The organism is Curtobacterium sp. YR515, from assembly GCF_900113095.1.
In the GTDB taxonomy this organism is placed as follows: Bacteria; Actinomycetota; Actinomycetes; order Actinomycetales; family Microbacteriaceae; genus Curtobacterium.
Window position 1 is genome coordinate 401,148 of sequence record NZ_FOOD01000004.1, and the last position, 57,671, is coordinate 458,818.

At 72.7% G+C, this 57,671-nt stretch carries 51 protein-coding genes and 1 tRNA gene (2 of these 52 cut by a window edge); 31 read left to right on the top strand and 21 right to left on the bottom strand.

Annotated features, from left to right (window positions below; translation table 11 throughout):
* The 3 genes in view from BM028_RS13200 to BM028_RS13210 are tightly spaced (each overlapping or abutting the next) and all read right to left on the bottom strand, a layout consistent with a single transcriptional unit that may run on beyond the window.
* Positions 1–857, bottom strand: partial view of an SURF1 family cytochrome oxidase biogenesis protein gene (locus BM028_RS13200; protein ID WP_092387060.1) — the 5' portion only. 130 nt of this gene lie to the left of the window's left edge; 857 of the gene's 987 nt are visible here — the first part of the coding sequence; the start codon lies at positions 855–857; the stop codon falls past the left edge of the window.
* Positions 854–1,162: a hypothetical protein gene (locus BM028_RS13205; RefSeq protein ID WP_070419043.1), complete on the bottom strand. Its 309-nt coding sequence runs from the start codon at positions 1,160–1,162 to the stop codon at positions 854–856. Before BM028_RS13205 ends, BM028_RS13200 begins: the two co-directional genes overlap by 4 nt.
* Positions 1,162–1,581: a DUF3099 domain-containing protein gene (locus BM028_RS13210; RefSeq protein WP_070419042.1), complete on the bottom strand. Its 420-nt coding sequence runs from the start codon at positions 1,579–1,581 to the stop codon at positions 1,162–1,164. The genes BM028_RS13205 and BM028_RS13210 overlap by 1 nt, the downstream gene beginning before the upstream one ends.
* A gap of 166 nt (positions 1,582–1,747) precedes the next feature.
* Here BM028_RS13210 and fabG point away from each other — a divergent pair, with 166 nt between their 5' ends.
* Entirely contained in the window at positions 1,748–2,461 is a 714-nt protein-coding gene (fabG, locus tag BM028_RS13215; RefSeq protein ID WP_070419041.1) for a 3-oxoacyl-ACP reductase FabG, read from the top strand.
* Between the two features lie 114 nt (positions 2,462–2,575).
* Here fabG and serB read toward each other — a convergent pair whose 3' ends face one another.
* Together serB and BM028_RS13225 are read right to left on the bottom strand one after the other, a co-directional pair.
* Complete coding sequence (serB, locus tag BM028_RS13220; RefSeq protein WP_092387062.1) at positions 2,576–3,214, bottom strand: phosphoserine phosphatase SerB; 639 nt, start codon at positions 3,212–3,214, stop codon at positions 2,576–2,578.
* A gap of 87 nt (positions 3,215–3,301) precedes the next feature.
* Positions 3,302–4,543 (bottom strand): glucose-1-phosphate adenylyltransferase, encoded by a 1,242-nt coding sequence (locus BM028_RS13225; RefSeq protein WP_070419039.1) that lies wholly within the window; start codon positions 4,541–4,543, stop codon positions 3,302–3,304.
* A 47-nt stretch (positions 4,544–4,590) separates the two neighbouring features.
* Between BM028_RS13225 and glgA the strand changes: the two genes are divergently transcribed.
* The 3 genes from glgA to BM028_RS13240 all read left to right on the top strand — a co-directional run bounded on the left by glgA (position 4,591) and on the right by BM028_RS13240 (position 6,952).
* The gene (glgA, locus tag BM028_RS13230) at positions 4,591–5,790 is read left to right on the top strand and encodes a glycogen synthase (RefSeq protein WP_071296309.1); all 1,200 of its coding nucleotides are present in this window, start codon (positions 4,591–4,593) and stop codon (positions 5,788–5,790) included.
* Between the two features lie 9 nt (positions 5,791–5,799).
* Positions 5,800–6,582: an ABC transporter ATP-binding protein gene (locus tag BM028_RS13235; protein ID WP_070419037.1), complete on the top strand. Its 783-nt coding sequence runs from the start codon at positions 5,800–5,802 to the stop codon at positions 6,580–6,582.
* 121 nt (positions 6,583–6,703) lie between these two features.
* A complete protein-coding gene (locus BM028_RS13240; protein WP_070419036.1) occupies positions 6,704–6,952 on the top strand; it encodes a type B 50S ribosomal protein L31 in 249 nt (82 codons plus the stop codon).
* A 644-nt stretch (positions 6,953–7,596) separates the two neighbouring features.
* Here the strand turns inward: BM028_RS13240 and BM028_RS13245 are convergent.
* Together BM028_RS13245 and treS are read right to left on the bottom strand one after the other, a co-directional pair.
* A complete protein-coding gene (locus BM028_RS13245) occupies positions 7,597–8,343 on the bottom strand; it encodes a 3'-5' exonuclease (protein ID WP_175473596.1) in 747 nt (248 codons plus the stop codon).
* Between the two features lie 141 nt (positions 8,344–8,484).
* Positions 8,485–10,200, bottom strand: coding sequence for a maltose alpha-D-glucosyltransferase (gene treS, locus BM028_RS13250; RefSeq protein WP_092387320.1), 1,716 nt, complete (start codon positions 10,198–10,200; stop codon positions 8,485–8,487).
* A 155-nt stretch (positions 10,201–10,355) separates the two neighbouring features.
* Between treS and BM028_RS13255 the strand changes: the two genes are divergently transcribed.
* Positions 10,356–11,387 carry an alpha/beta fold hydrolase gene (locus BM028_RS13255; RefSeq protein ID WP_092387063.1) on the top strand — a complete coding sequence of 344 codons (1,032 nt, stop codon included), beginning with the start codon at positions 10,356–10,358 and terminating at the stop codon, positions 11,385–11,387.
* Positions 11,388–11,392: 5 nt separating this feature from the next.
* Complete coding sequence (locus BM028_RS13260; protein WP_092387322.1) at positions 11,393–12,475, top strand: glycosyltransferase family 4 protein; 1,083 nt, start codon at positions 11,393–11,395, stop codon at positions 12,473–12,475.
* 51 nt (positions 12,476–12,526) lie between these two features.
* Here the strand turns inward: BM028_RS13260 and BM028_RS13265 are convergent, their stop codons facing one another.
* The 3 genes from BM028_RS13265 to BM028_RS13275 form a co-directional block, all read right to left on the bottom strand.
* Positions 12,527–13,276: a hypothetical protein gene (locus BM028_RS13265; protein WP_092387064.1), complete on the bottom strand. Its 750-nt coding sequence runs from the start codon at positions 13,274–13,276 to the stop codon at positions 12,527–12,529.
* A 73-nt stretch (positions 13,277–13,349) separates the two neighbouring features.
* Positions 13,350–13,988, bottom strand: coding sequence for a histidine phosphatase family protein (locus BM028_RS13270; protein ID WP_092387324.1), 639 nt, complete (start codon positions 13,986–13,988; stop codon positions 13,350–13,352).
* A gap of 55 nt (positions 13,989–14,043) precedes the next feature.
* Positions 14,044–14,898 (bottom strand): NAD-dependent protein deacetylase, encoded by an 855-nt coding sequence (locus tag BM028_RS13275; RefSeq protein WP_092387065.1) that lies wholly within the window; start codon positions 14,896–14,898, stop codon positions 14,044–14,046.
* A 108-nt stretch (positions 14,899–15,006) separates the two neighbouring features.
* Here BM028_RS13275 and BM028_RS13280 point away from each other — a divergent pair, with 108 nt between their 5' ends.
* Positions 15,007–15,834, top strand: a complete 828-nt coding sequence (locus BM028_RS13280) for a TrmH family RNA methyltransferase (protein ID WP_070419033.1) — start codon at positions 15,007–15,009, stop codon at positions 15,832–15,834.
* 41 nt (positions 15,835–15,875) lie between these two features.
* Here BM028_RS13280 and BM028_RS13285 read toward each other — a convergent pair whose 3' ends face one another.
* Genes BM028_RS13285 through BM028_RS13295 form a run of 3 tightly spaced genes read right to left on the bottom strand, consistent with a single transcriptional unit; the run spans position 15,876 to position 19,212 of the window.
* Positions 15,876–17,432: an AtzH-like domain-containing protein gene (locus BM028_RS13285; RefSeq protein ID WP_092387066.1), complete on the bottom strand. Its 1,557-nt coding sequence runs from the start codon at positions 17,430–17,432 to the stop codon at positions 15,876–15,878.
* Positions 17,429–18,523 (bottom strand): acetamidase/formamidase family protein, encoded by a 1,095-nt coding sequence (locus tag BM028_RS13290; protein WP_092387067.1) that lies wholly within the window; start codon positions 18,521–18,523, stop codon positions 17,429–17,431. Before BM028_RS13290 ends, BM028_RS13285 begins: the two co-directional genes overlap by 4 nt.
* Complete coding sequence (locus BM028_RS13295; protein WP_092387068.1) at positions 18,520–19,212, bottom strand: FadR/GntR family transcriptional regulator; 693 nt, start codon at positions 19,210–19,212, stop codon at positions 18,520–18,522. The genes BM028_RS13290 and BM028_RS13295 overlap by 4 nt, the downstream gene beginning before the upstream one ends.
* Positions 19,213–19,360: 148 nt before the next feature.
* On the opposite strand from BM028_RS13295, the gene BM028_RS13300 reads away from it, so the two are divergent.
* The 4 genes from BM028_RS13300 (at position 19,361) to BM028_RS18780 (ending at position 23,144) form a co-directional block, all read left to right on the top strand.
* Entirely contained in the window at positions 19,361–20,650 is a 1,290-nt protein-coding gene (locus tag BM028_RS13300; protein WP_092387069.1) for an amidohydrolase family protein, read from the top strand.
* Positions 20,643–21,248 carry a DUF1097 domain-containing protein gene (locus BM028_RS13305; protein ID WP_092387070.1) on the top strand — a complete coding sequence of 202 codons (606 nt, stop codon included), beginning with the start codon at positions 20,643–20,645 and terminating at the stop codon, positions 21,246–21,248. The genes BM028_RS13300 and BM028_RS13305 overlap by 8 nt, the downstream gene beginning before the upstream one ends.
* Positions 21,249–21,296: 48 nt before the next feature.
* Positions 21,297–22,529, top strand: coding sequence for a D-alanyl-D-alanine carboxypeptidase family protein (locus BM028_RS13310; RefSeq protein WP_092387071.1), 1,233 nt, complete (start codon positions 21,297–21,299; stop codon positions 22,527–22,529).
* A 249-nt stretch (positions 22,530–22,778) separates the two neighbouring features.
* Positions 22,779–23,144, top strand: a complete 366-nt coding sequence (locus BM028_RS18780; protein ID WP_254789577.1) for a GNAT family N-acetyltransferase — start codon at positions 22,779–22,781, stop codon at positions 23,142–23,144.
* A gap of 4 nt (positions 23,145–23,148) precedes the next feature.
* Here the strand turns inward: BM028_RS18780 and BM028_RS13320 are convergent, their stop codons facing one another.
* Entirely contained in the window at positions 23,149–24,471 is a 1,323-nt protein-coding gene (locus tag BM028_RS13320; protein ID WP_092387073.1) for a hypothetical protein, read from the bottom strand.
* 170 nt (positions 24,472–24,641) lie between these two features.
* Between BM028_RS13320 and BM028_RS13325 the strand changes: the two genes are divergently transcribed.
* Positions 24,642–26,009: a serine hydrolase domain-containing protein gene (locus tag BM028_RS13325; RefSeq protein WP_092387075.1), complete on the top strand. Its 1,368-nt coding sequence runs from the start codon at positions 24,642–24,644 to the stop codon at positions 26,007–26,009.
* A 7-nt stretch (positions 26,010–26,016) separates the two neighbouring features.
* Here BM028_RS13325 and BM028_RS13330 read toward each other — a convergent pair whose 3' ends face one another.
* Positions 26,017–26,811: an SGNH/GDSL hydrolase family protein gene (locus BM028_RS13330; protein WP_079238902.1), complete on the bottom strand. Its 795-nt coding sequence runs from the start codon at positions 26,809–26,811 to the stop codon at positions 26,017–26,019.
* Between the two features lie 23 nt (positions 26,812–26,834).
* Here BM028_RS13330 and BM028_RS13335 point away from each other — a divergent pair, with 23 nt between their 5' ends.
* The 7 genes from BM028_RS13335 to BM028_RS13365 all read left to right on the top strand — a co-directional run bounded on the left by BM028_RS13335 (position 26,835) and on the right by BM028_RS13365 (position 36,736).
* Positions 26,835–27,992: an acyl-CoA dehydrogenase family protein gene (locus tag BM028_RS13335; protein ID WP_092387077.1), complete on the top strand. Its 1,158-nt coding sequence runs from the start codon at positions 26,835–26,837 to the stop codon at positions 27,990–27,992.
* A 77-nt stretch (positions 27,993–28,069) separates the two neighbouring features.
* Positions 28,070–30,367: an FUSC family protein gene (locus BM028_RS13340; protein ID WP_092387079.1), complete on the top strand. Its 2,298-nt coding sequence runs from the start codon at positions 28,070–28,072 to the stop codon at positions 30,365–30,367.
* Positions 30,364–31,614 (top strand): DNA polymerase IV, encoded by a 1,251-nt coding sequence (dinB, locus tag BM028_RS13345; RefSeq protein ID WP_071296323.1) that lies wholly within the window; start codon positions 30,364–30,366, stop codon positions 31,612–31,614. Before BM028_RS13340 ends, dinB begins: the two co-directional genes overlap by 4 nt.
* 17 nt (positions 31,615–31,631) lie before the next feature.
* A complete protein-coding gene (locus tag BM028_RS13350; protein ID WP_374115176.1) occupies positions 31,632–33,548 on the top strand; it encodes a DEAD/DEAH box helicase in 1,917 nt (638 codons plus the stop codon).
* Between the two features lie 7 nt (positions 33,549–33,555).
* Positions 33,556–33,765 carry a hypothetical protein gene (locus tag BM028_RS13355; RefSeq protein WP_070419019.1) on the top strand — a complete coding sequence of 70 codons (210 nt, stop codon included), beginning with the start codon at positions 33,556–33,558 and terminating at the stop codon, positions 33,763–33,765.
* 32 nt (positions 33,766–33,797) lie between these two features.
* Positions 33,798–35,126 (top strand): NAD(P)/FAD-dependent oxidoreductase, encoded by a 1,329-nt coding sequence (locus BM028_RS13360; protein ID WP_071296325.1) that lies wholly within the window; start codon positions 33,798–33,800, stop codon positions 35,124–35,126.
* Between the two features lie 140 nt (positions 35,127–35,266).
* Positions 35,267–36,736: an HD domain-containing protein gene (locus BM028_RS13365; RefSeq protein ID WP_175496076.1), complete on the top strand. Its 1,470-nt coding sequence runs from the start codon at positions 35,267–35,269 to the stop codon at positions 36,734–36,736.
* Here BM028_RS13365 and BM028_RS13370 read toward each other — a convergent pair.
* From BM028_RS13370 to BM028_RS13385, 4 genes are all read right to left on the bottom strand, one after another.
* Entirely contained in the window at positions 36,720–38,777 is a 2,058-nt protein-coding gene (locus tag BM028_RS13370) for a sigma-70 family RNA polymerase sigma factor (protein ID WP_175496077.1), read from the bottom strand. The genes BM028_RS13365 and BM028_RS13370 overlap by 17 nt on opposite strands.
* Before the next feature lie 206 nt (positions 38,778–38,983).
* Complete coding sequence (locus BM028_RS13375; RefSeq protein WP_254789579.1) at positions 38,984–39,628, bottom strand: class F sortase; 645 nt, start codon at positions 39,626–39,628, stop codon at positions 38,984–38,986.
* A 196-nt stretch (positions 39,629–39,824) separates the two neighbouring features.
* On the bottom strand, positions 39,825–41,117 hold the full coding sequence (locus tag BM028_RS18290; protein WP_302847588.1) for a collagen binding domain-containing protein: 1,293 nt from the start codon (positions 41,115–41,117) through the stop codon (positions 39,825–39,827).
* Between the two features lie 363 nt (positions 41,118–41,480).
* Positions 41,481–41,566 (bottom strand) — tRNA-Leu (locus tag BM028_RS13385).
* 172 nt (positions 41,567–41,738) lie between these two features.
* Between BM028_RS13385 and BM028_RS13390 the strand changes: the two genes are divergently transcribed.
* From BM028_RS13390 to mshC, 3 genes are all read left to right on the top strand, one after another.
* The gene (locus tag BM028_RS13390) at positions 41,739–43,055 is read left to right on the top strand and encodes a M20/M25/M40 family metallo-hydrolase (RefSeq protein ID WP_092387087.1); all 1,317 of its coding nucleotides are present in this window, start codon (positions 41,739–41,741) and stop codon (positions 43,053–43,055) included.
* Between the two features lie 62 nt (positions 43,056–43,117).
* A complete protein-coding gene (locus BM028_RS13395) occupies positions 43,118–43,948 on the top strand; it encodes an undecaprenyl-diphosphate phosphatase (RefSeq protein WP_092387089.1) in 831 nt (276 codons plus the stop codon).
* Positions 43,945–45,189, top strand: a complete 1,245-nt coding sequence (mshC, locus tag BM028_RS13400) for a cysteine--1-D-myo-inosityl 2-amino-2-deoxy-alpha-D-glucopyranoside ligase (protein WP_070419013.1) — start codon at positions 43,945–43,947, stop codon at positions 45,187–45,189. Before BM028_RS13395 ends, mshC begins: the two co-directional genes overlap by 4 nt.
* Positions 45,190–45,448: 259 nt before the next feature.
* On the opposite strand, the gene BM028_RS13405 is transcribed toward mshC, so the two are convergent.
* Positions 45,449–46,378, bottom strand: coding sequence for a proteasome assembly chaperone family protein (locus BM028_RS13405; RefSeq protein WP_070419012.1), 930 nt, complete (start codon positions 46,376–46,378; stop codon positions 45,449–45,451).
* 159 nt (positions 46,379–46,537) lie between these two features.
* Between BM028_RS13405 and BM028_RS13410 the strand changes: the two genes are divergently transcribed.
* The 9 genes from BM028_RS13410 (at position 46,538) to BM028_RS13450 (ending at position 57,159) form a co-directional block, all read left to right on the top strand.
* Positions 46,538–47,248: an HAD family hydrolase gene (locus tag BM028_RS13410; RefSeq protein ID WP_229085973.1), complete on the top strand. Its 711-nt coding sequence runs from the start codon at positions 46,538–46,540 to the stop codon at positions 47,246–47,248.
* Positions 47,245–48,327: a tRNA (adenine-N1)-methyltransferase gene (locus tag BM028_RS13415; protein WP_229085971.1), complete on the top strand. Its 1,083-nt coding sequence runs from the start codon at positions 47,245–47,247 to the stop codon at positions 48,325–48,327. Before BM028_RS13410 ends, BM028_RS13415 begins: the two co-directional genes overlap by 4 nt.
* Positions 48,328–48,370: 43 nt before the next feature.
* Positions 48,371–49,300 (top strand): FKBP-type peptidyl-prolyl cis-trans isomerase, encoded by a 930-nt coding sequence (locus tag BM028_RS13420; RefSeq protein WP_092387091.1) that lies wholly within the window; start codon positions 48,371–48,373, stop codon positions 49,298–49,300.
* A gap of 71 nt (positions 49,301–49,371) precedes the next feature.
* On the top strand, positions 49,372–50,484 hold the full coding sequence (locus BM028_RS13425; protein WP_254789581.1) for a helix-turn-helix transcriptional regulator: 1,113 nt from the start codon (positions 49,372–49,374) through the stop codon (positions 50,482–50,484).
* A complete protein-coding gene (locus tag BM028_RS13430) occupies positions 50,477–51,448 on the top strand; it encodes a helix-turn-helix transcriptional regulator (RefSeq protein ID WP_071301561.1) in 972 nt (323 codons plus the stop codon). The genes BM028_RS13425 and BM028_RS13430 overlap by 8 nt, the downstream gene beginning before the upstream one ends.
* A gap of 359 nt (positions 51,449–51,807) precedes the next feature.
* The gene (gene tatC / locus BM028_RS13435; RefSeq protein WP_092387093.1) at positions 51,808–52,560 is read left to right on the top strand and encodes a twin-arginine translocase subunit TatC; all 753 of its coding nucleotides are present in this window, start codon (positions 51,808–51,810) and stop codon (positions 52,558–52,560) included.
* Positions 52,557–55,001 (top strand): DEAD/DEAH box helicase, encoded by a 2,445-nt coding sequence (locus BM028_RS13440; protein ID WP_071294706.1) that lies wholly within the window; start codon positions 52,557–52,559, stop codon positions 54,999–55,001. The genes tatC and BM028_RS13440 overlap by 4 nt, the downstream gene beginning before the upstream one ends.
* A gap of 137 nt (positions 55,002–55,138) precedes the next feature.
* Positions 55,139–56,698, top strand: coding sequence for an apolipoprotein N-acyltransferase (gene lnt, locus BM028_RS13445; protein ID WP_092387095.1), 1,560 nt, complete (start codon positions 55,139–55,141; stop codon positions 56,696–56,698).
* A gap of 110 nt (positions 56,699–56,808) precedes the next feature.
* A complete protein-coding gene (locus BM028_RS13450) occupies positions 56,809–57,159 on the top strand; it encodes an RNA polymerase-binding protein RbpA (protein ID WP_070419007.1) in 351 nt (116 codons plus the stop codon).
* 63 nt (positions 57,160–57,222) lie between these two features.
* Here BM028_RS13450 and BM028_RS13455 read toward each other — a convergent pair whose 3' ends face one another.
* On the bottom strand, positions 57,223–57,671 hold the final stretch of the coding sequence (locus tag BM028_RS13455; RefSeq protein WP_070419006.1) for an SPFH domain-containing protein. It continues 781 nt past the right edge of the window; the window shows 449 of its 1,230 coding nt (coding positions 782–1,230); its start codon lies beyond the right edge, outside the window; the stop codon is at positions 57,223–57,225.

Below are 57,671 nucleotides of genomic sequence, written 5' to 3' on the forward strand. Positions count from 1 at the left end.
TGCACCATCAGGTAGGCGAGGAACCCGAACCCGCCGACCGCGAACATGAACCACTGGATGAAGTAGCTGAGGTGCAGCCCCGTGTCGGCCGTCGGGCGCTCCCAGCCGAGCGGGCGAGCCTCGGTCGGGGCGGGGGACTCGGACGCGAGCTGCCCGTACGCCCCGGTGTAGATGGGCGTGTCGACCTTCTTGCCGACGTCGGACAGCGTCACGGACTGCACCTGGTCGGTGTGTGCCGGGTCGGTGCGGCCGGGGATGCGCGGTTCACTCGGCTGCAGGCGGACGATCGCCGTGACCTCGCCGGACGGGGGAGCGGGCACGTGGTCGGGGGCGTCCTGCGCGTTGCCGGTGGGGACCCAGCCGCGGTCGACGACGAACGCACGACCGTCGGCCGTGACGAGCGGCGTGAGGACCTCGAAGCCGGGCTGGCCGTTGTGCACGCGGTTCCGGACGAGCAGCTGGTCGTCGGTGTCGTAGCGGCCGGTGACGCTCACGCGGAGCCAGGTCTTGCCGTCGTTCCAGCTCGACGCCGTCGGGAGCGCCTCGTCGAGGGGGACCGGGGTGTGCTCGTAGTTCTGCGCGACCTGCTCGTTCTGGCGGACGGCCTCGTTCCGGCGGTCCCACTGCCACATGCCGAACAGCGCGCACACGATCGCGAAGGCCACCGCGATGGCGAAGTAGCCGAGCCACCGCCGGCTCCGGACGAAGCGCCAGCCGACGAAGGGCTCGTCCGGATCACGCTCAGCGGTCCGGGTGGCGCCGTCGGCGGCGGATGCGGCGGAGGCGGCCGAGGCGCGCTCGAGCTTCTGCGCGTGCCGTCGGCCGTACCGGGAGCTCGGGTCGAACTGCTGGCTCACCGACGGTCACCGGCTGCGCGTGCACCGACGTCGTTCTTCGGGGCGTCGGCCGGGTCGCGTTCGTCGTCGAGGCGGTCCACGTCCTCGTGCATGCCCGTGACCCGGACGGGGAACGACCGGGACCGGAGGTAGTCGGCGAGGAAGTCACGGTGCTCGTCGCACGCGGCCCAGATCTTCACCCGGTCGGTCGCGTGGATCCGCGGGTTGCGCCAGTTGACGCGCCACGAGGCGGTCGACACGCAGCCGGCACGCGAGCACACGGGGGTCGAGCCGGGTTCGGTGAAGAGGTCGAACGTGGCCCCCATCAGCGACGTCCCCAGACACGCGAGCGGTCACCGTTGCGCTGCCACTCGGCCTGCGCGTCCTGCGCCTGCTCGCGCAGCCGGTCCTGCTCGGCGCGGTACGCCTCGGCCCGGGCGTCCTCCTGCTGTTCGCGGAGTCGCGGGTCCACGGCGTCGTAGAGCTGGATCGCACCGGCAGGCGTCACGATGTCGCTCTCGGCACGGCTGCCCGCGTTGGCGATGATGACGGCGACCCACGGGATCACGCCGGCGAGGACGATCGGGATGACGGCGATCCACGTGTGCCAGATCGACCACACGACGACCGCACCGATGAAGAACACGACGCGGAGGGCCATCTGCCAGACGTACCGGGACAGGCGGTGCGCACGATCCTGCTCCGGAGAGTCCGGGAGGGTGGTGATGCTGTGCGTCGTCTTCATCCGATGTTCTTTCCTCTGCCCGAGGGAAAGCCTAACTCCGCGCGGGCCCGGATGGTTCCGCCGCGCGCGGACACGGTGCGCGTATCGGCTCCGGTACGCTCTTCCGGGCGTGTCCGACCCGGTCCGGGCCCGGCGCGCCGTGCAACCCACCCCGAACGGAGCGACCATGAGCACCCCCCGTACCGTCCTCGTCACCGGCGGCAACCGCGGCATCGGCCATGCCCTCGCGGAGCGCTTCGTCGCCGCCGGCCACCGCGTCGCGGTCACGTCCCGCAGCGGCCAGGGCGGCCCCGAGGGCGCGCTCACGGTGCAGGCCGACATCACCGACACGGCCTCGGTCGACGCTGCCTTCTCGCAGGTCGAGGCCGAGCTCGGCCCGATCGAGGTCCTCGTCGCGAACGCCGGGATCACGAACGACCAGCTGCTGCTCCGCATGTCGGAGGAGGACTTCACGAGCGTCATCGACACGAACCTCACGGGGACGTTCCGGGTCGTCAAGCGCGCCACGAAGGGCATGATGAAGGCGAAGTTCGGCCGCATCGTGCTCATGTCGAGCGTCGTCGGCGCCTACGGCCAGGTCGGCCAGGTCAACTACGCGTCGTCGAAGGCCGCGCTCGTCGGCATGGCCCGGTCGATCACGCGCGAGCTCGGCTCCCGCGGCATCACCGCCAACGTCGTCGCGCCCGGGTTCATCCAGACGGACATGACGGCAGCGCTGCCCGAGGAACTGCAGGCCGAGTTCAAGAAGCAGATCCCGGCGGCGCGGTACGGCACCGTCGACGACGTCGCGGACGCCACGCTGTTCCTCGCCGGCGACGGGGCCGGGTACATCTCCGGCGCGGTCATCCCGGTCGACGGCGGCCTCGGGATGGGGCACTAGGCCGGGGCGCGCCCGCCGAGTCTCGCCTCGGCGGACACCTTCGTGGCGAAGCGGCCGCGAAACCGTCCGCGGGGCCGAGTCTCGGCCGGCCGGCGCGGCGCGGCGGGCGGCGGGTCAGCCGCGCAGGCCGAGCGTCGCGAGCACGCTCGACAGGTCACGGTCGACGACCGCGACGTCCGCCTGCTCGCGGACGAGCGGCTTCGCGTCGAACGCGACCGACAGTCCGGCCGCACGCATCATCTCGAGGTCGTTCGCGCCGTCGCCGATCGCGACGGTGCGGACGATCGGCACGTCGTCGGATGCGGCCCACTCGCGCAGTGCGACGGCCTTGGCGTGCGCGTCCACGACGTCGCCGAGGACCCGCCCGGTGAGGACGCCGTCCACCACCTCGAGCCGGTTCGCCCGGCAGTGGTCGAGTCCGAGCTGCTCGGCGAACGGGTCGAGGACCTCGTGGAAGCCGCCCGACACGACGCCGACGGTCCCGCCCGCGGCGTGCACGCCGCGGACGAGCTGGTCGGCGCCACGCGTCACGCGGACCGCCTGCTGTGCACCCCGGAAGACGTCGTCCTGGAGGCCCACCAGGGTCGCGACACGCTCCCGGAGGCTCTCGGCGAAGTCGATCTCGCCGCGCATGGCGCGCTCCGTGATCGCCTGGACCTGTCGCCGGGTCCCCGCCGTGTCGGCCAGGAGTTCGATGACCTCGTCCTCGAGGAGCGTGGAATCGGCATCGAGGACGACGAGGAAGCGTGGCACGCACCAACGGTACCGACTCAGGAGGCGCGGCCGGCGTTCATGACGCCAGCCGCGCCTCCTGGGCCGCCCGTTCCTGCCCGCGCGACGCTACGCGTCGACGCGGACGCCCTTGCCGACGACCGTGATGCCGGACTCGGTGACGGTGAAGCCGCGCGCTTCGTCCGCTTCGCGGTCGATGCCGACCTGGGCGCCGGGGGCGATCACCACGTCCTTGTCGAGGATGGCGCGGTTCACGACGGAGCCGGCGCCGATCGAAGCGCGTTCGAAGACGATCGAGTCGAGGACCTTCGCGCCGGAGTCGATGCCGCACCAGGGGCCGATCATGCTGCGCTCGACCTGGGCGCCGGACACGAGGCAGCCGAGCGACACGAGGGAGTCGACCGTCGAGCCGGTGTTGCCGTTCGCGTCGCGGACGAACTTCGCCGGGGGCAGGTTCGTCTGCTGGTTGAAGATCGGCCAGTCCTGGTTGTACAGGTTGAAGACCGGCACCGGTGCGATGAGGTCCATGTGCGCGTCGTAGAACGAGTCGATCGTCCCGACGTCGCGCCAGTAGTACCGGTCGCGCTCGTTCGACCCGGGGACGTCGTTGCGCTTGAGGTCGTAGACGCCCGCGTCGCCACGCGCGACGAAGTCCGGGACGATGTCGCCGCCCATGTCGTGGTCCGACGCCTCGATCTGGCCGTCACGGAGGACGGCGTCGACCAGCGCGTCGGCGTCGAAGACGTAGTTGCCCATCGACGCGAGGATCTCGCCGGGGGAGTCCGCGAGCCCGACGGCGTCCTTCGGCTTCTCGAGGAACGCCTCGATCTTCGTCGGGTCGTCGTCGGCGACCTGGATCACGCCGAACTGGTCGGCGAGGCCGATCGGCTGGCGGATCGCGGCGACCGTGGCGCTGCGGCCGGAGGCGATGTGCGCCTCGACCATCTGGTGGAAGTCCATCCGGTACACGTGGTCGGCGCCGACCACGACGACGATGTCGGGGCGTTCGTCGCGGAGCAGGTTGAGCGACTGCAGGATCGCGTCGGCCGACCCGGCGAACCACCGCTTGCCGAGCCGCTGCTGCGCCGGCACCGACGCGACGTAGGAGCCGAGCAGGCCCTCCATGCGCCAGGTCTCGGCGACGTGGCGGTCGAGACTGTGCGACTTGTACTGCGTCAGGACGACGATCTTCTGCAGTCCGGAGTTGACGAGGTTGGAGAGCGCGAAGTCGATGAGACGGAAGTTCCCGCCGAACGGGACAGCGGGTTTCGCACGGTCGGCCGTGAGCGGCATGAGCCGTTTCCCCTCGCCGCCGGCGAGCACGATGCCGAAGACCTTCTTTGGTGCCATGCCGCTCACAGTAGGCGTCAGCACTGGGAACCCGTTACGTTGAACGCGTGCGAGTCGATCTGCTGACCAGGGAGTATCCGCCGGAGGTCTACGGCGGTGCGGGTGTCCACGTGGCCGAACTGACCGCGGCGCTGCGGTCCGACACCGACACCGAGGTGCGCGTCCGCGCCTTCGGGGCGTTCCGCGACGAGGCCGACGTGTGGGCCTACCGCACGCCCGGCGGCCTCGAGCAGGCGAACGGCGCGCTGCAGGCACTCGGCACCGACGTCGCGATCGCCGCGGACGTCGAGGGTGCCGATCTCGTGCACTCGCACACCTGGTACGCGAACTCGGCGGGACGCATCGCGCAGCTCACCTACGGCATCCCGCACGTCGTCACGGCGCACAGCCTCGAGCCGCTCCGCCCGTGGAAGGCCGAACAGCTCGGCGGCGGGTACCGGCTGTCGAGCTGGATGGAGCGCGAGGCGTTCGAGCACGCCGACGGTGTGATCGCCGTGTCGAAGGCGATGCGCGCGGACATCCTCCGCTCGTACCCGTCGATCGACCCCGCGAAGGTGCACGTCGTCTACAACGGCATCGACATCGACGAGTGGAAGCCCACCGTCGACGAGGACGCCGTCCGCGCGCTGGGGATCGACCCGTCGCGTCGCTCGGTCGTGTTCGTCGGACGCATCACCCGGCAGAAGGGCCTGCCGTACCTGCTGCGGGCGGTGGCCTCGCTGCCGGCGGACGTGCAGATCGTGCTCTGCGCCGGTGCGCCGGACACGCCGGAGATCATGGCCGAGGTCACGGGTCTGGTCGACTCGCTGCGTTCCGCTCGTGACGGGGTGGTCTGGATCGACCGGATGCTCGCGCACGAGGAGATCGTCAACGTGCTGTCGTCGGGCACCGTGTTCGTCTGCCCGTCGATCTACGAGCCGCTCGGGATCGTCAACCTCGAGGCGATGGCGTGCGGTATCCCCGTCGTCGGCACCGGCACCGGGGGCATCCCCGAGGTCGTGGCGGACGGACTGACCGGTCGCATCGTGCCGATCGACCAGGCACAGGACGGCACCGGGACCCCGACGGACCCGGACCGCTACGTGGCCGACCTCGCCGCGACCCTCACCGAGGTGCTCGCCGACGAGGGGCTCGCGAAGCTCATGGGCCGCGCCGGACGCCTCCGCGTCGAGACCGAGTTCACCTGGGACGCGATCGCCCGGCGGACACGCCAGGTCTACGACGAGGTGCTCGGGCAGAACCCCTAGGCTGGTCGCATGCCCTCGGTCGTGCGCTTGTCAGACGTCTCCGTGGTCCGCAACGGGGCCACCATCCTCGACGGGATCTCGTGGGAGGTGCAGGACGACGAACGCTGGGTCGTCCTCGGTGCCAACGGTGCCGGCAAGACGACGCTGCTGCAGGTCGCCGGCGCCCAGACCTTCCCGACCTCGGGTGAGGTCGAGGTCCTCGGCACCGAGCTCGGCGGTGCCGACCTGTTCGAGCTGCGTCCGCGCATCGGCTTCGCGTCGACGGCCCTCGCGCGCCGCATCCCGGTCACCGAGAAGGTCATCGACGTCGTGCTCACCGCGGCGTACTCGGTGACGGGCCGCTGGAACGAGGAGTACGAGGAGCTCGACGTCCGCCGCGCCCAGCGCGTGCTCGACGAGTGGGGCCTCGGTGCCTTCACCGACCGGACCTTCGGCGAGCTCAGCGACGGCGAGCAGAAGCGCGTCCAGATCGCCCGTGCGGTGATGACCGACCCCGAGATCCTGTTCCTCGACGAGCCGGCCGCGTCGCTCGACCTCGGCGCGCGTGAGAGCCTCGTACGGACCCTCGGCGGCTACGCGCAGAGCGAGGACTCGCCGGCCATCGTCATCGTGACCCACCACGTCGAGGAGATCCCCGCCGGGTTCACCCACGCCCTGGTGCTCGCGGACGGGCACGTGCAGGCTGCCGGGCCGATCGACGAGGTCCTCACCGCTCCGACCCTGACCGAGGCGTTCGGCATCGAACTCACCGTGTCGAAGGACGCCGGCCGGTACACGGCGCGCGCATCGTGACACTGCTCCCGATCCGGCCGGTCGTCTGGTAACGTAGACGGCTGGCGCAAGCCGCAGACTTCCCGCGTCGTGCTCGAACGAGTGCCGCGCACGTCCCCATCATCGCAACCGAGGAATCTCCATGAAGACCGACATCCACCCCGAGTACCGCGCCATCGTCTTCCGTGACCTGGCTTCCGGTGAGACGTTCCTGACGCGTTCGACCGCGAACAGCGACAAGACCATCGAGCTCGACGGTGCGACCTACCCGGTCATCGACGTCGAGATCTCGTCCGCGTCGCACCCGTTCTACACGGGCAAGCAGCGCATCCTCGACTCGGCCGGTCGCGTCGAGAAGTTCAACCAGCGCTTCAAGAGCTTCGGCAAGTAAGCAGTCCTCCGGACGCTCGAACGGGCGGCTCTCCTGCGGGAGGGCCGCCCGTTCCGTCGTTGGCGCGCGTGTGGCGCGGCGGGTCGGGCGGGCGGTGCGCGGGGCGGCCGGGGCGGCACGTTGGGCGGGCGGTGGGGGTCGCGGCCGGGCGGTGCGGGCGTGGCCGCGGCGACGGTTCGAACCACGGAACCGACGTCGAACCAGGCGAGCGGCGTGGTTCGACGTCGGAAGCGTGGTTCGACGTCGCGCTCGGCCGAGGTGGCGCGGGCGGTGGGGCTGTGCGGTGTGCTCCGTGCGGTGCGGCCGACGTAGCGCTGGTACGGCCGGAGGGTCGCGCGGTGCGGATTGCCGGCGCACAACGCAAGTTCATGCGCGCCGTGCGATGGCGCGGTTCGGGCGGACTTTGGTTGTGCGGCCGTGCGGGAGCGGAGCGGGACGCCGTGCGGGAGCGGAGTGGGACGCCGTGCGTGAGCGGCGGCGCGGGCGTCCGTGGCGGCGGGCGCGTCGAACCACGGATCCGACGTGGAACCAGGCGACGGGCGTGGTTCGGTGTCGGATTCGTGGTTCGAAGGCAGGCGAGCGGCGTGGTTCGGCGTCGGAAGCGTGGTTCGACGCCGGGCGAGCCGTGCCCGCCGGCAGGCGCCTCAGCCGGCGTTGCGGTGGGGCCAGCGGCCGTCGGCGGTGAAGGCCGGGTCGCGCTTCTTCCGCATGTAGTCCTGGAACGAGGACGCCTGCTCGGCGCACCAGCCGACCTGCTTGCGGTGGAGCTCCTCGGCGGAGACGCCGAGCTCCTCGGGGTACTTCGCCGCGATGGCCTGCGCGACACGCCCGGCCGCGATGGCATCGGCTCCGGCGTCGTGGGCATCGGAGAGGGTGACGCCGTAGAGCTCCGACGCGGCCTCGAGCGTGCGCTTGCCCTTGCGGTAGGTGTCGAGCGCCTTGTCGATCACGAGCGGGTCGACGACGTTCCCGATGACCGGGGAGGCGATGCCGTGGCGCTTGGCCTCGCGGTCGAGGACGGTGAGGTCGTACGGGGCGTTGTAGATGACGAGCGGGATGCCCCGGGCGAAGACGGCCTCGACCGCGGCGATGATCTCGGCGACGACCTCGGCGGCGGGGCGACCGTCGGCGCGGGCGCGCTCGGTCGTGATGCCGTGGACGGCGGCGGCGCCCTCGGGGATCTCGACACCGGGGTCGGCGAGCCAGGCGCCCTCGACGATGGAACGTCCGGTCATGTCGATCAGGCCGACGTGGGCGGTGACGATCCGGGCGGTCTCGACGTCGACGCCGGTGGTCTCGAGGTCGAACACGCCGAGTGCGTGCCACCAGGGCCGACCCGAGAGGTCCTGGGCCGGAGCGGGGGAGTCGAGCTGCGCTGTGGGGAACGTCACGCGGTCAGGCTAACCGGACGCACCGACACGCCGAGACGCGACCCGCCCACCGGGCGCGACGCGACCCGCCCACCGGGCGCGACGCGACCAGACGAGGACGCGACCCGCCCACCGGGGCCGAGCCGCGCCTCCAGGACGCCGCTACCCGACCGGCGCACCCACGTGCAGCCAGTAGAACGACTGCGTCCCCATCGTCAGCGTGACCTGGCCCTCCGCGTCGAACGACGGGAACGAGCCGCCGCCGAAGAGGTCGTACAACGGCCTCCCGGCGTACTCCGGCGCCGAGATGGTGACCGACGTCGGGTTGGTGGCGAAGGAGAAGACGCAGAGGACGTCCTCGGCGGAGGGGCCGAACTGGTGGCCGGAGCCGGAGCCCTCCCACGACCGGACGAACGCGAGCACGGAGTCGTTCGAGGTGTCCTGCACATCCAACGTCCCGAGCCCGAACACGGGGTGCGCCTTCCGCACGTGGATGACGTTGCGGACCCAGTGCAGCAGCGACCGGGACTGGGCGAGCTGCGCCTCGACGTTGACCTGCGCGTAGTTGTACACGAGGGACTGGACGACGGGAAGGTACAGCTTGCCCGGGTCCGCGGTGGAGAAGCCGGCGTTGCGGTCCGGCGTCCACTGCATCGGCGTGCGCGAGGAGTCACGGTCCGGCAGCCAGATGTTGTCGCCCATCCCGATCTCGTCGCCGTAGTAGAGGAACGGCGACCCCGGGAGCGAGAACAGCAGGGCGTGGATGAGCTCGAGCTCGGCGCGGGAGTTGTCGAGCAGGGGCGCGAGGCGTCGGCGGATGCCGATGTTGGAGCGCATCCGCGGGTCGTAGCCGTACCAGCCGTACATGGCCTGCCGGTACTCCTCGCTGACCATCTCCAGCGTGAGCTCGTCGTGGTTGCGGAGGAAGACGCCCCACGCAGCGGAGGCCGGCACGTCGAGCGTCTCGGACAGGATCGCCTTGAGCTCGGCGGCGTGCTGCGCGCGGAGCGAGTAGAAGATGCGCGGCATCACCGGGAAGTCGAACGCCATGTGGCACTCGGGCTCCTCGTCGGTGCCGAAGAACGCGGCGGTCTCGCGCGGCCACTGGTTCGCCTCGGCGAGCAGGACGCGCCCGGGGTACTCGTCGTCCACCATCGCGCGGAGCTTCTTGATGAACTCGTGCGTCTCGGGTTCGCCCTCGCCGTTGCCCTCCTCCGACTCGAACAGGTACGGGATCGCGTCGAGCCGGAGCCCGTCCACGCCGAGGTCGAGCCAGTGCCGCACGACGTCGTACACGGCCTCGACGACGGCCGGGTTCTCGAAGTTGAGGTCGGGCTGGTGCGAGAAGAACCGGTGGAAGAAGAACTGGCGGCGGACCGGGTCGAAGGTCCAGTTCGACTCCTCGGTGTCCACGAAGATGATGCGGATGTTCTCGTAGTCGGTGTCCGTGTCGCGCCAGACGTAGAAGTCGCCGTAGGGGCCGTCCGGGTCCTCGCGGGACTGCTGGAACCACTCGTGCTGGTCGCTGGTGTGGTTGATCACCATGTCGATGACGATGCGCATGTTGCGTTCGTGCGACTTGGTGACGAGTTCGCGGAAGTCGTCGAGGGTCCCGAACTCCGGGAGGATCGCCTTGTAGTCGGCGATGTCGTACCCGCCGTCGCGCATCGGCGACTGGAAGAACGGCGGCAGCCAGAGCGCGTCGACCCCGAGCCACTGCAGGTAGTCGAGCTTGCCGATCACGCCCTGGATGTCCCCGATGCCGTCGCCGTTCGAGTCGACGAACGAGCGGATCATGCACTCGTAGAAGACCGAGCGCTTGTACCACTGCGGGTCCAGTGTCAGGCCGGGGAGCTGGATCGGGGCGGTGAACGTCACCATGGACACGCTAGGCCGCGGTGCATGGAGTTGTCCGGAGAATGCACGGCCTGGAGGCGCGGGTCGTCCTCCACAGGCACGTCGCGGCTGCGAGCCGTCCACCATCCCGCGTGGGTGACGTCGGCGCACCGGCGCGCGTTCGTAGACTGACGGGGATGCAACCGCCCGTGCTCTCCCCGTACCAGTCGCTGATGGCCGCCACCCCGGTCGTCCACCGCTCCGTGCAGGTCGACGGCCGCACCACCCACTTCTGGGAGTACGGCCCGTCCGACGCCACCCAGACGGTCCTCGCCGTGCACGGGTTCCGTGGCGACCACCACGGCCTCGAGACGATCGCCGCGCACCTCGACGGGGTCCGGGTGATCGTGCCGGACCTGCCCGGCTTCGGCATCTCCGATCCGCTGCCCGTGTCCGACATCGACTCCTACGTCGCGTGGCTGCGCGGCTTCCACGCGGCGCTCGGCCTCGGTGGAGACACCGTGGTGCTCGGGCACTCGTTCGGGTCGATCGTCGTGGCCGCCACGGTCGCGGCCGGCCTCGCGACGCGGTTGCTCGTGCTCGTGAACCCGATCGCCGCCCCGGCGCTGCAGGGTCCGCGTGCGGTCGGCACGGCGATCGCGATCGGGTACTACCGTGCCGGCGCTGTGCTGCCGAAGCCGCTCGGGCTCGGACTGCTCCGCAACCCGGCGATCGTGCGCGTGATGAGCCTGGCGATGCTCAAGTCGCACGACCGTGACCTCCGGCGCTGGGTGCACGACCAGCACGACCGGTACTTCTCGGCGTTCGCGAACCGCACGAGCGTGCTCGAGGCGTTCCGCACCTCGGTCACGCACGACGTCGCCGAGTACGCCGATCGCATCACCGTGCCGGTGCTCATGATCGCGGCCGAGCGCGACGACATCACGGCGGTGCCCGAGCAGCGTGCCCTGGCCGCACGCCTCGCGGACGCCGAGCTCGTCGTCGTGCCGCACGTCGGACACCTCGTGCACTACGAGACGCCCGGCGCCGCTGCGTCCGCGGTGCTGCGACGGATGGCGGACGCCCCGAAGCGCGGCCGCAAGGGAGCGCAGCCGGGGTCCAGGCGTGCCCCGAAGGAGACACCGAACCCGAAGGAGACACCGAACCCGCCGGCGACACCGAAGCCGAAGGCGCCGCCGACCCCGCCGGCCGGCGGTGCCGCGTCGTGACCCGCCTGCGCATCGGGATCGACTGCCGCTACGTGCGCATCGGCCGCCACGACGGCATCAGCCGGTTCACGGCCGGCGTCGTCGCCCACCTGCCCGAGCGACACGACTACACCCTGCTCGTGCACGACGAGCGGCAGCTCGAATCACTGCCGTCCGACCTGCCGTGGGAACTCCTGCCCGCGCCGACCGAGCCGGGGGAGCCCCTCGTCGCGCGGAAGGTCAACCGCCTCGGGCTCGACGCCGTCTTCTCGCCCATGCAGACCATGGGGTCCCGCGGTCGGCAGTACGCCCTCGTGCTGACCCTCCACGACCTGATCTACTACCGGAACCGGACGCCCCCGCGGGAGTTCTCGTGGCCCCTCCGCCTCGGCTGGCGTGCCTTCCACCTCAGCTGGGTGCCGCAGCGCCTGCTCCTGAACGGCGCCGACGGGGTCGTGACGGTGTCCGAGACGACCGCCGGCCTCATCGCCGAGCACCGGCTGACGAAGCGCCCCGTCACCGTCGCGTACAACGCCGCCGATCCCTCGACTCCTCGGCCCGAGGGCGGTCCGCGCGAGAAGTCCCTCGTGTACATGGGCTCGTTCATGCCGTACAAGAACGTCGAGACCCTGGCCGCCGCGATGCCGCTGCTCGGCGCGGACTGGGTGCTGCACTGCATGTCCCGGGTGTCCGCCGCCGACCGTGCGCGGCTCGAACGGCTCGCGCCGGCGGGGTCGATCGTGTTCCACGACGGTGCCTCCGACGACGAGTACCTGTCGGTGCTGCGATCGGCGACGGCCCTCGCGACGGCGTCGTACGACGAGGGCTTCGGCATCCCGCTCGTCGAGGCGATGGGCGTCGGCACGCCGGTGGTCGTCAGTGACATCCCGATCTTCCGCGAGATCGGCGGGGACGTCGCGGAGTACTTCGACCCGTCGTCGCCGTCGGCCGTCGCGGCTGCGGTGCGCCGACTCGAGGCACGGTGGGACGAGGCCTCGCGGGCATCGCTCGTGCAGGCCGGGCGGTTCCGGTGGGAGACCTCGGCGGAACAGGTCGTCCGCGCAGTGGAGCAGGCGGTCGCGGCCCGCGGGGCCACCCCCGGGCAGTAGGCCGGCCCGAGCCAGCAGGCGTCGGCTACCGGTCGCGCACACCGACCCGCCTCAGGACGACGGCCGCTCCGCCGACACCGTGGCCCCCGGGAACACCGCCTGCGCCTCCTGCGTCGCCTTCGCCACCACGGCATCGAGCGCAGCCCCGCGCCCGATCGTCTCGACCGTGATCGCCTGGTCGGCCGGTTCGTCCGACGGGCCGCCGTCGCTCCAGGAGCACCGCACGCCCGAGACACCGCCGATCGCGTCGAGCTGCCGGGCGAGCGTCAGACGCTGTTCCGTGGTCCGCTCGTCCGGAGAGACCCCGATCTCGAGCGCACCGAGGTCCGCCACGGCGAACACCCGGACGCCGTTGCCGCTCGCCGCCTTCGCTGCGGCGCGCAGGTCGTCGACGACCGCGGTCCGCTCCTCGTCGGAGAGCGTCGGCGACACCGTGACGGTGGACTCGACGTCGTAGCTCGCGAACGACGTCTTCTTCGGTTCCGAGTCGCGCACGCCCTCGACGCCGTCGAGGTCCCGCGCGGCGCTGCCGAACCGGTCGAGCGCGGCATCGGGGCGGGGGAACACTCCGCCGACGCCGTTCTGCACGCTGCCGATGATGGTGACGAGCACGACGGCGAGCACACCGGCAGCGATGATCACGCCCACACCGACCAGGGCGCTGCGTCGGACACGCTGCCGCGGGGTCCGCACCGGCACGGATGCCGTGCCCGGGCCGAAGGCACGATCGAGGTCGTCCGGATCGGGCGACTGCGGCCAGCCGGGCCGAGCGCCCCCACCACCGGGTCCGTCGACGGTCATGTCAGCCCCCTCACACGCTCGGGTCTGCGAGTGCATCGGAGCCTAGTACGACACCACCGACAGCGCGCGGCGGCTACCCGCGGCGCTCGAGCGGGTTCTGGTACTCGAAGGCGTACCGGCCGGGCCCGTCCGAGACCCCGTCGATCGGGTCGTCGAACCGCACGAGCTCGGCGTGGAAGCGCTCGGGGTCCCACCGGAACGAGTGCACGGACCCGTTCCGGATCGGGGTGCTGTGCCGGTCGGCGGTGCCGGGGGCGGCGGCGTTGACGATGCTGCGGATCACGGCGCCGTGGGTCGCGACGACGACGCTGCCGGCGTCGTACCGGACCGCGATCTCGGCGAGTGTCTCGGTGACGCGGTCGAGCAACGCGCTGCGGGACTCGCGGCCGGGGATGTCGTCGTGCGGGTAGCGCTCGCGGACCTCGTCGTCGGTCAGGCCCTCGGCCTCGCCGTAGGAGCGTTCCGCCAGCCCTGTGTACGTGGCGGGCGCTGCGAGACCGAGGTGGTCCGCGATGATCGAGCCGGTCTCGAACGCCCGGGACAGCGGCGACGCGACGACGGCGTCGAACCGCCGGCGGTCGAGCAGGGTCGCGGTGGAGCGGGCCTGTCGGCGTCCGGTGTCGTTCAGGGGGATGTCCGTCGAGCCCTGGATGCGCCGTTCGGCGTTCCAGTCGGTCTCGCCGTGCCGGACCAGGTACAGGAGCGTCGTCACCGCACGATCATCCCAGACGCGGCGCGGCACCTCGTCCCGGACGCGGCGCGGCACCTCATCCCAGACGTGCCGCGAGGGCTTCGAGCGTCTCGGTCGTGCCGGCGTCGATCTTGACCGCTGCCCGCGGGTCGCTGCGGGTCGTGCCGCGGTTCACGATGACCACGGGGTGCTTGCGTCGTGCGGCGTGGTCGACGAGCCGGACGCCGGAGTTCACGGTGAGGGACGAGCCGACGACGAGGAGCGCGTCGGCCTCGGCGACGATGGAGACCGCCTCGCGGAACTTCTCGGCCGGGACGAACTCGCCGAAGAACACCACGTCGGGCTTCAGCACCCCGCCGCACACCGAGCAGTCCGGCACCCGGAAGCGCTCGACGTCGGTGATCTCGACGTCGCCGTCGGGCTGGAGCTGCACCGACCCGGGCTCGTCGATCCACGGGTTGTCCCGGTCGAGCACGGTCGCGAGGTCGGCGCGTGAGAACACCTGCCCGCAGGTGAGGCAGACGGCACGGTCCATCGACCCGTGGATCTCGACGACCCGACGTGATCCGGAGCGGAGGTGCAGTCCGTCGACGTTCTGCGTGACGACCCCCGTGACGATGCCGTCGCGTTCGAGTGCCGCGAGGGCCTGGTGCCCGGCGTTCGGACGGGCCGAGGCGAAGGTGCGCCAGCCGAGGTGCGAGCCGGCCCAGTAGCGCTGCCGCTTGGCGGGGTCGGCGCGGAACTCCTGGAAGGTCATCGGCTTCCGGACGACGCGGCCGGCGCCCCGGTAGTCGGGGATGCCGGAGTCCGTGCTCAGCCCGGCGCCGGAGAGCACGGCGATGCGCTTGCCGGCGAGGACCTCGACGGCGCGGTCGAGGGCGTGCCCGGACGCGGTCGCGCTCGCGGGGCTGGTCGGTTCGCTCGTCGCCATCGTGTTCACGGTACCCTCAACAGCCGACCGCCCCGGTCACTTCCCGTGGACGACGCCAGGCCGTGCCCCGCCGCCACAGGCCCCCACACCGACCCCGAAACGAGCCCCGTGCACGCCGTCCGCATCGACTCCCTCGACGACCCCCGCCTCGACGACTTCGCCAGGCTCACCGACGTCGCCCTGCGGCGCGTGTCCGAGCCGGAGGGCGGCCTGTACATCGCCGAGTCGAACACGGTCATCGAGCGGGCGGTCCGCGCCGGGCACGTCCCGCGGAGCGTGCTGGTCCAGGAGAAGTGGCTCGACAGTGTGCTCCCGGTCGTCGCGGACCACGACGGCCCCGTGTTCGTCGGACCCGACGACCTGCTCGAGGACCTCACCGGCTTCCGGATGCACCGCGGCGCCATCGCCGCGATGCACCGCCCAGAGCTGCCGAGCGTCGCGGACGTGGTGCGCGACGCCAGGGTCGTGGTGGTGCTCGAGGACATCGTCGACCACACCAACGTCGGCGCCGTGTTCCGGAGCGTCGCCGGCCTCGGGGCCGACGCCGTGCTGGTCAGCCCCCGCTGCGCCGACCCGCTCTACCGGCGCAGCGTCCGCGTCAGCATGGGCACGGTGCTGCAGGTGCCGTGGACCCGCATCGGCGACTGGCCGGCCGCCGGCGAGGAGCTCCGGGCGCAGGGCTTCCACCTCGCCGCGATGGCCCTGACGGACCGCTCGGTGGACCTCGACGCGTTCGTCGCGGACGTCCCGGACCGCGTGGCGCTCGTGATGGGTACCGAGGGGCAGGGCCTCACGCCGGCGGCGATCGCGTCCGCCGACACCACCGTGCGGATCCCGATGGCGCACGGCGTCGACTCGTTGAACGTCGCCGCGGCGAGCGCCGTCGGGCTCTGGGCGGTCACGCACGCGCAGCGGCTCGCTTCCGCGCGGGCCTGAGGGGCCGGGAGGCGCGGGTCGCCTCCGTCGTCCGGCGCGCCTCAGCGGGTCGTCAGGTCCCGTGCGCGGCGCACCAGGTCCCGGTCGGTGCCGACCGCGCCGACCAGGCACACGCCGACCGGGGCGTCGTCGACGGTGAGGGCGGGGGCACTCACCGCGGGGAGGCCGCCCACGCTCGCGAGGCTCGTCAACCCCGTCGTCGCGGTCCTGGTGCGCTCGAGTGCGGCGGCGTCGGCGGACACGAGCGGCGCGGGGCCCGGCACGGTCGGGAACACGAGGGTCCGGCCGACCAGCGCCCGGCGGATGGTGTGCCGGACGACATCGAGGCGCTGGACCGCGTCGGCGGTGGCGGCGGGGTCGTTCGCCGCGGCTGCTGCGAACCGGTCCCCGACGACGGTGCTCAGCGCGCCGGGGTGTCCGGCGATCCAGGCTCCGTGGGCGGCGACGGCCTCGGCGGCCTGCACCAGGCGGAGCAGCTCGCGGAGCTCGTCGGGGGCGGGGACGCCGAGGTCCGCGAGCCGGACCCGGTCGGGTTCGTCGTCGAGGGACCGGGTGAACGCGGAGAACGCCGCGGCGGTGTCGGGGTCGACCAGGGCGAGCAGTTCCTCCGGGACGACGAGGGGTGTCGGTGCCGGGGCCGTCCCGGGGTCGGGCACGGTGGCGTCGAGCGCGGCGAGGAGCGTCTCGGCGTCGCGGGTGAGCCACCCCACGGTGTCGAAGGACGGTGCGAGGGGGAGCAGACCCTCGCGGGGGACCGTGCCGTGGGTCGTCCGGAGGCCCCAGAGCCCCTGGTACGAGGCGGGGACCCGGACGGACCCGGCGGTGTCCGTGCCGATCCCGATGTCGGCCGTCCCGAGACCGACGGCCGACGCGGAGCCGCTGGACGAGCCTCCTGGCAGCCGCGTCGGGTCCGCGGCGTTCGGCGGTGTGCCGTGGTGCTCGTTCCGTCCCGTGAGGTTGTACGCGAACTCGTCGGTGCGTGCGATCCCGCGGATCGCGGCACCGGCGGCGAGGAGCGCCGCGACCGCCGGTGCCGCGACCGTCTCGACGGGCGCCTCGCGCAGGAAGGTGGGGTTGCCGGCACCGACGGGTTGGCCGGGCACGGCGTAGAGGTCCTTGACCGCGACGGTGCGCCCGTCGAGCGGCCCGGAGGCGCTGGGTGCGACGAGCGGGTCGCCGACGGCCCGCCAGACGGTCGGGTCGAAGGCGCGGGGGCGGCCGGTCACGTGTGCTGCCTCGATGCGCCAGCGCGCGCCGGGGCCGGTGTCGTCGTGTGCGGTCGTGCGGCGCCACAGCTGGGTCTGGAGGCCGTGGCCGCCGGCGGCGAACCGGGACACCGACACGACGAGGGCGAGGTCCTCGGCGAGGGGCCGGACCTCGACCCGCGTCAGCGTCCGGGTCGCGACCCCGCCGCGTGCTCCGCGGAAGGCGCTGATCGCGTCGTGGCCGACGAGCAGCCCGCGGTCGTCGCCGCGCATCGTGCCGGGTGCGTCGACGAACGCGTCGTCGAGGGCGTCGAGGTCGTTCGTCAGCAGGGCGGCCTCGTACGCGTCGAGTGCCTCGAGGAGACCCTCGGGGGCGTCGGGGTGCGTGGTCATCGGGCGGGCTCCTCGAAGTCGGCCTTGCGGATGCGGGCGTGGACACCGGTGACGAGGTCGACCACCTGCGAGATGTCGAAGTCCGTCGCGGCGGAGAGGTAGGCGTACGCCAGGTGCGGCTCCATGCCCCAGCGCGCACCGAGGATCGCGACGGCGTGCCGGACGCACTCCCGGACGGCCTCGTCGAGGTCGGGGTCCATCCCGGTGGGGACGAGGTACTCCTGGGTCTCGGCGACCGGCCACACGAGGTCGCCGAACCGGCTCGCGGCCTCGTCGGCCGGTGTCAGGTCGAACCGGACCGTCGCGCGGAGCGAGGCCTCCATCGCGGTGAGCGCCACCTCGCCGTCGCCCTGCGCGAAGTGCGGGTCGCCGACGTACGCGAGCGCACCGGGTACGAGGACGGGCAGGTGCAGCTGCGTGCCCGCCTGCAGGAGGTTCACGTCGATGTTCCCGCCGTGGCGGCCCGGCGGGACCGAGTGCCGGCGCTCCCCGGGGGTCGCGACGCCCATGATCCCGAGGAACGGGGCGAGCGGGAACCGGGCGAACCGTTCGCGCGCGGGTGTCAGGGGGATGCGGCCGCGGAGTCCGGCGGGGGAGTCGACGACGTCGGCGAAGACGCTCACGGTCGTGCCGTCGACGGGGTACTCGCCGTGCAGCGCGCCCCGGCCGTGGCGGTTCGACACGACGCCGTAGTGCACGCGGGGGAGCGTCTCGACGACGGTCATGGTGAGGACGTCCCCCGGTCGTGCGCCCGCGACGCCGACGGGCCCGGACACGACGTGCGGTCCGTCTGCGTCGGGGTCGCGGCGTCCGGTCCGGGCGATCGCGACGGCGTCGTCGAGCACGTGCTCCGGTGCGACGCCGTGCGTGGCGAAGAAGGCACGTGGGTCGCTGCCCTGGTCGGGGAGGATCCCCTCGTGGCTGACGGTGTCGATCGTCACCGACTCGCCCGGCACGACGGTGATCGCCGGGCGGTCGTCGGCGTTCGGCAGCCGTCCCCAGAGGACGGTGTCCGGGTCGACCGGCAGGTAGCGGTCGGCGCGGACCGGTCCCGTTCCGGGCTGGAGGGTCGGGATCGTGGGGGTCGTCATCGGTCGGCCTTCCGTTCGACGAGGTGGGCGACGTCGGCGAGGTGGTCGGTCATCGCCGTGCGGGCGGCCCCCTCGTCGTGTCGGCGGATGCAGTCGAGGATCCGCTCGTGCCAGACGAACGACGACCGGCGGCCCTCGCTCGTGCTGTGGGAACGGGCGCGGACGTCCTGCACCCAGCCGCTGCTGAGCTCGCACAGGGAGACCAGGAGTGGGTTGCCGGAGGCCCGGGCGACCTGCACGTGGAACGCGACGTCCTGCGCGAGGGACTCCTCGGGGCTGAGGCCGGCGTGCGTGGCCTGCAGGATCCGTTCGAGCGCGAGCAGGTCGGCCTCGCCGGCACGGGCTGCGGCGAGCGCGGCGACCTGGGGCTCGACGACGGTCCGGAACTCGGCGACGTTCTCGGCCCGGTGCGCGAGGTCCTCGGCGTGCCCGACACCGGTCTGGCGTTCGAGGAGCGCGGTGGCCTCCTCGGACCGGGGGAGCACCACCGTCCCGCGACCGGGCGTCCGGGACACGAGGCGTCGGCGTTCGAGTTCCTGCATGGCCTCGCGGACGGTCGTGCGCGACACGGCGAGGTCCTCGGCCAGGGTCCGTTCCGGGGGCAGCTTGTCACCCGGAGCGAGGTCCTCGAGCACCAGGCGCGCGAGGTGCGCTGCGGTGGCGGCGCTCAGGGTGCGTCCTCGTTGCATGGGCAGGAGCCTAGGGTCCATTGGTCTGCTTGGCTCATTGGTACGACCAACTTTTACACGTCCGTCACACGCTGCGACGGAGCCGGAAACACGACGGGCGAATGGTGGGTGGCGTCAACCGACCACCGATGAAGAAGAGGGGTCCGTCGTGGACCTGGTCCTCCGCAACGCCCGCCTGGTCGACGAGCCCGGCCTCGTCGACGTCGTCGTCGAACACGGCACGATCACCGCGGTCGCCGCAGCCGTCGGCACCGTCCCCGGCAACCCGGCCACCCGGGTCGTCGACTGCGCCGGCCGCGTGGTCGTGCCCGGGTTCGTCGAGTCGCACCTGCACGTCGACAAGGCCCTGCTCGACCGGGAACGTCCGAACCCGGACGGGACGCTCGCCGGGGCGATCGCCGTCACCGGGGAGCTCAAGCGCGGGTTCACGCACGGCTCGGTCCGGGACCGCGCGCGCACCCTGCTCGACCAGGCGATCACGAACGGCACGACGCTGGTCCGCGCACACCCCGACGTCGACCCGATCGTCGGGTTGACCGGCGTCGAGGTCCTGCTGGGGCTCCGCGACGAGTACCGCGACGCCCTCGACCTGCAGATCGTCGCGTTCCCGCAGGAGGGCATCGCGAAGGCGCCGGGGACACTCGCACTCCTGCGCGAGGCGCTCGGAGCGGGCGCGGACGTGATCGGCGGCTGCACGTACAACGAGCGGACCCTCGCCGAGTGTCACGAGCACGTCGAGACCGTCCTCGACCTCGCCGAGGAGTTCGACGTGCCGGCGGACCTGCACGCCGACTTCGCCGACGACACGAGCGACCCGCGGTTCGCCCTCGCGCGGGTCATCGCCGACGCCGTCGTCCGCCGCGGGATGCAGGGCCGGGTCGCGCTCGGGCACATGACCTCGTCCGCGAGCCTGCCCTGGACCGAGCGGGCCGACCTGTTCGCGCGGCTCGCCGAGGCGGGGGTCGCGGTCGTCCCGCTGCCGGCGACCGACCTGCACCTCGGCGGTCGCGCCGACGACCACGACGTCCGCCGCGGTGTCGTCCCGGTCCGCGACCTCTGGGCCGCGGGCGTCACGAGCGCGTACTCGTCGAACAACGTGCGGAACGCCTTCACCCCGTTCGGCAACGCCGACCTGCTCGACATCGGGCTGCTGCTCGCGCAGGTCGGGCACCTGTCCGGGCCGGAGGACCTCGCCCGCGTCCTCGACATGGCGACGACCTCGGCCGCACGGGTCGTCGGGATCGCCGAGACCTACGGCATCCGTCCCGGCGCCGACGCCGACCTCGTGCTGCTCTCGACCACCGACCCGGCGGGCGTGCTGCTCGACCGCCCGGACCGCGCCCTCGTCGTGAAGCGCGGCCGCGTCGTCGCCGAGACCACCCGCACCACCGTCCTCACCACCGGCACCACCCGATCGAAGGAGCTCAGCAATGCGTGAACGGATCCCGCACGAGATCGTCGCCTCCGTCCTGGCCGGCGCCACCGCGTTCATCGGGGGCACGGCGCTGAACCTGCCCACCTGGGCGATCTTCATCAGCTGGGCGGGGATGTTCCTGCTCGGGCCGAAGCCCACGCTCCGGAACGCCACCCGGCTCTGGGCGACGATGCCGGTGGGGTCGACGTTCGCCCTCGTCATCGTGCTCGTCGACCAGCGGATCGGCACGCTCCTCGGCGACGGGCAGTTCGCCCGGAACGTGGTGCTCGGCGTCGTGATCCTCGTGTGCAACACCGCGCTGATGTGCACCGGCCGGGTCCGTGCGTTCGCGCTGGTCCCCGGGATGTTCCTCGGGTTCGCGTCCTTCTTCGCGACGTACTTCGGCGGCTTCGGCTTCGCACCGGGCAACGTGTGGGCAGCGTGGGTGTCCGTCGTGGTGATGAACGCCGCCGGCCCCGTCTTCGCGTACCTGTCGCGGAGGTGGACCTTCGCGCGCCCGACGGGACCCGACGGCCGTGGGGCCGGCGTCCCGTCGGACGCGACGGCTGCCGTCGGGGGCGAGCCGCGCCTCCAGTCCGACCCCGCACCGACGCGCGCCTAGCGCGTCCTCGCAGCCACGGGGTACCCGCCCCCGGTACGCTCGGTTCCCGTGTCACGAGTCGTCCGCCGCCCCCGTTCCGCCGTCCGGAGGCCGGTGACCATCTCGGTCGTCGCCGTGCTCGTGCTGGCGGTCGGCTACCTCGTGGCCGCAGCGGTCGTGCCGTTCGCCCCGGCGAGCGCCTCGACCACGACGTACTCCGCGCCCACGTCGTCGGTGCCGGACCTGACGTTCCCCGGCTACGGCGCCACCGCGGTCGAGGCCACCGACTTCCCCGAGAGCCTGCGCACGAGCGGGGACACGAAGCCCCGGTCGATCGCGAGCATCTCGAAGGTCGTGACGGCGCTCGTCGTGCTCGACGAGAAGCCGCTGCAGCCGGGGGAGCCCGGGCCGACGATCACCTTCAGCCCCGGGATGCAGGCGCTCTACGCGAAGTACCTCGCGGTGAACGGCGAGGTCGCGCCGATGCCCGCCGGCCTCCAGCTGTCGGAGTACCAGACGCTCCAGGTCATGCTCATGAAGTCGGCGAACAACTACGCCGGGTCGCTGGCGCTCTGGGCCTTCGGCTCGATGGACGCCTACCGCCAGGCGGCGGACGAGTGGCTCGACGAGCACGGACTCGACCACACCACGATCGAGGAGCCGACCGGCCTCGACGCGCACAACACCTCGACGGCCACCGACCTCGTCGAACTCGGGCAGCTCGCCCTCGCGAACCCGGTGGTGAAGGAGGTCGTCGGCACGAAGCAGGTCACGGTGCCCGGCGCCGGCGCGATCGAGAACTCGAACAAGCTCCTCGGGCTCGACGGTGTCGAGGGCATCAAGACCGGCACGCTCGACGAGGCCGGCGCCTGCCTGCTCTTCGCGGCGACGTACGAGCGCGGCGGCAAGGAAGTCACGGTCGTCGGCGCGATGCTCGGTGGCGTCGACCACGACTCGCTCGACGTCGACGTCCAGCGGCTGCTCCGGTCGGTCGCCGACAACTTCCAGGTCGTCACGCTCGCCCACGCCGGGCAGACCTTCGGCACGTTCTCGACGCCGTGGCAGGACGAGGCGGACGCGGTGTCGCGGTCCGCGGCCGAGGTGCTCGTGTGGGGCAGGACGAAGGTGTCCGCGAGGACGAAGCTCGAACGGATCACCCTCGGCACGAAGGGGGAGCGCGTCGGCACGGTGCGGTTCACCATCACGGACCACGACCCGGTGACGGTGCCGCTCGTGCTCGAGCGGCCGATCGACGACCCGGGCGTCTGGTGGCGGTGGACGAACCCGTTCCAGGGCGCGTGACGGTGCCGGTCTCCGTGCGGCCGTGGCGGTCGTCCGACGCGCCGGTGCTGCTGGCGGCGTCGGCGGACCCGGAGCTCGCGCGCCAGTTCGGCGGTGTGCGGTTCGACGACGTCGCGGCGGCGGAGGCGTTCATCGGGGCGACGTACCGGTTCGACGGGCACGCGCGGTACTGGGCGATCGTCGCGGACGTCGCGGACGTCGCGGACGGGTCGGGGGGGCGCCGGGGCCCGCGTCGTCGGCTGCGTCGGGGTGACGGCCATCGAGCACACCCACGGCACCGCCTGGGTCTCGTACTGGCTCACACCGGAGGCCCGCGGCCGGGGCCTGGCGACCCGCGCACTCGCTGCCGCCGCCGAGGACGCCTTCGCCCTCGGCCTGCACCGCCTCGAACTCGGGCACCGCACGAACAACCCGGCGTCGTGCGCGGTCGCGACCCGGGCGGGGTTCCGCGCCGAGGGAGTGGAACGCGAGAAGCTCCGCTACGGCGACGACCGCTTCGACGTCGAGACCCACGCCCGCCTGGCGACCGACCCGACCCTCGACACCGTGCCACTGCCCCGCGACCCGGCCAGCCCGCCGCCTCGCGACCCGGCCGACGCGCGCCGGGGCGCCTGAGCCCTCACCGGCCGACGGCGCGCTCGACCATCGCGCACGGGACGGTCGCGTCCCACCCCGCGATCCTGGGCATCGCGCCGACCCGGACGGTGTCGCCCGGGTGCGCCGCGCAGTACGAGGCTCGGTGCTCGATCTCGGCGGACCACTGCGGCCCGGGCTCCCGGAGCGGCACCGCCCCGGCCCCGGCCACGAACGCGACGAGCGAGGCGGCGACGAGCACCCCGCCCGCTGCCCGCCACGACCACCGTGCGCGGGCGAGGAACACGTCGGCGACGAGGACCACCGCCGCGGTCAGGAACATCGACGACGCGGCCGCGTACCGCAGGGGAGCCGTGCCCGCCCACGCCGCCGGGGTGAAGGAGGACCACGTCGTGCCGGGCGTCCGGTTCACGATGAGCGCCGCGTACCAGACGGCGCCGGCGCCGACGCTCACGGCGAGGAGCATCCACCGGGTCCGCCAGTCCGCCAGGACGAGGGCGGCCACGACCGCCACCACGAGGAGCACGGCCGGCACGGTGACGACCCACCAGCCGTGGGCGGAGACGGACGCCCCGACCGCACGCGCGTCGGCGTTCCCGCTGCCGCCGACGACCTGGGCGACGAACCCGGCGGTCATGTCCCGGAACGAGGTGATGCCACCCCGGTGCGTGGCGGAACGGGGGTGCGTCAGCGCTGCCGTGACCTGTGCCGCGACACCGAGCAGGGCGACCGCTGCGACGGGGATGACCCGACGCTGCCGACGGCCCAGCAGCAGGAGCGGCAGGAACACGGCGGCCTGGATCTCGCTCGTGGTCACGACCGCCACCGCGACGGCGGTCCACGCGGACGACCACCAGCTCCGCGGACGGTGGGCGAGCAGCCACGGCGCCGCGAACAGCAGGTACCAGTGCAGGTTCGCCGCGGTCCCGGCGATCTCGACGGGCGCCAGCGGGACGAGGGCGGGGACGGCCGCGAGGAGCACACGGAGCGGCCAGGCCCGCACCACGCCGCGCGCCAGGACGAAGACGGTGCCGCACACCGCGCCGAGGACCGCGCACGACATCGCCGAGACGGACAGCGCGTACAGGTCGATCCGCCCGAGCGCGACGGCGGCGTCGACCACCAGCCGGGGCAGGACGTGCAGGTAGCCGTCGTACGGGTGCCACACCGAACGCACCGGGCCGAGGGTGAGCCGATCGGTGAGGAAGCGCCCGGAGTCCTCCGCCCAGGCGACGCCGCGGGCCGGGCTCCCGATGCGGACCCACGCGAGCAGGCCGGTGGCGACGGCGACGAGGAGCGCCCAGACCGCCGTGGTCGGTCGTCTCCGTGGGTGGTCCGCCGTCGTCATCGGACCCCCTCGTGCCGTCGTGCCGTCCGTGCTGTGCAGCTGCCGATCGATCCTGGCGTGCGCCGGTGGACGGCACCCGTGACGCAGATGCCGTGACTCTCAGACAGACCGACGAGGACACGGACCGAACCGCTGCGCGCGCCGACTCCCGGCGACGTAGTGTCGGACGGGTGACGACGACGTTCCCCCGGTCCACCCCGTCCGCCCTCGGCATCGACGCCCGTGGCCTCGCCCGGTTCCTCGACGCCCTCGAGTCGACGCCCGACGTCGAACCCCACAGCATCGTCCTGCTCCGCCACGGTCAGATGGCGGCCCAGGGCTGGTGGCAGCCCTACGCCGAGGACCGCGTCCACCTGCTCTACTCCCTCAGCAAGAGCTTCACCGCCGCCGCCGTCGGGATCGCCGTCCGCGAGGGACTCATCGACCTCGACGCCACCGCGCTCTCGTACTTCCCGGAGCTCGACGCCGAGATCACCGACGAACGCAGCCGCCGCATCCGCGTCCGGCACCTGCTCGCGATGGCGAGCGGCCACCGCGAGGACACCATCGACCGCGCCCGGGAACTCGACCGCATGAACGTCGTGCGCGGCTTCCTGCTCCTGCCGCCGGAAGAGGAACCCGGCACGCTCTTCACCTACAACCAGCCGTGCACCTACACCCTCGCCGCCATCGTCCGCCGCGTCAGCGGTGGGTCGCTGGTCGACTACCTGCGTCCGCGGCTGCTCGACCCGCTCGGCATCGACGACCTGGCGTGGCGCCGGGACGAGGCCGGCGCCGAGCTGGGCTTCAGCGGGTGCTACGCCCCGACCTCGGCGATCGCCGCGCTCGGCCAGCTGTACCTCCAGCGCGGCGTGTGGGAGGGCGAGCGGATCCTCGACGAGGACTGGGTCGCCGCCGCCACGAGCAAGCAGATCGACAACCTCGACGAGGAGAACCCGGACTGGTCGCAGGGCTACGGCTTCCAGTTCTGGATGGCCCGCCACGGCTTCCGCGGCGACGGCGCCTACGGCCAGTTCTGCGTCGTGCTGCCGGAGCAGCACGTCGTCCTCGCACTCACCGGCCAGAGCCTCGACATGCAGGCCGTCCTCGACGCGGCCTGGCAGCACCTCCTGCCCGCCGTCGACGCTACGGACCTCGACGCGGCCGCGGATGCGGACCTGGAGGCGCGGCTCGCCTCCCTGGGACTGCCCCCGGTGCAGGGCGGTCGCCTCCCCGACCTCGGCGCCGGTCCGTTCCGCGGTGACGGCATCGACCGGATCGGCTTCACGCGCGACGGCGACCGGTGGCGGGCGGCCCTCGAGGTCGACGGCGGGACCCTCTCGGTGCCGGTCGGCGAGGGGGAGTGGGCGGTCGACGGTCCCCTCGCCGCGAGCGGTGCGCTCGCACCGGACGGCACCGTGCTCGTCGACGTCCGGTTCGTGGAGACGCCGCACCTCGCGCATGTGCGCATCGACCTCGCGGCCGGGACCGCCACCGCGTCGTGGGCGACCGAGCCGCTGCACGACGGTCCGCTGACCCTGCGCCGCCCCGCCGACTGATCGAGCGCTACGGGGTGTCGGACTTGTGCTCGACGACGTCCTGCAGCTCGGGTCGCTTCGGGGTCACGCCGTCGCCCGAGGACGTGTGCTTGATCCGCCGGACCACCCACGGCACGAGGTACTCGCGCGCCCAGCCGAGGTCCTCGGCGCGGGCCTCCCGCCACGGACGGGCCTCGAGCGGCTCGGGGTTGAACGGTTCGAGCCCGTGCTCGACGCCGAGCGCGTCCAGCACCGCGGCGGCGACGGTCGCGTGGCCCATCGGGGAGTGGTGCAGCCGGTCCGGAGCCCACATCCTCGGGTCGCGGAGGACCCGGAGTGCCCACATGTTCGCGACGAGGGCGCCGTGCTTCAGCGCGATGGCGTGCAGGTTCTCGTTGTAGATCGCCGTCTTGCCGCGGACCATCCCGAGCACCGGGGTCATGCCGACGTCCGGACCGGTGAAGAGCACCACGGTGGCGCCGTCGCTCCGCAGCCGGGACACCATCGCGTCCACTCGCTCGGCGAGCTCGTCGGGGTCGGAGCCCGGCCGGATGATGTCGTTGCCACCGGCCGACACCGTGACGAGGTCGGGACGGAGGGCGAGTGCCGGTTCGACCTGCTCGTCGATGATCTGCTGCAGGAGTCGCCCGCGGATCGCCAGGTTGGCGTAGGCGAAGTCGTCGGTCTGGTTCGCCAGGACCTCGGCCACCCGGTCCGCCCAGCCACGGTTCCCGCCGGGGACGGTGGGGTCGGGGTCGCCGATCCCCTCGGTGAACGAGTCACCGATCGCGACGTACCTGGACCACGGATGACGATCTGACACTCCTCGGACCATAGTCTCGTGGCATGACGAAGGCCAACCCCGCGGCGGTGCTGGGCGACGAGCTGCTGGAGCGCATCGCCGCCCGCGCCCCCGGCTACGACGCCGCGAACGCGTTCTGCACCGAGGACCTCGACGAACTCCGGGCGGCCGGCTACCTGCGGCTCGGGGTGCCCGTCGAACGCGGCGGTGCCGGGCTCGGGCTCGCCGCGACGACCGCGGTGCAGCGGCGGCTCGCGGAAGCCGCACCGGCGACGGCGCTGGGACTCGGGATGCACCAGGTCTGGGTGCAGGCGGCGCGCGCCGTCACTGCGCGGGGTGGGTCGTTCCTCCAGGCCGTCACCGACCACGCGGCGGACGACCACCTGCTCGCGTTCGGTGTGAGCGAGCCGGGCAACGACGCCGTCCTCTTCGACTCGCTGACGACGGCGGAGCCGGACGGCGACGGCGGCTACCGCTTCACGGGGACGAAGGTCTTCACCTCGCTGGCCCCGGCGTGGGACGTGCTGAGCGTGTTCGGCAAGGACGGGTCCGGGCCGGAGCCGCGGCTCGTGCACGGTTTCGTGCTGCGGTCCGACGGCGACGTCGAGCACCTCGACGACTGGGACACCCTCGGGATGCGGGCGACGCAGAGTCGCACGACGAAGCTGCACGGCGTGCACGTGCCGGCCGACCGGATCGTGCGGATCCTGCCGGTCGGGCCGAACCAGGACCCGCTCGTGTTCGGCGTCTTCGCGGCGTTCGAGCTGCTCGTGGCGTCGGTGTACGTCGGGATCGCCGCCCGTGCGGTGGCACTCGCGGTGTCGGCGGTGCGGTCGCGCACGGCACTCGACGGGACACCGCGGTCCGCGGACCCGGACGTGCGCCGGGCGATCGCGGACATGCGCGGGACGGTCGACGCGATCGAGCTGCAGGTGGCCTCGCTCGCCCGGTCGGTCGACGAGCTCGACGACCTCGGGCCGCGGTGGTTCCCGTTGCTCGTCGGGACGAAGGCCCGGGCGGTCGACGCGGCGCAGCACGTCGTGGACGAGGCGATGCGGGTCGTGGGCGGTGGCGCCTACCGGGCCGGTGGCGAGCTCGCGCGCCTGGCCCGGGACGTCCGGGCGGGCCAGTACCACCCGTCGTCGCGGGACTCGGCGGCGCGGACGATCGCGGCGTCGGTGCTGGGGCCGCTCGCACCGTAGCGTCGCCGCCGCGCGCCCCCAAACTAGTTCGCTTGCGGTACCATTGGCCTCCCCAGCGAACAGGAGGCGGCCGGAGCGTGCCGAGGACCGAGACCACGAACCGGACCGCCCCGCGGCGACGGACCCGCACCCAGCGACTGACGGACCGTGCCCTCGCACTCGACCCCGGGCTCGTGAAGACCGACGGTGCCCTCCGCACGCTCGTCGCCGTCCCGGCCGGCATGGCCGTCGGGTACGCGATCGCCACGGCGTTCGGCTTGCCGGCGATCCTCGGCGTGATGATCGGCGCGATGCCGGCCTTCATCACCTGCCTGGTCATCGTCGACCCGAGCACGGGCCGGACCGCCGCGCGCACCGGGGCGGTCCTCGTGCCGTTCGTCGTCGCACTCGCCGGGAGCATCGCCTTGCAGCCGCTCCGGCTCCTCGAACTCGTCCTCATCGTGGTGCTGCTGTTCGTGCAGTTCGCGGCGGCCTCGTGGGGCGTGTGGGCGGCGGACGCGGCGATCGTCGGGTTCGCCGGGTACCTCTGCGGACTCCTGCTGCCCCTGCCGGAGACGAGCGTCGTCCCGCTCGGGCTCGTCGTCGCGGGCTCCCTCGCCGTGACGATCGTCGTCCGCCTGCTGTTCCGGCCGGACCCGCACCGGGCGCTGCTCCGGACCCGTCGCGGGTTCGTCGCCCGGGGGTCCGACGTGCTCGAGGCCGCCGCCGCGGTCCTGGCCGCCGGAGCCGTCGGCGCTGCCGCGGACGACCAGCGCGCCCGCCGCCGAGCCCTCCGCCGGCTCGGACGCGCTCGTGACCGGTACCACGAGATCGCCCTGACGGTCGACGGCATGCTCGCCGCGAGCGGGGTCGACGCCGACACCACCGCCGAGGAACTGCACCGCCTGGTGTTCGACACGCACTTCGCGATCGACGAGCTCGGCCGCGCGGCCGGGGCACTGGTCGAGCAGGGCGCGCCGTCGGACGTCCGGCACGCCGCGCTCCGGGCCGTCACGCTCGTCCTCCGGCACGGCGGCAGCCACGGCCAGGAGGCAGCGCACACCCTCCTCGCACGCTACGGGATCACGGCTTCGGCGGCCGACGACGGATCCCGGACGACCGCGATCGTCCGCCGCATGGCCGCCGAGTTCGCCGACCTGCGGTCCGCCGGACTCCGGTGGCGCGAGCTCCGTGACGAGCTGCCCCGCCGCGGTGCCGGCGTGCCCTTCGCCACGCCGGTGATCCTCGCCGGCGGGCGCCCGGCCGGAGCCGTGCCGGTCGTCGCGGACGCCGTCGCCGAGGGGCCGTGGCGCCGCTGGCACCTCACCGCGTCGCTCCGGACCGCCGTCCACGCCGCCATCGCCGTCGCGATCGTCGAACCCCTCGCCCTCCTGCTCGACGGGAGCCGTTTCTACTGGGGCGTCATCGGCGTGATGATCGTCCTCGCCGGCACGAACACCACGCACGAGCGGATCCGGAAGGGCCTCCACCGCGGCGTCGGGACGGTCGTCGGGGGAGCGGTCGGGATCGTCCTCGTGCACCTGCTCGGCACGACGCACCCGTGGGTGACGATCGTGTTCGTGTGCGTCCTGCTCGCCGTCGGCACGTACGGCTTCGGCGGCGTGTACTCGGTCTGGGCCGCGTGCCTCGTGGTCGTCCTCTGCCAGGCGTACGCGTTCTCCGGCACCTTCACGGACGCCCTCATCCCGATGCGGCTCGCCGAGAACCTGCTCGGTGCCGCGGTCGCGGTGCTCGTCAGCGCGGTCGTCTTCCCGATCGCCACCCGTGCCGTCATCCGGCGCGCGGTGCGGCGGCAGCTGGTCGCGGTCCGCGCGTTCGTGCTCGCGCTGGTGGGGGTCGAGGACGACGACGAGGCGGACGCGGCCGACACGACGGAGGCGGACCGCGCCTCCCGTCAGCTGCGCGCCCGGTCGCGCGCGGTCGACGCCGCCACCTACCAACTGGACGCCGTCCTGCGTCCGATGGTCCGCTTCCCGACCGGCGGGCCGGCGCGCGCAGACGCCAGGACGCGCACCTCCCTGCAGGCGGCCGCGACCTTCGCGCGCGAGGCGGCCGGGAGGCTCGGCTCGGCCCCGCAGGACCCGCCAGCGGCCCTGCGCGGTGCGGCCGACCGCCTCGCCGCCTCGATCGCGCAGCTCGCCGACGGCATCGTGGCCGGGCCCCGGTCCGCCACGCCGACGGCGGTATGGGTCCGGGTCGGCGACCAGCTCGACGAGGCGGTGGCCGCCGCCTCCGGACGGCCGGACGAGCGGGCGATCGCGACGGCCGCGCACGCGCTCGGCCGGATCGACGAGGCGCTCGCGCTGCTCGCCGACCGCCACCGCGCGACGGTCGTCGGGGCGATGTCGGTGGGTCCTGGCATCATCGCCGTGTGAGCAAGCAGGACGGACGCAACCGACTGGTGTCCGACGCGCCCGTCGACGACGTGACGGCGAGCGTGCTGCACGTCGACATGGACGCCTTCTTCGCCTCGGTGGAGCTGCTCGACCGGCCGGACCTCCGCGGCCTGCCGGTGATCGTCGGGCACGACTCCGACCGTTCGGTCGTCACGGCCGCCACGTACGAGGCCCGCAAGTACGGCGTCAACTCCGCGATGCCGATGGCCGTCGCCAAGCGCCGGTGCCCCGCGGCGATCATCGTCGAGCCGCACTTCGAGAAGTACCGCGCGAAGTCCGACGCCGTGATGGCCGTCTTCGACCGCTTCACGCCCCGCGTCGAGAAGCTCGGCATCGACGAGGCCTTCCTCGACGTCGCCGGGGCGATCCGGCTGTACGGCACCCCGTGGGAGATCGGTCGGGCGATCCGTGCGGCGGTGTACGCCGAGACGGGGCTGCACTGCTCCGTCGGCGCCGCGTCGACCAAGTTCGTGGCGAAGCTCGCGTCGAGTCGGTCGAAGCCGGACGGGCTGCTCGTCGTGCCGGCTGCCGACACCGTGGCGTTCCTGCACCCGCAGCCCGTGTCGGCGCTGTGGGGGGTCGGCGGCAAGACGCAGGAGACCCTCGAACGACGCGGCATCCGCACCGTGGGGGACCTCGCGACCACGCCACTGGGCTCGCTCGTCTCCGCGCTCGGTCCGGCCGGCGGTCAGCGCCTGCACGACCTCGCGTGGGGCCGCGATCCGCGCGTGGTCGAGAGCGGCGTCGGCGAGAAGTCGATCGGGCACGAGGTCACCTTCGGCCACGACCTCACCGAGCGCGACGACGTCGCCCGTGAACTCCTGCGCCTCGCCGACAAGGTGGCCGTGCGACTCCGACGGGCCGACGTCCAGGCACGGACGGTGGCGCTCAAGGTCCGCTACACCGACTTCACCACGCTGACCCGGTCCCGCACCCTCGCGGAACCGACCGACGTCGCCAAGCGCCTGCACCGCGAAGCCGTCGAGCTGTACGACGTGCTGCACCGGCCGGGCAACCGGATCCGGCTCATCGGGGTCCGTGGCGAGAACCTCGTGCCGGCGGCGGCGAGCAACGCGCTCTGGGACGACGACGCGCCGTGGCGCGAGACCGAGACGACGATCGACGCGGTCGCCGCACGCTTCGGCGCGGGCGTGCTCCGACCGGCATCCCTGGTGCGCGGCACGCCCGAGGGGCACGTCCCGCACGCTCGGCAGGACGAAGGGTGACGGTAGAATCTCGTGCAGTGAGCGCAGCCGAGTACACCGATCAGCCAGGGGCGGGGGACCAGCCCGCGGCCCTGTGGGACGACGGCACCGCAGCGCCTGAGCACGCGGTCGTCGCCCACGACGAGGCCGTCGCCGCTGCCGAGGCGGCGGGCAACTCGGCCGTGCAGAACCTGTCGCCGGCCTTCCCGGACCGTGCCGCGTGGGGCACCGCGTCGAAGCTCCGTGCCTGGCAGGTCGAAGCGCTCACGAAGTACTTCGAGACCGAGCCGCGGGACTTCCTCACGGCCGCGACGCCCGGCGCCGGCAAGACCACGTTCGCGCTCCGGCTCGCCACCGAGCTCCTCGCCCGCGGCACCGTCGACCGCATCGTCGTCGTGGCCCCGACGGAGCACCTCAAGCGGCAGTGGGCGGACTCGGCGGACCGCGTCGGCATCCGGATCGATCCGATGTTCAAGAACGGCGACGGCATGTTCGGCCGGCACTACCAGGGCGTGGCGATCACGTACGCCCAGGTCGGCATGAACCCCGAGGTCCACCAGAAGATCACCGCCGGCGGCAAGACGCTCGTGATCCTCGACGAGGTCCACCACGGCGGCGACGCCCTGACCTGGGGCGACGGCATCAGAGAGGCGTTCTCGAAGGCCACTCGTCGCCTGTCCCTCTCCGGCACCCCGTTCCGCTCGGACACCGCGCCGATCCCGTTCGTGCAGTACGCCCCCGACGAGCAGGGCATCCGCACCTCGATCTCCGACTACAACTACGGCTACGGGCGCGCCCTCAAGGACGGCGTCGTCCGCCCGGTGCTCTTCATGGCGTACGCCGGGCAGATGCGCTGGAAGACCCGCATGGGCGACGAGATGTCGGCGTCGCTCGGCGAGCAGGTCACGAAGGACATCACCGCCCAGGCCTGGCGCACGGCGCTCTCACCCGAGGGCGAGTGGATGCCGGCCGTCCTCTCCGCCGCCGACAAGCGCCTGACCGAGGTCCGCCGTGGTGTGCCGGACGCCGGCGGCCTCGTCATCGCCACGGACACCACCACGGCCCGCGCGTACGCCCGCATCCTGCAGCAGATCACGGGGGAGCGGCCGACGGTCGTCCTCTCCGACGAAGCGGCGGGGTCGAGCCGGATCAGCGCCTTCGCCGAGGACACCTCCCGATGGATGGTCGCCGTCCGCATGGTGTCCGAGGGCGTGGACGTGCCGCGGCTGTGCGTCGGCGTGTACGCCACGAGCGCGAGCACCCCGCTCTTCTTCGCCCAGGTCATCGGCCGCTTCGTCCGGGCCCGTCGCCGCGGTGAGACGGCGAGCGTGTTCCTGCCGAGCGTGCCCGGGCTGATGGCGCTGGCGGCCTCCCTCGAGCTCGAGCGCGACCACGCCCTCGACCGCCCGAAGGACGCCGACGACGGGATGTACAACCCCGAGGACGCGATGGTCGCCGAGGCCAACAAGGAGGACCGCGCGTCGGAGAGCCTGCTCGAGGTCCAGCCGTTCGAGGCGCTCGACTCGCAGGCGTCCTTCGACCGTGTCCTCTACGACGGCGGCGAGTTCGGCAGCGGCGGCGAGGTGGGCTCGCTCGAGGAACTCGACTTCATCGGCATCCCGGGGCTGCTCGAACCCGACCAGGTGCGCGACCTGCTCCGAGCACGCCAGGCGACGCAGGCGAAGCGAGCGAAGGGCCGTACCCCGAAGGACGGCATGCCCAAGGCAGCCGCCCCCGCGCCCGAGGACCGCCCGATGTACCAGACGATCAAGGAGCAGCGGTCCGAGCTGCACCGGCTCGTCTCGATCTGGTCCCGACACGCGAACGAACCGCACGGGGCCATCCACGCCGAACTCCGCCGCATCAGCGGTGGCCCGGCCGTGGCGCAGGCGAGCATCGAGCAGATCCAGAAGCGCATCGACGTGCTGCGCTCCCGCATCGGCGGCCGCCGGTGAGCACCGCGTGATCGAGGCCGTCGACGACCGCACCTGGTACGTCAAGCGCGACGCGGAGTCCTCGCCCGAGGCGATCATCGACCGATTCGGCGGGGGCTACCGGCTCCGTCGGTTCTCGCTCACCGAGTCCCGCCGGACGCCCCACGGGGTGTACACGGGCGTCGAACTCGCCGAGACCGCGTGGTGGCGGCTCCGCGACAGGCCGCGGACCTCATGACATCGCAAGCCGAAGTCGGGTAGACCGGGGGAATGGCAGACTCCATCCCTCACGTCCTCGTCCTCGGCGGCGGCTCCGCTGGCTACACCACCGTCAAGCAGCTCCAGAAGCACGCAGCGACCGTGCCGATGCGCATCACGCTGGTGGACCAGAACACGTACTACACGTACCTGCCGTTCCTGCCCGAGGTCGCCGGTGGCCACATCGCCCCGAAGGACGTGACCTTCGAGCTGCGCCGTGCGCTCCGCAAGACCCGGGTGATCCAGGGCAAGGTCACCGGGATCTCCTCGGCCGACAAGACCGTCTCGATCGCCACGGCCGGCGGTGACGACCGCACGCTCGGCTACGACCAGCTCGTCGTCGCGCTCGGCTCCGTCACGCGCACGTTCCCGACGCCCGGGCTCGAGGAGTACGGCGTCGGCTTCAAGAGCGTCGAAGAGGCCGCCTACGTCCGCGCGAAGCTCCTCGACAACATCGCCAAGGCCGCTGCCACCCGCGACGAGGACGAGCGCCGCAAGCTGCTCACGAGCATCTTCGTCGGCGGCGGGTACACCGGCGTCGAGGCGATCGGCGAACTGTTCGACGTCTCGCAGGCCGCCATCAAGACCTACCCGTCGCTCGCCGGCGAGCACCCCCGCTGGGTCCTCATCGACGCGCTCGACCGCGTCGCACCCGAGGTCGGTCCGGAGCTGTCCAAGTGGACCCTCGAGTCGCTGCGTGCCCGCGGCATCGACGTCCGCCTGAAGACGACCATGCCGAGCTGCGAGGGCGGCGTCGTGAAGCTCTCCGACGGCGACGAGTTCGCCACCGGCCTGCTCGTCTGGACGGCCGGCGTGAAGCCGAACCCGCTCCTCGACGCGTCCGACCTGCCGCGCGGCCCGAAGGGTCACCTCGCCGCGAACGCGAAGCTGCAGGTCGAGAGCGAGGACACCCACGAGGTCGTGCCCGGCGTCTGGGGCCTCGGCGACGTCGCGCAGGTGCCCGACCTGACGGCCGAGAAGCAGCCGGCGTACTACCCGCCGAACGCGCAGAACGCCGTCCGCCAGGCCGTCGTGGCCGCGGACAACGTGGTCGCGACGATCACGGGCAAGCCGCTCGAGGAGTACCGCCACCCGTCCATCGGCACCGTCGCGTCGTACGGTGTCGCGAAGGGCGCGGCGAACATCAAGGGCATCAAGATGACGAACCTCCTCGCGTGGCTCGCGCACCGCGCCTACCACGTGTACGCGATGCCGACGCTGAACCGCAAGGTGCGCATCGTGATCGGGTGGGTCACCGGGGCCGTGTCGGGTCGCGACGCGACGTCCCTCATCAAGGAGACCGACCCGCGCCGCACGTTCGTCGAGGCGTCGAAGTCCTAGACGCGCGTTCCTGACGGACGGGAGGCGCGGTGCCGGCTGGCACCGCGCCTCCCGTCCGTCGTCCGGTCGCGCCGACGCGCGTGGTGCGGCAGACTGACTCCCTCGGTGCCGCCGCACGGAGGTCCTGGAAGACACCGCACGTGACCACCACCATCTCCTGCCCCCGCTGCCGAGCCGTTCGCCGCCCCACCGGGGTGCACCGCTGCCCCGGACCGGACGACCCCGCCCGAGCGCTGGGCGTGGGCACCAGCGTCGCCGTGGTCCTGGACGTGCTCGCCGGTGTCGGCCGACCGTTCCTCGTCGGCGGCGTGGTCCGCGACGCGCTGTTCCGCGCGTCCGGGCGCGCGGTCCCCGTCGCCGACGACCACGACGTCGACGTCGAGGTGCACGGCACGGACACCGCGTCGGTCGTCGACGCGGTGCGCGCGGCGGGAGCCGTCGTCGTCACCACGGGCGCGCGCTTCGAGGTCCTCAAGGTCGTGGTCGAGGGCGTGCACGTCGACGTCGCGGTCGTGCCGGGGAACGCCGACGACGACGGGCTCGCCGCGGCCGCCGTCCGTCGCGACTTCACGGTCAACGCGGTCGCGTGGGACCCGGCGACGAACGAGTACGTCGACGCGGTCGGTGGGATCGACGACGCTGCCCGAGGTGTGCTCCGACACACCTCGGACCGGTTCGGGGACGATCCGCTGCGGGTGCTGCGCGCCGTGCAGCTGGTGGCGCGCTTCGACCTCGTGCTCGACCCGTCGACGGTCGACGTCGCCCGGTCGCTGGTGGACGCGTTCCCGTCCGTGGCCGCGGAGCGGGTCTGGCCGGAGATCCGGAAGGCGGCGCGGGGCGACCACCAGTCGCGGGCGCTCCAGGTGCTGCACGACACCGGGTGGGAGCGGCACCTCCCGGAGCTCGCCGCGGTGCGCGACGTACCGCAGGACCCGCGGTGGCACCCCGAGGGGCCCGTGCACGTGCACCTGGGGCTCGCGGCGGACGCTGCTGCCGCTGCCTGCACGGCCGACGGCGTCACCGGTGAGGACCGCGCCGTCGTGGTGCTCGGCGCGCTCCTGCACGACCTCGGCAAGGCGGGCGACGGGACGCAGCGGGAGCGGGACGACGACGGCACGGTCCGGGTCCGCAGCCTCGGGCACGAGGTCTCGGGCGCGCATGCGGCGCGGGACCTGCTGCGGCGGATCGGCGCGCCGCGCACCCTCTCCGAGCGCATCGCCACGATCGTGCGTGAGCACATGGTGGTGCACTCGACCGACGGTGCAGCGCCGTCGGTGCCGGCAGCGCGCCGACTGCTCCGTCGCCTGGGTGGGTCGATGGCGACCGCCGAGTGCTGGGCCCGGGTGTGCGAGGCGGACTCGCAGGGACGGGGTGCGGCGTCCGGGCCGTCACCGGCATGGGCATGGCTCGCGGTCATGCGTGCCGACGAGGCCGCGGGACCCCGGGTGCGCCTCGTGACCGGGCGGGACCTCGTCGCGGCGGGGCTCGCGCCGGGGCCGCGGTTCCGGGAGGTCCTGGACGCCGCGGCCGAGGCGCAGGACGAGGGGCGCTTCGAGGACGCGGCGGGTGCCCAGCGCTGGTTGCGGGAGCGGCTCAGTCCGCCACGGTGATCGTCACCGTGGCGGACTCGGTGGACGCGCCCGCATCGTCGCGGTAGCGCACCGTGATGGTGTGCCGACCCGGCGCCAGCCCGGTGTCCCCGCGCCGGATGTGTCCGCTGAACCGGCCCTCGGCTCCGGTCGACACCGTGCCGACGAGCGCGCCGTCGACGGCGACCTCGACGTCGGTGTCCGCCCAGCCGGTGATCGTGACCGGCAGCGGGCCGCTCGTCGCGGTGCTCCCGTCGGCGGGGTCGGCGATGGTCGGGACGAACGCGAAGGGGGAGCTGCTCGTCGTCGCGGAGGTGTTCCCGGCGGCGTCCCGTGCGGTGGCGCGGATCCCGGTGGCGGTCGGGGCGAGGCCGTCCACCGCGACGCGCCAGTGACCGTCGGCACCGGTAGTGGTCGACGCGGTGGCCGTGTCGCTCGTGGTGCCTGTGCCGCTCGTGGCGCCTGTGCCGCTCGTGCCGCTCGTGCCGCGGAGGACGGTGACGTCGATCGTGCTGCCGGCCTCGGCGGTGCCGGAGAACACCGGCGGGGTGGTGTCGGTGGGCGTCCAGGTCGTCGAGATCGTCGGCGCCGCCGGAGCCGTGGTGTCCACGGTGACCGTGACGACCACGGGGACCGAGGTGGCGTGGTCCGGCGTCGTCGCGGTGATGCTGACCCGTTCGACCCCGTCCCCGGAGAACCGCAGCGTGGTCCTCCACGTGCCGTCGGACCCGGCGGTGGTCGTGGCGGCCAGGGTGCCGGAGCGGACCTCGACGCGGCTGCCGGGCGTCGCCGTCCCGGTGAGCTCGACGGTCCGGCTCGCGACGAGCATCGTGTCCTCGGCCGGGACCGGGGGAGCGGAGCGCGGCAGCCGCGGGTCGACGCCACCGGTGGTCGAGGATCCGCCGGTCCCCGGTGACGTGGGGTTCGCGCTCGGTTCGTCGGTGCGGACGTCGGGTGTCGAGGACGCCCCGGCGGAGGAGTCCCCGAGGACCGTGTCGACGACGGGGGTCGGAGCGGTCGGGACCGTCGTCCGTGCGCCGGAGTCGTCGCGACCGGGCGACGGCAGGGGACTCGGTTCGGCGACGTCGGCCGGGGCGGTGCGGTCTGCCGGTGCGGGGTGCTCACCGGACGGCGCCGGGACGCCCGCGGGACCTGGTGCGCGCGCGCCGGCGGTGGACGTGCCGGTCGGGTGGCCGTCCGACCACGTCCCGGCGACCGCGACGACGGTCGTGACGACGACGAGCGCTGCGACCACGCCGACCAGCCCGGTGACCGGCAGGGGCGCTCGGCGAGCGGCACCCGTCGCCGGGGCCGAGCGAGCGGGGGACACGGCCGCCGCAGCGGGGGCGTCCGCGTGCAGCACCGCGTGACCGATGCCCAGACCGACCACCGGCGGGAGGAGTGCCGCCGCGATCCGTCCGGCGAGTCGGCGCGTGTCCTCGAGCACCGGCGGGCAGTGCACGCAGTCGCGGATGTGCGCCTCGAGCTGACGACGGTCGCGCGCGGTGAGCGTGCCCGCTTCGTAGGCGCCGAACGCGGCCAGTCGCCGACGGCACTCGTCGGGCAGGCCGTCCGTCGCGAGGTGTTCCTGGACCCAGGCCGCGCGGAGCGCCCGCCGTGCTCGGAACGCCAGGGACGAGACGGCGCCGGGCTGGAGGTCGACCAACGGGGCGACGTGTCGAGGTCGCAGTCCCTCGACCTCGGTGTACCAGAGCACGCTCTGCCAGCGTTCGGGCAGGGTGCTGAACGCTCGCCCGAGGGCCGTGCGGTCGGCGGCGCGGGCCATCTCCGTCGCCGCGTCGGCGCCGGAGTCCTCGAAGGCGTCGAAGTCGACGTCGGCGTCCGTGTGGCGGGCGCGTCGGCGGAACTCGGTGTTGGCGACGTTGCGGATGACCGTGTACAGGTACGGGCGGAAGAGTTCGTCCGGGCCGGCTCCGCGTTCGATCGCACCGATGACGTTCGTGAAGGCCTCGGAGGCGACGTCCTCGGCGTCCGAGGAGCCCACGAGTCCGATCGCGTGCCGGACGGCGGCGCGGTGGTGCCGGCTCCACAGCGCTGCCACCGCCGACCGGTCGCCGTCACGCGTCGACCGGATCAGTGCAGCGTCACTGCCTGGCTCAGGGGCACCGCGCACGTCGTTCGTCTCCTCGTCCTGGGTTCACCGGCTGGGCGGTGCAGTCCATCTGAACACACCGCTCTCGGATGCGAGGAGTCCGGGTCGGACGTTTCATCACGCGACCCCGGTGGATCCGACCGGTGAGGATGGTGTCACGCCCGTATGGCGGTGATCACGAGGTTCTGCGTCGACGGTGAGCCGTCCGGGAGTTCGAGGCAGGTGATGAGGAGCAGCCGGTCCGGGACGTCGCCCCACACGTCGGCGTCGTCGGCGATGCGGTCCTTGTCCACCAGGGTCGAGCCGGTCACCGTGTACGCCACGCCCGCGACCGTCACCGCGGCACCGGTCGCGACCCGACTCCGACCCCGATCGACGTCCGTCAGGAAGTTCCCCGGGGCGGTGCCGCCGCCCCGCAGGGAGTGCATCACCACGACCACGGTGCCGGACGCGGCGTGCTCGGGGGTGACCCCGACGTCGCGGACCAGGTACGCCGACCGGAATTCCGGCGGCGTGATCCTGCCGCGCACGGCGTCGAGGGCACCGAGCGGGACGTCGAGGCGCACGGACGGGACGCTGAGGCGTCCGGACCCACTGGACGTCGCTCCGGCTCCGGGAGCGCTCGCGACGGGTGCCTCGAGCCGGACGGGGTCGCCGTGCATGTCGCGCGCGGTGCCGGGTGCCGTCGAGTTCGTCGCGGTGACCACCCCGCCGACCCCGAGGCCGAGCATCGTGACCGCGCTCACGGCGGCGAGGACGAGCGGGAGTGAGGACGGTCGTCGACCGGATCGGACGTGCACGGTGTCTCCTCGATGGGTCGGTCGTGGTCGGGGCAGGTCTCGCGCTGGATGTGCGGACCGGTGGGCGCTTCGGGTGCTGCCCACCGGCCCGCGCGCCGGGTCGTCGTTCGGGCGACGGACCCGGCTGGACTCCGCCCGACGCAGGGTCGTCGAGCGGAGCGGTCGGGGGCCGCGGCACGGGTGCCGCGGCGACGGGTCACGGTCGCGTTCGTGCGCGCGTTCGTGCGCGCGTACGGGCGGCCAACACGCCGAGGACGAGCAACAGGGTCAGGCCGCCGCTGCCGAGGAGGGCGACGGACCACCAGGGGGCCGTGCTGTCGGACGTCGTCCCTCCGGTGTCGACCGCCGCGCCGATCGCCGTGGGCACCGGCGACTCGGTCTCCTCGTCTGCGGTCGACGCACCCGGCGTCACGGTCGGCCGGACGGTCGGCTCGGCGGTCGGGGTCGGTTCGGCCGTCGCCGGAGCGGTCGGGGTCGGCGTCGGGGTGGGCTCGACCGTCGCCGGAGCCGTCGGCGTCGGCGTCGGCGTGCTCGTCGGTGCCGTCCCGGACCCCGAGGCACCGCCACCCTGGTGCACGACCGTGCCGCTGACCGAGGAGTCGTCGTCGCCGTCGATGCTGATCGTGGCGGTGTTCGTGTAGGTGCCCGCCAAGCCGCCGTCGGTGACCCGGGTGGCGAAGTGGACGTCGTAGAAGTACCCCTGGCGCGCGGTGAACGTGACGCTCCCGGCCGTGCTGGCGTAGTCCTCCCGGGCCGCCGGTGCCCATCCGGTGAGCCCCTCTCGCCCGTCGTCCCAGGTGGTCGTCCGGTTCGTCTGCCAGAGCGTGGCGAAGGGGTACCCGCGGAAGCTGGTGAGGAGCTCCTGGTCGGGCCCGGGGGTGTCGGTGACCGTGATGCGCTGGCCGTCCCGCATGCCGTCGGCGCCGGAACCGATCGCCACGGTCCACTCGACCACACCCGCGGCGGCGTCGTAGCTGCCCCACTTGCCGCTCGTCCGGCCGGTGAAGGTGCAGTCGACGGTGCACGTCCCGGGTCCGGTGCCGGGCTGTGCGGGTTCGACCGTGGTCGTCACGGCGGTCCCACCGACCTGGTAGGTCGTCGGTGTGGCGGACTCCGTGGTGGTCTCGACGGTGACCCAGAACGAGAACGATCCGTGCAGGTCGTTCGGGTGGGCGGCGACGTAGGCGCTGTCCACGGCGCAGTCGAGCTGGGTCGAGGACACGGTGCACCGTCCCATCGCGGAGCCGTCCGGTGCGAGCAGGGGGAACCCGTCGGAGCGGCCCTGGAGCTCGTGCGGCAGGTCCACCACGAAGCCGGCCGGGGTGGTGGGGGAGTCCGGCAGGGACCACGTGCCGGAGAGTTCGGCGGCGCTGCCGGACGTGACGGTCTGGGACGTGAAGCGGAGACCGTCGATCGTCGCGTTCGTGGTGTACTCGGCGGCGGCGGACGCGGGGACCGCAGCGCTGATGCCGCCGGCGATGGCGGCCACGGCGGCGATCCCGGCCGCGAGGAGGACGGATCCGCGTCGGTCGCGGGATCGGACAGGGTGGTGGTGCATTCGGGCTCTCGGGTTCCTGCGGCAGCCAGGCCCGCGGCACCGAGCGGGGACGTGGCCGTCGACTCGGGTCATCGGGTTGCGGTGCCGAAGGCGAGAGTCCGCCCGCCCCGTTTCGTCACGCGCCGCCGCGAACCGGCACCTACCTGCCGGACGCACCCCGCCCGCGCCGTGAGCGCAGCGAACTGGCGCGTTCGAGGCGGTGACGCCCCGAGCGAAGCGACGGCGGCACTCGCCGGGAAGGCACGAACAGGAAATGCCCCCGGGCCGAAAGGCCAGGGGGCATCCCATTTCCTGTGTCCGAGGGGGGACTTGAACCCCCACGCCCTAATACGGGCACTAGCACCTCAAGCTAGCGCGTCTACCATTTCCGCCACCCGGACAGGTGTTTCTTCACTTGTCGGCCGTCGTTCCGGGCTGTTTCCCCGGCGTTCCTGCCGAGAGAAGACACTAGCACGGGTCTGAACGCCCGATGAACACAGCGGCGCATCCCGGGCGCGTCCTGCTGTGACGTCCGACGCCGGGGCCGTCGGCGCGGACCGGTAGCGTTGGGCCATGACGAACCCGGAGGCCACGCTGACCGACCTCGAGGCCACCGCGGCGATCGCCCGTGACCTCATCCGCATCGACACGACGAACTGGGGCGAGGGGAAGTCCCGCGGCGAGACCGAGGCGGCGCACTACGTCGAGGCGAAGCTCCGTGCGCTCGGGCTCGAGCCGCAGCTGTTCGAGTCCGAACCCGATCGGGTGAGCGTCGTGGCGCGGGTGCCCGGACGCAACCGCGACAAGTCCGCCCTGGTCGTGCACGGCCACCTGGACGTGGTGCCGGCGGACCCGGCGAACTGGTCGGTGGACCCGTTCGGCGGCGAGGTGCGCGACGGCATGCTCTGGGGTCGCGGCGCAGTCGACATGAAGAACATGGACGCGATGATGCTCACGTCGCTGTCGGACGTCATCGAGCAGCAGGGAGCGCCGGAGCGCGACCTCGTGATCGCGTACTTCGCCGACGAGGAGGCCGGGGGAGTCCTCGGATCGCACCACGTCGTCGAGAACCACCCCGAGGTGTTCCGGGGTGCGAGCGCGGCGATCAGCGAGGTCGGCGGCTACTCGATCACCCTCGGTGACCGTCGTGCGTACCTGCTGCAGACGGGCGAGAAGGCCCTGATGTGGATCAAGCTCGTCGCGACCGGCACCGCGGCGCACGGGTCGCACGTCATCCACGACAACGCGGTGACGAAGCTCGCCGCGGCGGTCGCCCGGATCGGCAGCGAGGAGTGGCCGGTGCGGCTGTCGGCGACGACCGACGCGATGGTGGCCGAGGTCGCACGGTTCCTCGGGGTGGACCCGACGGTGACCGGCCCGGACGAGGTGGCGCTGGCCACGGGGTCTGCGTCGCGGTTCATCCACGCGGCCCTGCACACGACGACGAACCCGACGGTGCTCACCGCCGGGTACAAGCACAACGTCATCCCCGACCACGCCGAGGCACTGGTGGACATCCGGTGCCTCCCCGGCGACGAGGAGACGGTGCTGGCGCGTGTCCGGGAGCTCGCGGGCGACGACGTCGAGGTCGTGATGTCCTTCCGCGACATCGGGCTCGAGCAGGACTTCGGCGGCCCCCTGGTCGACGCCGTGCGGGACGTCCTCGGCCGGCACGACCCGGGTGCTCCGGTGCTGCCGTACCTGCTCTCGGGCGGGACGGACAACAAGGCGCTGTCGACGCTGGGGATCGCGGGCTACGGGTTCGTGCCGCTGCAGCTGCCGGCGGGTGTGGACTTCCCGGCGATGTTCCACGGCGTGGACGAACGGGTGCCGCTCGACTCGCTGGCGTTCGGGCGGCGGGTCCTCGGAGACCTCCTCGCCACGTACTGATATTGTGCATGGTCGCCGGTCCGGCGGTGTCCTGAACCGACTCTTCCCGAAAGGCCCGAGCCGTGCACATCCTCGAGGCGATCTTCCTCGGCTTCGTCCAGGGGCTCACCGAGTTCCTCCCGGTGTCGTCCAGCGCCCACCTCCGCATCGTCGGGCTGTTCCTGCCGGACGCGCAGGACCCGGGTGCAGCGTTCACCGCTGTGACGCAGCTCGGCACCGAGACCGCCGTGCTGATCTACTTCTGGCGCGACATCACCCGGATCGTCGGTCGGTGGTTCCGGTCGCTGTCGGGGAAGACCGTGCCCCGGAACGACCCGGACGCCCGACTCGGGTGGCTCGTGATCCTCGGGACCATCCCGATCGGCATCGCCGGCCTGCTGCTCAAGGACTCGATCGAGACGACGTTCCGGTCGCTGTGGATCGTCGCGATCGTCCTCATCGTGTTCGGCATCGTGCTCGGCGTGCTGGACGTCGTCGGCAAGAAGGTCCGGCGCATCGAGCACATGACGTTCGGCGGCGGGATCCTGATCGGCCTCGCCCAGATGCTCGCCCTCGTCCCCGGCGTCTCGCGTTCCGGCGCGACCGTGTCGATGGGGCTCGCGCTCGGCTACACCCGCCCGGCGGCCGCACGGTTCGCGTTCCTGCTCGCCGTGCCCGCCGTGTTCCTCTCCGGCCTGTACGAGGCCGCCACGAGCCTCGGTGACACCGGCGCACCGTTCGGCCTGGTCGACACGCTCATCGCCACGGTGGTCGCCTTCGTCGTCGGCTTCGTCGTGATCGCGGCGTTCATGAACTACATCAGCAAGCGCAGCTTCATGCCGTTCGTCGTCTACCGCATCGCACTCGGTATCGTTCTCATCGTGTTGTTGTCGCTCGGAGTGATCCAGCCGTGAGGGCCTGGCAGGTCCCGTCCGTCCCCGATGTCCCGGGCACCGCGCCCCGCCCGGTCGTGCACGACACGGCGACCGGCAAGCCCGTCGACCCGACCGGTGGCGAGGAGCGTGCGGCGCTCTACGTGTGCGGCATCACCCCGTACGACGCCACCCACCTCGGCCACGCCGCGACCTACCTCTCGTTCGACACGCTGGGTCGTGTCTGGCGGGACGCCGGGTTCGAGGTCGAGTACGCGCAGAACACCACGGACGTCGACGACCCGCTCCTCGAACGGGCAGCGCGGGACGGCGTCGACTGGCGCGAGCTCGCTGCCTCGCAGATCGACCTGTTCCGGCGCGACATGGAGGCGCTGCGGGTCCTGCCGCCGGACGACTTCGTGGCGGTGACGGACGAGGTCGAACGCATCGCCGAGGCCGTGGCGTTCCTGCAGGAGACCGGCTACGCCTACGCGGTGCCGACGCCGGAGTCCGCCGGCGACGACCTCTACTTCGACGTGAACCGCCCGACCGAGGCCTGGTCGCTCGGGGACGAGAGCGGCCTCGATCGCGAGACCATGCTCGCGCTGTCGGCCGAGCGCGGCGGCGACCCCGACCGTGCGGGCAAGCGCGACCCGCTCGACCCGCTGCTCTGGCGCGCCGCACGCGCGGGCGAGCCGAGCTGGGACTCCGCCGTCGGCCCCGGGCGCCCCGGGTGGCACATCGAGTGCAGCGTCATCGCCGGCGACCGCCTCGGTCTGCCGATCAGCGTCCAGGGCGGCGGCAGCGACCTCGTCTTCCCGCACCACGAGATGAGCGCCGGGCACGCCGCAGCGCTCGCGCACCAGCCGCTCGCGCAGGCGTTCGTGCACACCGGGATGATCGCCTACCAGGGTGAGAAGATCTCGAAGTCGCTCGGCAACCTCGTCACGGTCCGTGGGCTGCTCGACGACGGCGCCGACCCGCGTGCGATCCGCCTCGCGCTGCTGTCGCACAAGTACTCCGACGACTGGGAGTGGTTCGACACCGAGCTCACCAGCGCCACGACGCGCCTGGCCACGTGGGACGCCTGGGCCTCCGGGAGCGACGCGGGACACGCCGACGACGCGGCAGAGGTCATCGCCCGGGTCCGCGCCCGTGTCGCGGACGACCTCGACACGCCGGGCGCCGTCGCCGCGGTCGACACGGCGATCGCGGGTGGGACGGCGGTCACGCCGGACCTCGTGGACCTGGTCGACGCCCTGCTCGGCATCCGCCTCGGCTGACCCGGTCGGCCGCCCCCGTTCGTCGAGCGGGCAGGACATGCCGCTCAGGTTCGCCGAGAGGGCGGAATCGCCCGACTCCAGGCGCCGAGCGTGACCGAAAGTGCCCGCTCGCGCGGACGGGACGGGACGCGGCCAGACGACGGACGGGAGGAGGGCCCCACCAGCCGGTACCGGCGCACCGCGCCAGCGGGGTGACGGCCGTGCCTGGAGGGACGGTGCCAGCTGGCACCGCGCCTCCCGTCCGTCCGTGTGGTCGCGTCTACTGCGACGGTGGCGGCGGGCGGAACCCCTCGCCCCCGGCGGTCCCGCCGTCCTTGCCGTCCTTGCGCTCGCGGCGGCGGAGGTACTGCTCGAACTCCTGCGCGATGGCGTCGCCCGACGCCTCGGGGGAGTCGACCGTGTCCCGCGCCTGCTCGAGCTGGCCGATGTAGGACGCCATGTCCTCGTCGTCGGCGGCGAGGGCGTCGATGCCCTCCTCCCACTCGGTGGCGTCGTCGAGCAGCGATCCCCGCGGGACCGTGACGTCGGTGAGCTCCTCGATCTTGTCGAGCAGCGAGAGCGTCGCCTTGGGGGACGGCGAGTTGTGCACGTAGTGCGGCACCGAGGCCCAGAGCGACAGCGTGGTGAGGCCGGCGCTGTCCATCGCGTCGGCGAGCACCCCGAGGATCCCGGTCGGGCCCTCGTACGAGGAGCGGTCGACGTCGAACGCGGCACGGACGCCGGCGTTCTCGCTCGACACGAACACCGAGATGGGTCGGGTGTGCGGGACGTCGGCGAGCATCGCGCCGACGAAGACGACGGCGTCGATCGAGTAGACGTCCGCGAGGTCGATGATCTCCGCGCAGAAGCCGCGCCAGGTCCGCGAGGGCTCCGGGCCGACGAGCACGTAGACGTCGCGTTCGGACGGGGAGCCGGTGGCTCCGATCACGGGTCGGCCCTCGGCACCGGGACCGTGCAGGACGATCCGCGGCCACTGGATGCCCCGGCCGCCGTTCTCGTCCGTGCCGACGTTCGGGCGGTTGAACTGGTAGTCGACGTACCGCTCACCGTCGAGTTCGCGCAGCTCGTCGAGCTCGAGCGACTCGACGATGCGCCTGGCGAGACCGCTCGCCGCTTCTCCGGCGTCGTTCCAGCCCTCGAAGGCGACGACGAGCAGCCGACCGTCGCTGAAGGGGGAGTGCTGTGGCACGGACGGGACCTCCTGGTGGTGGAGCGGGGCGCGGGCGGCTCGCAGGTCGCGCGCGACCGGACATTCGCAGCAACAAGGATAGGGCCGCTCGACCGGAGTGCGTCCACGCGTCCGCGGTGAGCGGAACGCGGGCGGACCGCCCCGGTAGACTCGTCGCCCGTGACCGCGCAACCCTCCGCCCTCGTCCCGCCCGCAGCCGTGCTGTGGGACATGGACGGCACGATCATCGACACCGAGCCGATCTGGCAGCAGTCCCAGGTCGAACTCACCGACCGCTACGGCGTCGTCTGGACCCACGAGGACGGTCTCGCCCTGGTGGGCAGCGGCCTCGAGCGCTCGGGGGAGATCCTCCGCGACAAGGGCGTCGACATGGAGGTCGAGGAGATCATCCAGTGGATGACCGAGTACGTGATGGTGCGCCTGCGCGACGGTGAACTGCCGTGGCGTCCCGGTGCCCGCGAGCTCATCGAGGGCCTGCACGACCGCGGCATCCCGACCGCCCTCGTCACGATGTCCCGTCGGAAGATGGCGCTCGTCGCCGCCGATGCGCTCGGTGCCCGCGGGTTCCGGGTCGTCGTCGCGGGTGACGACGTCGAGCGGCCGAAGCCCTTCCCCGACGCCTACCTGTCCGCCGCCGCACAGCTCGGCGTCGACCCGACCGCGTGCGTCGCGATCGAGGACTCGGCGACCGGCGTCGCCTCGGCCGTGGCCTCCGGCGCGGTCACGGTGGCCGTCGAGCACATCGTCCCGCTGTCGGACATCACGGGCGGCGACGTCCACCTCACCACCCTCGCGGACGTCGACGTCGACCGGCTCGTCGAGCTGACCGGCCCGGCCCTCGCCGCCCGCACCCAGGAGGTCGCACGATGACCGACGCGCTCCCGAACCCCACCGAGTCGCTGCCGCACACCGCGGGCGGCGCACCGCACACCCCGCCGCGCGGACCCTTCCGCGCCGGTGACCGCGTGCAGCTGACCGGTCCGAAGGGCAAGCTGACGACCCTGTCGCTCGAGGTCGCGGGGGAGTACCACACGCACCGCGGCGTCCTCCGGCACGACGACGTCATCGGGCAGCCGGACGGGTCGGTGATCCGGGCGAGCACCGGCGACGAGTACCTCGCGCTGCGTCCGCTCCTCAACGACTACGTGATGTCGATGCCCCGCGGTGCCGCCATCGTGTACCCGAAGGACGCCGCCCAGATCGTGGCCTTCGCCGACGTCTTCCCGGGCGCCCGCGTGGTCGAGGCCGGTGTCGGTTCCGGCGCGCTCTCGCTGTTCCTCCTGCGGGCGATCGGACCGACCGGACAGCTGCAGTCGTTCGAGCGCCGCGAGGAGTTCGCCGCGATCGCCCGTGGCAACGTCGGCACCTTCCTCGGCGCCGTCCCGGACAACTGGTCGGTCACGGTCGGCGACCTCGTCGAGGAGCTGCCCGGCGCCGCCGAACCGCAGAGCGTCGACCGGGTCGTCCTCGACATGCTCGCGCCGTGGGAGTGCGTCGACGCCGCAGCGGACGCCCTCGTCCCCGGTGGTCTCATCGTCTGCTACGTCGCGACCGTCACGCAGCTGTCCCGCACGGCCGAGGCGCTCCGCGACACCGGGCGCTTCACGGACCCGCAGTCCAGCGAGACCCTGGTCCGCACCTGGCACGTCGAGGGCCTCGCCGTCCGCCCGGACCACCGAATGGTCGGGCACACCGGGTTCCTCGTCACGGCACGCCGGCTGGCCGACGGTGTCGTGCTGCCGAACCTGAAGCGTCGCGCAGGCAAGGCGGAGTTCTCCGACGAGGACGTCGAGGCCTGGACGCCCGGCGCCGTCGGCGAGCGGTCGGCCAGCGACAAGAAGCTCCGCAAGGTCGCGCGACAGGCGGCGGCACAGGCCCGCAAGGTCGCCGCAGCCGAGGCCGGACCCGCCGCGTCCGACGCGGACGGCGCTGCTGAGGACGACCGGTAGGCTACGCGACGTGCCCGTCCTGCATCGAACGGAAAGAGGGTCCGTGCGCACCATCCCCGCACTCCTGGTCACCATCGGCCTCGCCGCAGCACTCACCGGGTGCGCGGCGAGCGGGGCCGGTTCCACGCCGTCGAGCTGCGCCGCTCCCGGTGCCGCGTCCGAGGCGGTCACCGCCACGGGTGCGTTCGGCAAGGAGCCGAAGGTCAACATCCCGAGCGGCCTCACCACGAAGGGCACCCAGGTCTCGGTCCTCCGCCAGGGCGAGGGTCGCGAGATCGAGGACGGCACGCCCGTCGTGATCGAGTACACCCTCGTCGACGGTGCGACCGGCGAGGTCGCACAGACGAGCGGGTACTCCGGCCAGACCGCCCCGATCACCGCGGGTGCCGACAACTACGGGGCGCTCGGCGCCTCCCTCGAGTGCGCGCACGTCGGTGACCGCCTCGCCGTCGCACTGCCGAAGAGCGCCCTGAGCTCCTCGACCACCGGCGACACGGAGACCTCGTCGACCAAGACCGAGGACGCCGTCATCGCCGTCATCGACGTCAAGAAGGCCTTCGACGCCCGCGCGACCGGCACGCCGCAGCTCGCCGGGGACGGGATGCCCGCCGTCGTCCTCGCGCCGTCGGGTGCGCCCGGCATCACGATCCCCTCGTGGTCCGCGCCGAAGTCGGACGAGACGCACCTGCTCCGCAAGGGGCACGGCGCCGAGCTCACCGACAAGGACACCGCCGTCATCAAGTACACCGCCGTGTCGTGGCCCGCTGACGGCACCGACGCCTCGGTGGCCGGCTCCAGCTGGACCGACGGCTCGGGCGCGCAGACCGTGCCGCTCACCAAGGGCCAGGTGCAGGAAGGCGTCCGGAACGCCATCGTCGGGCACCGTGTCGGCGACCAGGTGCTCACGATCGTGCACCAGCAGGGCGCGGCGTACGCGTACGTGATCGACGTCCTCGGGAAGATCTCCGCCTGACCCTCCCGGACCGTCCACGGACCGCGGCGCGGGTGCACTCCGGTGCACCCGCGCTGCCGTAGGATCGGCTCGTGCCAGCGACCCGTGTACCCCGTGTGCCTGCCGAGGAACGGCTGTTCAGCCTGGTGCTCGCGCTGCTCTCGACGGAGTCCGGGCTGACGAAGTCCGAGATCCTGGCCAACGTGCAGGGCTACCGGCAGCGGTTCACGACGGGCGGCGACAACGCCTCGCTGGAGCGCCAGTTCGAGCGCGACAAGGACGACGTCCGCGAGCTGGGCATCCCACTCGAGACCATCGAGACCCCGGGTGCCGCCGGCAACAACCAGACGCTCCGCTACCGGATCCCGAAGGGCGAGTACGACCTGCCCGTCGACGTCCGCTTCACGCCGGACGAGTCCGCGCTCCTGTCCCTCGCCGCGATGGCCTGGCGCGAGGGCGCGCTCTCCGCCGACTCCCGTCGCGGCCTGCTCAAGGTGCGGTCCGCCGGATCCGAGGACGACGGCGCCGGGGCCCTCGGCGTCGATGCGTACGCCCCGCGGCTCCGCGCCCGTGACGTCGCCTTCGAACCGCTGCGCTCGGCGCTCGACCGGTCCGCCGCGGTCCGCTTCGACTACATCACGCCGGGGCAGCACGAGCCGCGTCGGCGTGCGGTGGCCCCGGTCGCCCTCGTCCAGCACGGCGGCCGCTGGATGCTCGCCGCGCACGAGTTCGCGACGGACAGCGAGAAGAACTACCTGCTCTCCCGGATCGTCGGGCCCGTCGCCCAGTACGAGGTCGGGCAGCACCCGGCCCCGGCCGGCGCGGGCGAACGCGCGCTGGCGGAGCTCGAGCGCATCTGGGCGGCACGCACCGCCCGGATCCGGGTCGCACCGGGGTCGGACGCCGAACGTCGGCTCGCCCGCCGGCGGGACACCGAGACCGATGACGACGGTGCCCTCGTCCTGCACCACGTCGACCCCCAGATCCTCGCCGAGGAGCTCGCCGCCTTCGGGCCCGAGGTTCGCGTGCTCGAGCCGGACGACCTGCGCGACCGGGTGACCGAGCGCCTGCGGGCCCTCGTCGCCGACCACGCCGACGCACCGGCACCCGCCGACGCACCGGCACCCGCGGACCACGCCGACGCACCGGCACCCGCAGGCCAGGCCGAGCCCGCCGCCGACCAGGACGGGAGCCCCCGTGGCTGAGCAGCAACCACTCCAGGCGCAGGACAAGCTCGCGTTCCTGCTCGCCCTCGTGCCGTACCTGATCGACCGCGAACGCGTCTCGGTCGCCGAGGCCGCTCGGCACTTCGGCGTCCCCGAGACCCGGATCCGCCGTGCCGTCGAGCTCATCGCGGTGTCCGGCGTCCCCGGCGAGACGATGCAGTACCAGCACGGCGACCTGTTCGACATCGCGTGGGACGACTTCGACCAGAACGACATGATCGTGCTGACGAACCTCGTCGCGATCGACGACTCCCCGCGGCTCTCGGCGCGCGAGGCGTCCGCTCTCATCGCCGGGCTGCAGTACCTGTCCGCCCTGCCCGAGGCCGCGGACCGCGACGCGATCCGCGCGCTCATGGCGAAGCTGTCCCGCGGTGCCGGCGGCGCGGCCGCGAACGTCGCCGTCGGGCAGGACCTGCACGACGTCGCCCTCGCGGTCATCCGCAAGGCGATGGCCGACGGTCGTGGGCTCGCGTTCGAGTACGCCGGTCCGCGCACGCAGGGGAGCACCCGCCGCGTCGACGCGCTGCGCGTGGAGTCGATCGACACCGACTGGTACCTGCGGGCCTGGGACCTCGACCGACAGGCCCTCCGGACGTTCCGGCTCGACCGGATGTCCGGCGTACGGGTCGACGACCGCCCGGCGGAGAAGTCGATCGACGACGTGGTGATCCCGGACACGCTGTTCCAGCAGGCGGCCGAGGACGTGATCGTCACCGTCGAGCTCGACTCCTCGTCGCTGCCGCTCGTGGCCGACTTCCTCGCCGACACGGCCGACGCGCCCGACACCGACGGCCGGGTGCGCATCCGGCTGGCGGCGTCGAACGGCTTCGACGGTGTGGTGCGGCTCGTCGCGGGGCTGCCCGGTCGCGCGGTCGTGCTCGACCCGCCGGCCGCACGGGCCGCGGTGCGCGACTTCGCCGCGGCGGCCCTCGCCGCCGACTGAGCCGCGCGCGATCGCCGGACCGGCGCTGCGTGTCGCGCACGTCGAACCACGAAACCGACGTCGAACCGGCACCGCGACGTGGTTCGACGTCGGTTCCGTGGTTCGAACCGAGCGCGGCCGCCGAGCTGCGCGCGACCGCCGGACCGGACACGCGTCGGCCCCGCCGCCGACGTACCGACCGACGGACGGGAGGCGCGGTGCGGGCCCGCCCCGCGCCTCCAGGCCCGTGACCCTCCTGTGCGAACGCACGTCGCGGCCGACTGTCGGTCCCGACCCCGTAGGATCGACCCATGGCTTCGACGACCGCGCGCGGGCGAGCGAGGCGGACCGGGCGTCCGACGAAGGACGCCGAAGGCCGCATGTCGCTCGGGCAGCACCTCATCGAGCTGCGCAACCGCCTGTTCCGCGCAGTGATCGCGATCGTCATCGCCGCGGTCGGTGGGTGGTTCCTCACCCCGTTCGTGCTCGACGCGCTCCGGTCGCCGGTCTCCCAGCTCGCCAAGGTCGGCGGGCACACGGCCGAACTGAACTTCCCGATGATCACTGGCGCGTTCGACCTGAAGCTGCAGATCGCCATCACGATCGGCATCGTCATCGCGAGCCCGGTGTGGCTCTACCAGATCTGGGCGTTCATCGTCCCGGCACTGGTGCGACGTGAGAAGCAGTACGTGTGGGGCTTCCTCGGGACCGCGATCCCGTTGTTCTTCGCCGGATGCTGGTTCGGGTGGTACATCCTGCCGCACGTGGTCGGCATCCTCGGCAGCTTCGTGTCGAGCCAGGACACCTCGATCGTCGACGCCAAGGCCTACTACGACTTCGTCATCAAGCTCATCGTCGCCGTCGGCATCGCGTTCGTCCTGCCGGTGTTCCTCGTGCTGCTGAACTTCGTCGGCGTGCTGTCCGCGTCCTCGATCATCAAGTCCTGGCGCGTAGCGATCCTCTGCATCCTGGTCTTCTGCGCCATCGTGACGCCCAGCGCCGACGTCATCTCGATGTTCCTGCTCGCCGTGCCGATGATCGTGCTGTACGTCGCCGCGTGCGCGGTGGCCTGGCTCCACGACCGCCGGGTGGCGAAGCGCCAGGCGAAGCTCGACGAAGAGTACGGCCTGTGAGCACGACGGAGCCGAGCGCTGCCGAACGGTTCCGGGCGGCGAAGGTCCGGAACCGGTCCCGCAACCTCGAACTCTTCCGCGCCGACCTGCGGTTCGACCTCGACCCGTTCCAGTTCGCCGCGTGCGACGCGCTCGACCAGGGGCGCAGCGTCCTCGTGGCCGCGCCGACCGGTGCAGGCAAGACGATCGTGGCCGAGTTCGCGATCTGGCTGGCGATGCGGCAGCCGACGGCGAAGGTGTTCTACACGACGCCGATGAAGGCCCTGAGCAACCAGAAGTACGCCGAGCTCGTCGACGTCTACGGCGAGTCCGAGGTCGGGCTGCTGACCGGCGACACGAACGTGAACCCGCGGGCCCGCGTCGTCGTGATGACGACCGAGGTCCTGCGCAACATGATCTACGCGGACTCCGACCTGCTCGACGACCTCGCGTGGGTCGTCCTCGACGAGGTCCACTACCTCGCCGACCGGTTCCGCGGTGCCGTCTGGGAAGAGGTGATCCTGCACCTCCCGACCGAGGTCCGGCTCGTCTCCCTCAGCGCCACGGTCTCCAACGCGGAAGAGTTCGGCGACTGGCTGCAGACCGTCCGCGGCGACACCGACGTCATCGTCTCCGAGGACCGCCCCGTGCCGCTCGAGCAGCACGTGCTCGTCGGCTCGAAGATGGTCGACCTGTTCGACTCCAGCGGTGCCGCGGCGACGAACCGCGTCAACCCGGAGCTGCTCCGGCTCGTCGGCGGTGCCTCGCGCAGCGAACGGCACGGCGGCGGACACCGCGGCGGACGGGGGCGCGGGGGCTACCACGACCGTCGTGGTCCGCGCACCGAGAAGCTGCACCGCGAGCGCATCGCCCACATGCTCGACGAGCGGATGCTCCTGCCCGCGATCTTCTTCGTGTTCAGCAGGAACGGGTGCGACCAGGGCGTCCGGAACGTCCTCCGGTCGGGGCTGTCGCTGACGACGGCGCAGGAGCGCAACGAGATCCGCGAGACGGCGGAGTACCACTGCCGCACCCTCCTCGACGAGGACCTCGCCGTGCTCGGCTACTGGGAGTGGCTCGAGGGTCTCGAGCGCGGCGTCGCGGCGCACCACGCGGGGCTCCTGCCGGCCTTCAAGGAGGTGGTGGAGGACCTCTTCCAGCGCAAGCTCCTCAAGGTCGTGTTCGCGACGGAGACCCTGGCGCTCGGCGTGAACATGCCGGCCCGCACGGTCGTCCTCGAGAAGCTCGAGAAGTTCAACGGCGAGGCCCGCGTCCCGATCACGCCGGGGGAGTACACGCAGCTCACCGGTCGCGCCGGGCGTCGTGGCATCGACGTCGAGGGGCACTCGGTCATCCAGTGGTCGGACGGCCTCGACCCCCAGGGCGTCGCGTCGCTCGCGAGCCGCCGCACCTACCCGCTGAACTCGTCGTTCAAGCCGACCTACAACATGGCCGTGAACCTCATCGACCAGTTCGGTCGGCAGCGCACGCGCGAGGTCCTCGAGACGTCGTTCGCGCAGTTCCAGGCCGACCGTTCGGTCGTCGACCTCGCGCGGAAGGTCCGGTCGCAGCAGGAGTCCCTCGACGGCTACCAGCAGGCGATGCAGTGCCACCTCGGTGACTTCACCGAGTACGCGGCCCTGCGCCGTGAACTCTCCGATCTCGAGCGGACGAACGTCCCCGGCGGGCGCGAGGCCTCGCACGGCGCCCGGGCCGAACGGCAGGCCGCCATCACGGACGTCCGACGGCGCATGCAGCGGCACCCCTGCCACGCCTGCCCTGACCGAGAGGCCCACGCGCGCTGGTCCGAGCGCTGGTACAAGCTCAAGCGCGCCAACGACAAGCTCCTGCAGCAGATCCGTTCCCGCACGGGTGCGGTCGCGACCACGTTCGACCGGGTCACGAACGTGCTCCTGCAGCTCGGCTACCTGGTCGACACCGGCAACGGCGAGGCCACGGTCGCCGCCGGCGGGCGTCGGCTGCAGCGGATCTACGGTGAGCGCGACCTGCTCGTCGCCGAGTGCCTCGAGGCGGGCGTCTGGAAGGACCTCACCCCGGCGCAGCTCGCCGCGATGGCCGCCACGATCGTCTACCAGCCCCGCCGAGAAGACGCGCCCGGCACCGAGCACGCCCTGCCCCGCGGGGCGTTCCGTCCGGCACTCGACGAGACCCTGACCATCTGGTCCCGACTCGACGACATCGAGCGCGACGCCCGACTCGCCGGGTCGCAGCCGCCGACCCCGGCCGCCGCGGTCGGCATGTTCCGCTGGGCGTCCGGTTCCGCGCTCGACGACGTGCTGCGCACGCTCGACCTGCCGGCCGGTGACTTCGTGCGCTGGTCGAAGCAGGTCATCGACCTGCTCGACCAGATCCGGAACGCCGGCGACGACGACCTCGCCCAGACCGCACGGCGGGCGACGGACGCGGTGCGCCGCGGCATCGTCGCCTACGCGGCGGTCTGACAGGAGGCACGGTGCCGGTTCCCGAGTCCGACGTGCGCCCGCAGGGCGCCGCCTCCGCTGCCTCCACTTCCTCAGTCGCCTCTGATCAGGACGCGACCGCTGGGCGTGGGTCCGCGGCGGGGGGTCGCGGTTCCGCCGTGCGCCCGCCGGCGGGCCGCCGGTCCGACTTCGCCGCCCTGCCGCTCGCGCAGGCGTTCCCGCTCGCCGTCATCGGGGGCGTGCTGTTCGCACTCGCCTTCCCGTCGCCGGGCTGGTGGTTCCTCGCCTACCCGGCACTCGCGTGCATGCTGCTCGCCGCGATGGGCCAGCGTGCCCGGCGCGCGGCCTGGCTCGGGTACGTCTCCGGCGCGGCCTTCTGGATCCCCGCGATCTCGTGGGCCGGCCGCTACCTCGGCCCGGTCCCGTGGTTCGCGCTCGCGCTGTTCGAAGCCGCGTTCTTCGCCCTCGGCAGCGTCGCGATCGCCCTCGCGTACCGCTGGGTGGCGCGTGTCGTGCCGTCCACCGCCGGACGCGTGTGGGGCCTCCCGGCCGTCGTCGCCGCGCTCTGGACCGGACGCGAGTGGTTCTCGGGGAGCTGGCCCTACGGCGGCTTCGCGTGGGGGCGGGTCGGACTCTCGCAGTCGCAGGGCCCGTTCACGCACCTGGCTGCCTACGTGGGTGTGCTCGGGGTGACGTTCGTCGTCGTGTACTGCGTCGCGGTCGTCGTGTCGCTCGCCCTGGTCGTGCCTCGCGGTCCCGGCCGGGGCGTCCGGGTGCCCGTCCGCGTCGCGACGGCGGGACTGCTCGTCGCCGCCGTGCTCGCCGTGCCCGCGTGGCCGACCGCCACCGACGGCACGATCCGGATCGAGTCGGTGCAGGGCGACGGCCCCGCCGGGTACTTCGACCGGGCGGCGCCGGGCGCGGTGCTGAGCGCGCAGGTCGCGGCGACCGACGTCGAGGCGAAGGGGGTCGACCTCGTGGTCTGGCCGGAGGGCTCCGCCGAGTTCGATCCGCGCCAGCAGCCGGTGATCGCGTCGGCTCTCGACCAGGTCGTCGACTCCGTCGGGGCGCCGATCGTCGCCGGCGCCATCACGCAGACGTCCTCGGGGGTCCTGCACAACACCTCGTTCGTGTGGACGAAGGACGGCTGGCAGTCGTCCTACGACAAGAAGCGCCCGGTGCCCTTCGGCGAGTACGTCCCGGACCGCTGGTTCTTCTCCAAGCTCGCGCCGTCGCTCATCGGGCTGCTGCAGCGCGACTACACCCCGGGGACGAAGCCGAACGTGCTGTCGGTCGCCGGCGTCCGGGCGGGTATCGCGATCTGCTTCGACATCGTCGACGACGGACTCGCCACCGACATGGCGCGCGGGGGAGCGCAGGTCATCCTGGCGCAGACGAACAACGCTGACTTCGACGGCACCGACGAGAACCTGCAGCAGCTCGAGATCGCTCGGATGCGGGCGATCGAGACCGGTCGGTCGCTCGTGAACATCTCCACCGTCGGGGCGTCGCAGGTCATCGACCCGACCGGACGGACGATCGACCGGGTGCCGGCGTACACCGCGACCTCGATGATCACGGACGTGCCGCTCGGGACCACCACCACCCCGGCGACCCTGGCGTCCGGATCGATCGCGCTCCTGCTCTCGCTCGGCGGGCTCCTCACGCTGCTCGCCTGCGCGCCCTGGAGCCGCCGCGCGAGTGCTCGCCGCGCCTGAGCGCCCCGGCCGCGGCCCCGCACTGGGAGAGGACTGTGAATGCGCCGGTCCGGGAGTGCAGGCGCGTGGGACAGTGTTGTGGAGGGCAGACGAGCGAGAGGAGCACACACATGGCTGATCGGAGTCTCCGCGGCATGCGGCTCGGGAGTCAGAGTCTCCAGAGCGAAGAGGGCGTCGAGCTCTCGGACCGCAAGCGTGCGGTCTACCAGACGGAATCGGGGGAGACGTTCGACATCGTCTTCTCGGCGGATGCAGACGTCCCCCAGACGTGGTCGGAGCCTCGCTCCGGTCGCGAAGGACGACTTCTCGGCGACGACGGCATCCCCGTCGAGGTCGCCGAAGAGGACGTCAAGGCCCCCAGGACCCACTGGGACATGCTGCTCGAGCGGCGCTCGCGTGAAGAGCTCGAGGAGCTCCTGCAGGAGCGACTGCAGTTCCTGCGCGCACGGCGCGGCGCCTGACCCGCACACGACGACGACGCCCGCCCCGGTCTCCCGGGGCGGGCGTCGTCGTCGTGGTGGCGGTCAGCGGCGGCCGGAGCCGTCGCTCGTGCGGTGTCCGGAGGCGTCGGGGCCGGCGTCGGTCGCGCTCCCGTGGTGCTCGTCCTTCGCTGCGTCGCGGAGCTCGTCGGCCGCGGCCTCGTCCGACGCCGCGAGGTGCGCGTCGACGCTCTTGTTCGACTCGGCGAGACGCTGGTCGAGCTCGGACTCGGGGACGATGTCCGCCGCCGTGGCGTCCGGGCGGGGGACCGAACCGGCCGCGGCATCGGCGGCCGCGCTGTTCGCCAGGCTCTCGTTCGCGAGCTTGGAGATCCGCGACAGGAAGTCGCCCCCGGCACCGCCGCCGGCGATCGGTCCGCTGCCGGTGCGCCCGGCGGTGAAGCCCTTCGCGATGCCGGAGAGTGCCTCGGTGAACTCGCTCGGGATCATCCAGAGCTTGTTCGCGGTGCCCTCGGCGATCTTCGGCAGGGTCT

Coding starts and splice junctions, on each gene's coding strand:
- BM028_RS13305 (WP_092387070.1), top strand. CDS start 20,643: ATGCGTGAACGGATCCCGCACGAGATCGTCGCCTCCGTCCTGGCCGGC.
- BM028_RS13240 (WP_070419036.1), top strand. CDS start 6,704: ATGAAGACCGACATCCACCCCGAGTACCGCGCCATCGTCTTCCGTGAC.
- BM028_RS13235 (WP_070419037.1), top strand. CDS start 5,800: ATGCCCTCGGTCGTGCGCTTGTCAGACGTCTCCGTGGTCCGCAACGGG.
- BM028_RS13275 (WP_092387065.1), bottom strand. CDS start 14,898: ATGGCGACGAGCGAACCGACCAGCCCCGCGAGCGCGACCGCGTCCGGG.
- fabG (WP_070419041.1), top strand. CDS start 1,748: ATGAGCACCCCCCGTACCGTCCTCGTCACCGGCGGCAACCGCGGCATC.
- BM028_RS13285 (WP_092387066.1), bottom strand. CDS start 17,432: ATGACCACGCACCCCGACGCCCCCGAGGGTCTCCTCGAGGCACTCGAC.
- BM028_RS13265 (WP_092387064.1), bottom strand. CDS start 13,276: ATGACCGTCGACGGACCCGGTGGTGGGGGCGCTCGGCCCGGCTGGCCG.
- BM028_RS13255 (WP_092387063.1), top strand. CDS start 10,356: ATGCAACCGCCCGTGCTCTCCCCGTACCAGTCGCTGATGGCCGCCACC.
- BM028_RS13290 (WP_092387067.1), bottom strand. CDS start 18,523: ATGACGACCCCCACGATCCCGACCCTCCAGCCCGGAACGGGACCGGTC.
- BM028_RS13320 (WP_092387073.1), bottom strand. CDS start 24,471: ATGACGACGGCGGACCACCCACGGAGACGACCGACCACGGCGGTCTGG.
- tatC (WP_092387093.1), top strand. CDS start 51,808: ATGTCGCTCGGGCAGCACCTCATCGAGCTGCGCAACCGCCTGTTCCGC.
- BM028_RS13335 (WP_092387077.1), top strand. CDS start 26,835: ATGACGAAGGCCAACCCCGCGGCGGTGCTGGGCGACGAGCTGCTGGAG.
- BM028_RS13295 (WP_092387068.1), bottom strand. CDS start 19,212: ATGCAACGAGGACGCACCCTGAGCGCCGCCACCGCAGCGCACCTCGCG.
- BM028_RS13390 (WP_092387087.1), top strand. CDS start 41,739: ATGACGAACCCGGAGGCCACGCTGACCGACCTCGAGGCCACCGCGGCG.
- BM028_RS13225 (WP_070419039.1), bottom strand. CDS start 4,543: ATGGCACCAAAGAAGGTCTTCGGCATCGTGCTCGCCGGCGGCGAGGGG.
- BM028_RS13415 (WP_229085971.1), top strand. CDS start 47,245: ATGACCGACGCGCTCCCGAACCCCACCGAGTCGCTGCCGCACACCGCG.
- BM028_RS13210 (WP_070419042.1), bottom strand. CDS start 1,581: ATGAAGACGACGCACAGCATCACCACCCTCCCGGACTCTCCGGAGCAG.
- BM028_RS13450 (WP_070419007.1), top strand. CDS start 56,809: ATGGCTGATCGGAGTCTCCGCGGCATGCGGCTCGGGAGTCAGAGTCTC.
- BM028_RS13360 (WP_071296325.1), top strand. CDS start 33,798: ATGGCAGACTCCATCCCTCACGTCCTCGTCCTCGGCGGCGGCTCCGCT.
- BM028_RS13205 (WP_070419043.1), bottom strand. CDS start 1,162: ATGGGGGCCACGTTCGACCTCTTCACCGAACCCGGCTCGACCCCCGTG.